Origin of the sequence: Hymenobacter cavernae (assembly GCF_014641455.1) — a bacterium.
Taxonomy (GTDB): Bacteria; Bacteroidota; Bacteroidia; order Cytophagales; family Hymenobacteraceae; genus Hymenobacter; species Hymenobacter cavernae.
This window is the reverse complement of record NZ_BMHT01000002.1, coordinates 1-57671: the sequence shown is the minus strand read 5'-3', so window position 1 is coordinate 57671 and position 57671 is coordinate 1. Positions and strand designations below refer to the sequence as shown.

The window sequence follows — 57671 nt, the reverse complement described above, 5'->3', positions numbered from 1 at the left end:
GGCACTAGGCTCGGTGAAGGGGAAGAACGACGGGCGGAAACGAATCTGAATGTCTTGCCCGAACATTTCCTGCACGAAGTAATATACCGTCTGCTTCAGGTCGGCGAAGCTCACGTTTTCGTCCACGAACAGGCCTTCCACTTGGTGGAACATCATGTGGGCGCGGGCTGAAATAGCCTCGTTGCGGTACACCCGGCCGGGCATAATGCTACGAATAGGAGGCTTCTGGCTCTCCATCAGGCGTACCTGCACGTTGCTGGTATGAGTGCGCAGCAGGTGAGATGGCGAAATGGTGAGGTGGTGAGGTGTAGCCAGGGCTTTATCGCTCGCCATTTCGCCACTACCTAGGTGCGCCGGTGGCGCGCTGGGCGCGATGAAGAACGTATCCTGCATGTCGCGGGCCGGATGGTTCTCCGGGAAATTTAGGGCCGTGAAGTTGTGCCAGTCATCTTCCACTTCCGGACCTTCGGCTACGTTGAAGCCAATGCGCGAGAAAATGCGTACCATCTCTTCGCGCACCAAGTTTAGCGGGTGCCGGGTACCTAGGGTATTAAGTGCAGGCGGCAAGGTGTAGTCGAAGGTGGCATCGGCCGGCGCGTTTTGCGCAGCGGCCTCCAGCTCCTGCTGACGCTGACTGAACTTGTCGAGGGCTAGCTGCTTAAGTTGATTCAACTCCTGACCCACGGCGCGGCGCTGCTCCTGCGGAACCGTTTTGAGCTGGTCGAATAAATCAGCCAACTGGCCTTTGCGGCCCGTGAAAGCAATGCGAAACTGCTCCAACTGCTCGGGAGCGGTAAGGTCGTAGGCTTCGATTTCGGCGCGTAGCCGCATGATATTCTCCTGCATAGTACTGCAAAGGTACGGCAGTTAGGAGAAGTGTGGAAAGAAGTGTTGAGGGTTGAATTATGGAAGTGCTGAATGTTGAGTTTTGAATGTTGAATTGAATGAGGTAGGTCCTGAATTAGTGGTGAAGCTAGCCTTAATCCTATAGAAGAGCAGGTGAGTAGGAGGATTTTAGGATTTGGTATGATTGATGCAATACGATCAGCACCTGCAAGGCCGTTAGGGACGAGAGGCGCCCTCGCTCCCTGGTTCGGCAGTTGCTGTACTTCTCTTTCTTTCCATACCGATATCACTGTTTGCCATGTCTCGTTTTTTGCTTTCCACTTTCCTGCTAGGTGCGCTGTTGGGCGCTTCTACGATACACGCTCAGGCACAATCTGATACGCGAGCCGGCGTTGCTGTTGCTGCGACTGATCCTTGGGCCACGCCTGAGGCGACAACGGACGCGCCTCAGTATCCCACCGGCTGGAGCAGTGCACCGGGCATGAGCCTGAGCGTGCATCAGCGGCCCACTACCGACTACAACGGGCGTCCGCTCAAGTCGCAACCTAAGGTAAAGCGGGTGGCCGTGACTGACCTAGCTTCCATCGAATCCAACGACGACCCGATGATGCACAGCTCCGGGGTGATGATTGCGCCCGGCATGAACACCGCGCCTTATCGTGGGGTGAGTACCGATTATCAGGGGCGGCCCCTGCGCAAGCCGGTTCGCACCACTACCATTGGCATGGCTGCCAAGTCGGCTAAGCTGACGCCGGTTGCCGTTGTAAGCTCAACTAATCGATAGGAATACGTCCGGGGACGGCACGAATATCGTAAGGAAGCTATTATTCACCTTCCGCTTCCTTCCTATGCGCTTTTCCCTACTTTTGCTCGCTTTCGTAACGCTGGCTGCTTCGCCTGCTCTCGCCTAAAAGACAACCCGCCGCACTGCGAACGGCTACCATCACACCAGCAACGTGAAAGCCAAGGCTCGCTCGGGTGCCTACGCCCGGTACGACCGTTCGAACCGCCGCGACGAAGACAACCTAAAGCTTGCCCCCGGCCTGCGCCTGAACATGCCCAGTCCGCCCACTACCGACTACATGGGCCGGCCATTGAAGAAGAAATCGGCACCGGTTATCTCGGGCGCAACCAGTCTGTCGGCGAGTAAGTCGACCACCAAGCCCGCCAGTAAACCGGTCAAGCACTCAGCGCGCTGAAAGCTAGGTAGGTAGTATAAAGCTTGACGATGACCTAGGTACAGAAAAGGCCGGTAGCTCTTGAGCCACCGGCCTTTTCTGTAGTTGAAACCTAGCTTTAGAATTGAAGCTTACTCAGCCTCCGTATCGACTTCCGCCAACTCCTCAACCGTTGCTTTAGGCTGAGCGCGGTAATAGAGCGTGCTGCTGTTTTCGGGCCGCAGAATTTCCTGCGCCGCTGCCAATACAGCCGCCGGCGTAACGGCCTGCACACGGGCGCTTTCTTGGTTTACCAAGTTCGCGTCACCCATCAACTTGCTGTAAGCTAGGTTCATGGCGCGGTTTAGTAATTCTATTTCGCTGAACACAATGCTGGCTTCGGCTTGGTTTTTTACTTTCTCCAACTCTTCAGCCGGCACTTCCGTGGTGCGGAATTCGGTCAGAACTTCCTCAACGGCTGCATCAGCCTCTTCGGGCGCTACGCCCGCGTTGAGCTTGCCGCTGATAACTAACAAGCCGGGTTCCAGAGAATCTGTACAGGAGGCCGAGATATTGCTAAATAAGGGCCGCTCCTTTACCAGCCGCTGGTACAGGCGAGACGATTTGCCCCGGCCCAGCATGTCGCCGAGCAAATCGACCGGATAATAAGCAGCATCAGTGCGGCCGGGCATGTGATATACTTTGTAGAAAGCGCTTACGGGCACATCTGCCGCTACGTCGAGGTGGCGGGGAGCGGTCTGGCGGGGTTCGGCGGGTAAGTGCCGGTCGTAGTAAGTGCCGCCCGGGATCGGGCCAAACCATTTTTCTGCCAGCCGTTGGGCTTCGGCCACTGTTACGGCACCGGCTACCACCAGAATGGCATTAGCCGGCGAGTAGTGCTTGGCAAAAAAAGCACGGACATCGTCCATCACCGCATTCTCGATGTGGCTAACTTCCTTGCCAATCGTGGCCCAGCTGTAGGGGTGCACCTGGTAGGCAAGAGGACGCAGCTTCAGCCACACGTCGCCGTAGGGCTGGTTAAGGTAGTTCTGCTTGAATTCCTCGACTACTACTTTGCGCTGCACCTCCAGGCCCTGCTCCGAAAAAGCTAGGCTCAGCATCCGATCCGACTCAAGCCAGAAGCCGGTTTCGATGTTTGCGGCCGGAAGCGTGAGGTAGTAGTTGGTGATATCGGGCGAGGTGAAGGCATTGTTCTCGCCGCCTACCCGCTGCAATGGTTCATCGTAGTTCGGGATGTTGACGGAGCCCGAAAACATCAGGTGTTCAAATAGGTGCGCGAAACCCGTGTGCTGTGGGTCTTCGTCGCGGGAGCCAACATTATAAAGGATATTGAGCACTGCCATTGGCGTGGTATGGTCCTCATGGACGATGCAGCGTAGGCCGTTGGAAAGGGTGAATTCTTCGAAGTGAATCATGAAACTCTAAGCAAAGTGGGTAGAGAAGCTTGGGTATAACAACTGATGGGTATAGCCAAAGTTTCAATTTGGGGAGAAAGGTGCTTTGTCGTTGACCGGAGCTTATCGTGTGGCGCGCAAACCTAATGGTTTACAGCGGTACGTTTGGCTGACCTAGCTCCAGCAAAATGCACTCATAGCAATCTGGCAGTCAGTAATTGCTCAGCGCCATCCTTCTAGCTTAAGGGTCACGCAGGAGTCACTCCGAACCAAAACGGTAGTTCGAAACTGCCGCAGCCAAGGTCGACGTGCATCTACGCCACACGCAACCACGATTTGTCCTGGAGAAGTTTTACTCGCATCCCAAGGCGTGATAATGGTGGTGTGATGCTGATAGCGCCACTTGGCGATCTGCCGATAGAGTTCAACCACATCATTGAACTTCCCATCTACTCCAATGATGTACTCCTGGATACCTGGCCAATCCCGGATCTGGGCTTGTAAATGCCTGCCGTATAAGGTACTAGCATCTCTGCTTCGGGCATTATACACCTGCTCCACGTAACGCAGCTGTAACCAATAAGCAGGCGTTGCTACGACCAGCACTACCAGCAGCTGGCTCCAAGAACGAAGCTTATAAGCTAATTGTGCTTCCAACATCCGTCCAACCCATACCAGCCCCGCGGCTGTTTGTAGCGCTAGCAAAGGGTACATAGGTGCCGCATACCACGGCAGACGCGTCTGGATCAGCGAAATCGTCAGCAGAAAAGTGAAGCTGACACAAAGGCAATAGCAGCTTAGCTGCCAACTGCGACTACCTCTAGGTAGAAAGTAGCTAAGAGCCCCGCCCAAAAGCATTGGCATTATCCAAGGCGTGAATTTCTCTTCTATCATCAACAGCCAGTAGGTACTGAAAGAAGTGGTATGCCCTTCCAGCATATGGAGCGCGGGTCCGCCGAGCTCATATTCCCACACGGCCGCCAGATAGCCCGGCGCCATGCTTTCACGCACCACATACCATAAAGCGCCTCCTACAAGCACACCAGCAAGGGCACCATATACGGCAGGCTGAAATAGCCGTCGTGCTTGCCCGATGACGATTGTGGCCAGCAGCAGACCTGGGCCAAAGAGTAGCCCGGCCACTCCTTTGGTGAGTACAGCCAAGAGAAAAGATAAGCCCGTGAGCCACACCAACCGGGAACGCCCTGTAACCAGATAGCCTAGCCAGGACAATGCTCCTAAGGTAGTCCAGAGCGTGAGGAGTGTGTCGAAATCACTAGTGAGGGCTACGTGCAGCATGACGTAGCCTTGTGCGGTAAGTAGCACCAGCGAGGCTAACAACCCGGCTCGCCAGCTACCGAGCCAGTGCCAGCCTGCTTTGAATACGATCAGCGTGGTAGCAAACGCCGCTAAGGCAGTAGGTAGCCGGATAGAGAACTCGCTGGGACCAAATAATTTGATACTGATAGCTAGCAGCCAAGGCCACAAAGGAGGCTTACAGTTCCACAGGTCAGGCCTGTTTAAGTGCCGCAACACGATCCAATCATGATGTTGCCAGATTCCTACCGCGTTCAGGGCGGTACGCGCCTCATCCCATTGCTGAATCGGTAGCTCATTAATAAGCTGAAACAAGATTGGGTAAGCCAATACGGTAACCAGCAGCCAGGGGATGACCTGCTGCCAAAGCGGAGAAATAGAGCGGAGCATTGGAAAAGTAGAAGTGCGAAATAGGGTGGAGTTTTGAGGCGCGACAACGTTGATGGTGTTTAAGGTAAAAAAAATATAGTAATAATCATAATATAACTTCTTTGTATAATCATATTCTTTATAAATGGCTGAGTTGCTGTTACCTGGTTAAGCTAGAGGTCGACCTAGGTTCGGTACTATTTATACGCAGCGCGCAGACCCAAAAACAGAACTGTGCAAGCTGACACCGGGAAATAACAAGCAGCTAATGCCCCTGACCTAGATAGAAAGCTCAGGCTGGTAAGAAGAGCAGGCGGCTCCTTGCGCTCAAACCCGTACTTTTGATGCTGGTATCTTCCACTTTGCCGCCCATGCAATCAGCTCCTGCAAGCCTTCCGTTCGATCGAAAAGAATACACCAACGAGCAGCTTCTGATGCTCTACAAAGCCCTGCTTAAGCCTCGTCTTATCGAAGAGAAAATGCTCATTCTGCTGCGACAGGGCAAAGTGAGCAAGTGGTTTTCGGGAGTAGGGCAAGAGGCTATTGCGGTTGGTAGCACGCTGGCACTCAATCCCGACGAATACATCCTACCGCTGCACCGCAACCTAGGGGTATTCACGGCCCGCCAGGTGCCGTTAGGTCGGCTGTTTGGGCAGTGGCAGGGCAAGCTGGGCGGCTTCACCAAAGGGCGCGACCGGAGCTTCCACTTCGGCAGCAACGAGCACCATATCGTGGGTATGATTTCGCACCTAGGTCCGCAGCTGGCCGTAGCCGACGGCATTGCCCTGGCCGACCTGCTCGACGCGCAAAAGCGCGTGACGCTGGTGTACAGCGGCGACGGCGGCGCCTCCGAAGGCGATTTTCACGAAGCCCTGAACGTAGCCGCCGTGTGGCAGCTGCCAGTCATCTTCCTGGTCGAAAACAATGGCTACGGCCTTTCTACGCCGAGCAATGAGCAGTTTCGCTGCCGTTCCTTCACCGACAAAGGACCCGCCTACGGCATGGAGGCCGTGCAGATTGATGGCAACAATATTCTGGAGGTGTACGGCACCATTCAGCGCCTAGCCGAAGACGTGCGCCAGCAGCCGCGTCCGGTGTTGGTAGAGGCGCTTACCTTCCGGATGCGGGGCCATGAGGAAGCCAGCGGCATCAAATACGTGCCGCAGGAGCTGCTGACCGAATGGGCCGCTAAAGACCCCGTAATGAGCTATGAGCAATGGCTGCTCGCGGAAGGCGTGCTCAGTGAAATCCGCCGCCATCAGATTCGGGAGCAGATCAGGCAGGAGATTGAAGAAGGCTTGCAAGCTGCCGACGCGCTGCCGGCACCTAGCCCCAACGCCGCCACCGAGCTGGCCGATATGTACCAGCCGTTTGAGCCCGATACAACGCAACAGCTACCAGCTACCAGCCAACAGCCAAAAGCTGATAAGCGCTACGTCGATGCTATTTCGGATGCGCTGCGCCAGAGCATGGAGCGCTACCCCGAGCTGGTGCTGATGGGGCAGGACATTGCCGAATACGGTGGCGTATTCAAAGTAACGGAGGGGCTTGTGGCTCAGTTTGGTAAGGCGCGGGTGCGCAACACGCCGCTGTGCGAATCCGCTATTCTAGGGGCTAGCCTCGGGCTGAGTATCCGCGGGAAAAAGAGCATGGTAGAAATGCAGTTTGCCGATTTCGTGACCTGCGGCTTCAACCAGATCGTGAATAACCTAGCCAAAAGCCACTACCGCTGGGGGCAGAATGCTGACGTAGTGGTGCGGATGCCTACCGGAGCCGGTACCGCTGCTGGGCCGTTTCACTCGCAAAGCAACGAAGCGTGGTTTGTGCACACGCCGGGCCTGAAGGTGGTGTATCCGAGCACTCCCGAAGATGCCAAAGGCTTGCTTAATGCGGCCATTGAAGACCCCAACCCGGTGCTGTACTTCGAGCACAAGCTGCTCTACCGCTCCATCACCGGGGCTGTACCGGATGAGTATTATACCACGCCCATCGGCAAAGCTAGGTTGGCGCGCACCGGCGACAGTCTGAGCATTATTACGTACGGCCTGGGCGTGCACTGGGCCACGCAGCTTGCCGACGAGCTGGCCCTGGATTGCGACATCCTGGACCTGCGCACATTACTTCCTTGGGACGAAGAAGCTGTGCGCCAGACCACTATGAAAACCGGACGTGTGCTGCTACTGCACGAAGACACGCTCACGGGTGGTATCGGCGGCGAAATTGTGGCCTGGATTGCCGAGCATTGCTTCGAGTATCTGGACGGACCGGTGCAGCGCGTCGCGTCGCTGGATACGGCGGTGCCATTCGCGCCGACGCTGGAAAAAGACTTCCTGCCCCAGCAACGCCTGCGCGAGCGAATCGAGAAGCTATTAGCGTATTAAACCCATGATAAATCGTTTGACCAGCGCAGCAGAACCTAGGTTGTGCTGCCAGCCGGTTAAGCGGCTAGGTTTCGGCACACATAAGCAGCTGCTTAAGGCACGTGTTTTGGTAGCCGCAATGCCTTAGCCGCATCCTTTGTGATTTGTCTTCAGACAGAAGGGGATTTGCAGGGTGCGGAACCTAGCTCTAACATCGTAACACGCAGGTTGTGGCCTGCCTTCTGGCTTATGATATCTTTTGTCCTGCGTAGCGTGCGCCCGGCCTTGCAAGTGCTCCTACTGAGTAGCCTGCTAGCGGTGGCAGCCTGTCATTCTTATCGCATACCTAGCCCTACGGGGCCACCGCAGCCCAAAGTGAAAGCCAGCAAAAGTGCCGACGGCAACGAAGCCGCTGATGGCTCCACAACGGCTGAGATCAAACCGCAGCGCAACAGCTACGACAAAAATGGGCTATTGAAGAAGCCCAAATATGAGAATCGCCGCCTTCGGCACAAAGTCGGGCAACGCAAGTTTCTGGGAATTGTGCTACCTTTTTAATCCTTATACCAGAGGTAGACAAGCTACGTATTATATTGATGTTCAAATAAGCCACCCCCATACCTAGACCAGCAGCCGGCTGATCTGAACGAAGAGTAATCTGCAAATTTATATCTATCCCGCTCATGCGTCATCTCCTAGCTTTTTCCGTCGTATTGCTGCTAAGCGTTGCTTATGCCGGGTCGGCTGCGGCGCAAACCAAGGAAACCAGCCCCGCGAAGCTGCGGGCCGAGAACCGGCATGCCTTGCGCGAGGCGCAGCGTTATCCAGCCGAATACAAGGACTCGCACTTAGCAGTAAGCCGCACCGACCTGCGCCGCGGGGAAGGCGGACAAGCCGGGCAACCCCACGACGGTCGGGCCAGTTATAAGTTTGATAAGACCGGCACGGCGCGCATAAGCGAACCAACGCACCCTGGGCTGCGTCTTCGAAAGAAGGACAAGAAAAAAGAATAACTCCTTAATCCACCCTGCAATGATTCCCTGGCAACCGCTCACCCAAGCCGAACAGCTCACCGATATCGTCCGCGAATCGCATGAGCAGCCCGTTCTCATATTCAAGCATAGCACCTCCTGCTCCATCAGCGCCGCTGCCAAGAGCAAGCTGGAACGCCAATGGGCCGATGCGGGGCTGGAAAACGCGAAGATTTACTACCTCGATCTACTGCGCTACCGCCCCATTTCTGCCCAGGTGGCTGAGCAGTTTGGTGTGCGCCATGAGTCGCCCCAGCTGCTGCTCATTCAGGATGGCGAATGCCGCTACGACGCCTCACACATGGGCATCCGCCTCAGCGACGTGAAGACGGCGGTGAACTCGTGAACTCGTGAAATGGTGAGTTGAAGGACTTGTCAGCAGACCGAACCTCAACTCACCATTTCACTAGCTTACTACTCGCCATAAGTAAACTGAACCTCTTGCCGGATTTCCGGGTTCAGGCTCAGGGCAACCGGGCAGGTGCGGGCGGCGTTTTCCAGCATGGCGCGGTGTTTCGGTGATAGAGCGGCGGGCAGGTTGAAGTGCACGTCGATTTGACCGATGCGGCGCGGTTCGGCCAGCATGTGCTTGGTTACGTTGAAGGTAGTGCCCGTCAGATCAAGCTGGCTGCGCTCCGCCACGATGCCCATAATGGTCATCATGCACGAGCCGAGCGCCGCACTAACTAGGTCGGTAGGCGAAAAGGCTTCTCCGCGGCCATGATTATCCACCGGGGCATCCGTTACGATGGAGTTGCCGGAGGCGATGTGGGTGGCTTCAGTGCGTAGCTGGCCGGAATAGCGGGCGGTGGCAGTGCTCATAAATCAACAAAAGAGGGTAAGACAATGCGTGTAAATTTACGTACTTTCGATAAGTCGGCTGTTCAGCGACAGGCTTTTGCCTCCATTGTTCAATTTCCAGCTCCTTCGCCACCCGTGCGTACTCTACCCGCTTTCGGATGTCTTCTACTCGCCGCTATGGCAGTCGCACCTTCTGCGTGGGCGCAGAGCGAGAGTGGAAGCGTCAGCGCCACCGATGAGCCTTCCTACCGGAAGGAAGTTACCTATGGTATCAACTTCAACACCCGTGGCGGCCTGATCGGTGGGGCGACGGTGCGCTCCTCCAAGACATTGTCGCAGAACTGGTCGCGTTTCTGGAGCATCGAAGGCGTAGAGGTAAAGCACCCCAAAGAGCAACGCCGCACAAACCTGAACACCGGCGGAACCTATGTGTATGGCAAGTCAAATTACTTATTTGCATTGCGGCCTTCGTTCGGCGTTCAACGGGTGATCTTTCGCAAAGCGCCGGAATCAGGTGTGCAGGTGAATGGCAGCCTAGGTGTGGGCCCTTCAATCGGGCTGCTTATGCCCTACTATATTGCCTACGATGAAACGGATCGAAATGCTAATGGTCAGGTGCCACCAAACAAGCAGGTCAAGATTGTGAATGAGCAATACGATCCGAACCGTCACAGTGACGGACGCATATACGACCGCGCCCCGTTGTTCAGCGGTATTGGTGAAACTAAGCCAAATTTCGGCGCGCACCTACGCGGTGCTCTGAGTTTCGAATACGGTCGCTATCGGGATGCCGTGGCGGGCGTAGAAGCGGGTTTTCTGCTCGAAGCCTACACCAAGAAGCTGACAATCCTGCAGGTGCAGCAAGCAGGCGAAACCAAGTCGCTGAATGAGCAATTCTATCCTTCGGTGTACCTGACGATTTACCTAGGTCATCGTAGCTGATCGGTTGTCATTTAACAGATAGCATTTAACAACTGGCAGACGGGCAGCATCGCGCTACGAACCTCCTGCCGGGGCTATCGGTTGTGTAGTATCAACTTATCATCTGGCTTGTTAAATGGTAGCTGATAACTGTTAACTGACCTTTACCTTTGTAGCATGGATGATCTGTTGCTGACTCTGCCGATAATACAACCACAGCCTGCCGCGCCTACTAAGCCGCGGAAGCCCGATTGGCTGCGCGTGAAGCTGCCCGTAGGCCCCGAATACGCGAAAGTCCGTCGCTTAGTGGATGAGCACAAGCTGCATACAATCTGCGAAAGCGGCAACTGCCCGAACATGGGCGAGTGCTGGGGTGCTGGCACGGCCACATTCATGATTCTGGGTAACGTCTGCACGCGCTCCTGCTCGTTTTGCGCCGTTGCCACGGGTCGCCCCAACGAGTATGACCTAGATGAGCCGCGCCGCGTAGCCGAAGCCATTCAGCTGATGGGCGTGAAGCACGCCGTGATTACCTCCGTGAACCGCGACGAGCTGAAGGACCGCGGCGCCAGCGTGTGGTACGAAACGGTGGTGCAAACCAAGCAGCTTTCGCCCACCACGACCATCGAGACGCTCATCCCCGACGTGAAAGCCAATTGGGCCGCGCTGGATACGATGATTGCCGGCGGCCAGGAAGTGGTATCGCACAACATGGAAACCGTGGGCAGCCTCTACCGCCTGGTACGCCCGCAAGCCAAATATGATCGTTCGCTGGAGCAGATTCGGCGCACGAAAGAAGCCGGCAAGCGCACCAAATCGGGCATCATGCTAGGTTTGGGCGAGCAGAAGGAAGAGGTCTACAAAGCTATGGACGACCTGGCTGAAAACGGCCTCGATATCCTGACCCTAGGTCAGTACCTGCAACCCACGAAGCGCCACATCGAAGTAGCCGAGTTTATCCATCCGGATCTGTTCGCGCATTACCGCGAAGAAGGTCTGCGACGCGGCCTCAAGTATGTAGAGTCCGGTCCGCTGGTTCGCAGCAGCTACCACGCTGAGCGCCATGTGAATGTGCCAATCTAGTTGATTAAGACGACCAAAAGCAAAAAGGACAAGCTGCCAGCTTGTCCTTTTTGCTTTTGGTCAACTCCAGAACGTCAGCACGCGAGATGCGCTTCCTTTATCAGCATGACGTTCTAACGGTGAACAGGACGGTACAGGTTAGCTATCGAAGCAGGAGCGCGTATGTTCGCCTCACTGTTCTGCACCTCTGCCAAAGCTTCCTACTTCATGCTTCCAAAGCTAGCTTCTCTGATTATCTGCGTTTTACTGCTTTTTACAAGCAGTCTGCGCGCCCAAACTGACACACGCAAACAAGTACAATACCTCTCCGGCACCGATAACAACCACACCGCCACCTGGGATTTTTACTGCACTGGCGGCCGCAAAAGCGGCTACTGGACTACCATTCAGGTGCCGTCGTGCTGGGAGCAGCAAGGCTTCGGCAGCTACAACTACGGCCGCGACTACAAGACCTACGGCAAGAACTTCCGCTTCGCCGACGAGAAGGGCCAGTACAAGCGCCAGTTTCAGGTGCCGGCGAGCTGGAAAGACAAGCAGGTGTACCTAGTGTTTGAAGGCTCGATGACGGACACGGAGGTGAAAGTAAATGGCCAGCTCGCTGGCCCGATTCACCAGGGCGCTTTCTATCGTTTCAAATACGACATTACCAACAAGTTGCAGGCTGATAAAGCCAACCTACTGGAAGTAACGGTGAGCAAGATGTCGGCCGATGCTTCCGTAAACAACGCCGAGCGCCTAGCTGATTACTGGATTTTTGGCGGCATTTTCCGGCCCGTGTACTTGGAGGCGTATCCGAAGCAGTTTATTGCCCGCACGGCCATTGCTGCCAAAGCAGATGGCACGTTTGCCATGAACGTGTTCCTGAAAGGTGCGCCGCAGAATGCTGAGCTACAAGCTGATATTCTGGATGCTGTGGGCAAAGTAGTAGGCACGGCCAAAGGCACGGCAAGCGCACAGGATACGGTCGTTACGCTGCGCACCAAGGTGAATAAGCCCTTGCAGTGGACGGCCGAAACGCCGAACATGTACTGGGCCAACGTGACGCTGAAAACGGGCGGCAACCTAGCTTTTCAAACCACAGAGAAGTTTGGCTTCCGCACCATCGAGATTAGGCACGGCAAAGGCATCTACGTGAACGGCACGCAGGTGAAGATGAAAGGCATCAACCGGCACAGCTGGTGGCCCGAAACCGGCCGCACGCTCAACGATTCCATTCACCTCGGCGACGTGAAGCTCATCAAGGAGATGAACATGAACGCCGTGCGCATGTCGCACTACCCGCCCGATGCTAAGTTTCTGGAAATCTGTGACTCCCTGGGTTTGTACGTGCTCGACGAGCTAGCTGGCTGGCAGAAAGCCTACAGCACCAAAGCCGGCGAGAAGCTGGTGAAGGAAATGGTGGAAAAGGACGTGAATCATCCTAGTATCATCTTCTGGAGCAACGGCAACGAAGGCGGCACCAACAAGGAGCTGGACGATGATTTTGGTAAATATGACCTCTCCAACCGCCCTGTTATCCACGCGCATCACCGCCCCGGTAACGCCTATAATGGCATCGATTGCAACCACTACGAAGACTACTACAGCACCCAGAAAATCCTGGCTGACTCGCTCATCTACATGCCCACCGAGTTTCTGCATGCCCAGGATGATGGCGGCGCGGCCGTGGGGCTGGCTGATTTCTGGGAAGTGCACTGGAAGGCGCAGCGCTCGGGCGGCGGCTTCATCTGGGCGCTGGTGGATGAAGGCATCGTGCGCACCGACCTGAACAACATCATCGACGTGAACGGCGTGAACGCACCCGACGGCGTAGTGGGTCCGCACCGCGAGAAAGAGGGAAGCTTCTACGCCATCCGCGAGATCTTCTCGCCGGTGCACATCACGCTCAAAGAGCTACCTAGCTCCTTCAAGGGCAGCATTCCGGTGGAAAACCGCTACCACTTCACCAACCTGAACCAGTGCTATTTCCAGTGGGAGCTGGTGAAGTATCGTAAGCCGGGCGAAGCTTTCTCCGGGTACACTACTTTGAAAAAGAGCCGGATAGCTAGCCCCAATGTGGCGCCGCTTGCCAGCGGTAAGCTCGATCTGAAACTGCCCAAAGACTGGAAAAGCTACGACGCGCTGTTGCTTTCGGCCTACGACCCGGCCAAGAACCTGGTGTATAAATGGTCGTGGAAAACCGTAGGTAACGATAAGCTGCTGGACGGCATCCTGACGCTGCAAGACAAGCAGCCGCTGCCCGTAGAAGCCACCGAAACGGATAGCACCCTCACGCTGAAAGCCAGCGACATCACCGTGACGTTCAACAAGCGCAACGGCAAGCTTACGGGCGTGAAAGGCAACGGCGGCGATAGATTGTCCTTCGGCAATGGCCCCGTGATGGTGAGCGGCAATGCTAGCTTCACCGGCCTCACGCACCGCAAGGAGAACGACGGCGAAGTAGTGGAAGCCAGCTACACCGGCGACCTGAAGTACGTGCGCTGGAAGATGCACGGCACCGGCTGGCTCAGCCTCGACTACGAGTACGCGCTCAACGGCGACTTCCCCTTTACGGGCGTGAGCTTCACCTATCCCGAAAACTTTGTGCTAGGTGCTAAGTGGCTGGGCAAAGGCCCCTACCGCGTGTGGAAAAACCGTCTGCAAGGCGTAACCGACAACGTGTGGGAAAATGCCTACAACAACACCCAGACCGGCGCCGCGCCCTGGATTTACCCCGAGTTCAAGGGCTACTTCGCGGATATTACCTGGTTGGAGATGAACACGGTAGAAGGCAAATTCCTGGTAGCCAGCCCCGACAAAGGTCTGTACGTGCGGATGCTGGATTTCTACGGCCTGTCGGGCGTAAAGCCGCACCCGGCGCTGCCCATCGGCAACCTATCTTTCCTGGATGCAATTCCGCCCATCGGCACCAAGCTAGCGTTGAACGTGGATGCCAACCCCCAAAAGCTAGGTCCGAACAGCGAGGTGAACCACGTAAGTGGCAGCACCAAGCGCACCTTGTACTTCTTCTTCGGCCTGCCCAAGACCAGCGGGGAAAAGCAGCCGTACACGGTGCCCGCTAAGAATGATTTGTTCTAGCTGTAGGAACGCGCCACGGCGCGTTCGGTCATTGAACAATCTGGCAAGGGTTAGTAGCCTAGTCGTAGGTAATCGGATTGCTTAATTCGTGCGGGTGCCGAACGCGCCGTGGCGCTTTCCTACTAAACATAAAGCCCTTCTCAGCGAACTGAGAAGGGCTTTATCATTTCTGATCTAGAAGCCTAACGACGAGCGTTAGTGTCTTGCGGCGGGTACGTACCCAGGATGCTACCGACAATGCGGTAGGTTTCCTGCTCCGAGATGGTTTGCTGATCCAGCTGAGCCTGACCCTGGCCGCGCCAAGCCAGCTCTTTGCGATGTGCATCAACGAAGTCGATGATGACGGTACCGGCTTTGTACTCAGTTACAGGCGTGTAGCCGTAGCCCCGGCCGTAGAAGCCATAGCCGTAGTACGGATAACCTAGGCCGTTATAGTAAGGCGATACGCTCTGCTTATCCTCAACCTTAGCCGAGTAGGCGATGTACAGGTCGGGGTTGGTTTCAGAGTAGGCTAAGCCTTTCTTCTGCATCTCCGTTTCGACGGCAGCGCGCATGCGCTTATCGAGGAACGACTCGTAGCCTTTGGCAGGGCCGCCTTCGGTGTCAGGCTGCTGCTGTGGATACCAGGCCCAGGTTTTGTAGGCCCGGAAGTTTACAGAGTGATCAAAGTCGGAAGAGACACCTACGCGCGACGTAGTGGCGCAGCTCGTAGCGCCCAACAGTAAGGAAAGACCGACAAAAGCCAACGCGGCCGGTCGGGCAAAAAAGCGGGTGATGCGGTTCATATAGTTGGTTATGCGGTGTAGTTAGAGGACGAATAAGCTAGGTGCTAGTGTGCGCGAAAGCCGTTTCTCCTTCTTGGTATGTTAACATTAGCTCAAGCGTCAACGTTCCAAAGTAGTAGGCTTGCCGAGTACTTATTCATACGGACTTTTTGCCTTGATATTGTTTGGCGCGAAATTTTCTATTTACAGATTTATACGATAAAAACTATGAAACGACTCATACTCTGCTTATTCGCTCTTGCACCTCTGGCATCGTGCAGCACCGCCGAAATTGGCAGCAACTCGCGCGCTAACCGGACGCCTGTCGCCCACAACAGCATCGTGGAGTGCGGCTTGTACAATGGCATGACCAAAGAATCGACCGTGCTGGCTACCCTAGGTTCCGGCACCCAGGTGCAGGTCACGGACACGGTAGACCAATACTTCGTGAAGGCTCGCCTCACCAAAGACGGCAAGACCCTCAGCGGCTACATGTATCGCACCTGCTTCGCGCAATAAAGTTGTTGACGTGCTGGTGAGTTGGAGTGCTGGTGAGTAGTTAGATTGATAGACTCCTGTTTTTGATGTTTTCAAATAAATAAAAAGGCTCGTACAATCCGTACGAGCCTTTTCTCTTTTTCACTCTATGTGCAGATGAGCACATTACCCCATCAACTCACCAGCACATTAAAAATTAATACGAAGGGCCTCGGTCGGTCGGAACCAAGCTCTCTTCCTGGTCGGCGTATTCTTCAATGGCCGTGCAGGAGCAGATCAGATTTCGGTCGCCGAAGGCGGAATCGATGCGGCTGACGCTAGGCCAGAACTTCGCGGCGCGGGTGTACTCGGTTGGGTACACGGCTTGCTCGCGCGAATACGGACGCTCCCAGTTGTGGATCAGCACCGTAGCAGCCGTGTGTGGGGCGTGCTTGAGCACGTTGTCCTTGGCATCGGCCTGGCCTTCTTCCACGGCCCGGATTTCTTCGCGAATCGAAATCATGGCTTCGCAGAAGCGGTCTAGCTCCTCTTTGCTTTCGCTTTCGGTGGGCTCTACCATCAGCGTGCCGGCTACCGGGAAGGAAACCGTAGGCGCGTGGTAGCCATAGTCCATGAGGCGCTTGGCAATGTCTTCCACCTCAATACCCACTTTCTTGAACTGACGGCAGTCCAAGATCATTTCGTGTGCGCAACGGCCATTAGCACCAGTGTACAGCACCGGGTAGTGCTCTTCCAGCTTGGCCTTGATGTAGTTAGCGTTCAGGATAGCCGTTTCTGTAGCTGCCTTCAGTCCTTCGCCGCCCATCATCGAGATGTAAGCGTAGGAAATGGGCAGAATGCTGGCCGAGCCCCAAGGAGCGGCAGACACAGCACCGCCCTTGCGGCCGTCAGCATCGACTACCACGTGGCCGGGCAGAAAATGAGCTAGGTCGGCTACTACGCCGATCGGGCCTACGCCGGGGCCACCGCCGCCGTGCGGAATGCAGAAGGTCTTGTGCAGGTTCAGGTGGCACACGTCGGCGCCGATGGTGGCGGGAGAGGTGAGGCCCACCTGGGCGTTCATATTGGCGCCGTCCATGTACACGCGCCCACCGTGCTGATGGATCGTCTGGCAGATGTCGATGATAGTTTCCTCGTACACGCCGTGCGTGCTCGGGTACGTCACCATCAGGCAGGAAAGGTTATCGGCGTGCTTGGCGGCTTTTTCTTTCAAATCAGCCACGTCGATGTTGCCTTCTTCCGTGCTTTTCACCACCACCACCTGCATGCCGGCCATCACGGCCGAAGCCGGATTGGTGCCATGCGCGGAAGCCGGAATCAGAGCAATGTTGCGGTGGCCTTGGCCGTGCGCTTCGTGGTAAGCGCGAATCACGAGCAAGCCGGCGTATTCGCCCTGCGCGCCCGAGTTCGGCTGCAAGCTCATGGCCGCGAAACCCGTGATTTCGCACAGCCAGGCTTCCAGGTCGCGGAAGATTTCGGCGTAGCCTTGCGCTTGCTCGCGCGGAGCGAAGGGGTGAAGGCTGCCGATTTCGGGCCAAGTTACCGGAATCATTTCGGCGGTGGCGTTAAGCTTCATGGTGCACGAACCCAGCGGAATCATGGAATGAGCCAGGCTCAAGTCCTTGTTTTCGAGTTGCTTCATGTAGCGCAGCATCTCGTGCTCGGCATGGTGCGTGTTGAAGACGGGGTGCGTGAGGTAGCTGCTTTGGCGGATGAGGCCAGCGGGCCAGTTCAGCTCAATTTCGCCGGGTAGCAGGGTTTCTACGCGGGGCGCTTTGCCGAGCACTTTCGCGAACAACTCTACAATCTGGGCTACGTCGGCGGCTTCCGTGTTTTGGTGCAAAGAGATGCCCACACTCGTGTCGCCGAAGTAGCGGAAGTTCACGCCGGCATCTTCGGCTTCGCATTTCAATACGTGGCGCAGCTCGGGGCTTTCCAGCTTTAGGTGCAGCGTATCGAAGTAGTTCTCATTTAGCTGCTCCACACCTAGGGCACCTAGCTCCTGAGCCAGCACCTGAGTGTACGCGTGAATGTTCACGGCAAATTGCTTGATGCGCTGCGGACCGTGGTAAACGGCATACATGCCAGCCAGCACCGATAGCAGCACCTGCGCCGTGCAGATATTGCTGGTGGCCTTCTCGCGGCGAATGTGCTGCTCGCGGGTTTGCAGGGCCATGCGGTAGGCCTTGTTGCCGGCCGCATCCACGCTCTGCCCGATAATACGACCAGGAATCACGCGCTTGAAAGCATCTTTAGTAGCAAAAAAGCCCGCGTGCGGACCGCCGTAGCCCATCGGTACGCCGAAGCGCTGGGAGTTGCCCACGCAGGCATCGGCGCCCATCTCGCCGGGCGAGGTGAGCAGCGTGAGAGCCAGCAAATCGGCAGCTACTACTACGAAGAGGCCGTTTTGGTGAGCTTGGGTGATGAAGTCAGTGTAGTCAAACACTTGGCCATCAGCGGCCGGGTATTGCAGAATAGCGCCGAACAAGCCGTCGGAACCTAGGTCGGCGGTGCGGTGGTCGCCTACAACCAGCTCGATGCCGAGCGGCGTAGCGCGGGTGCGCAGCACGTCGATGGTTTGGGGCAGCACTTGCTCCGAGACGAAGAACTTGGTGGCGTTCTTTTTCTTGGTTTGGCTGTGGAACATGTGCAGCGCCTCGGCAGCGGCCGTGCCTTCGTCGAGCAACGAAGCGTTGGCGATTTCTAGGCCGGTCAGGTCAATTACAACCGTCTGGAAGTTGATCAGCGCTTCCAGACGACCCTGCGCGATTTCCGCTTGGTAAGGCGTGTAGGCCGTGTACCAGCCAGGGTTTTCGAGGATGTTGCGCTGAATCACGGCAGGTAGCGCCGTGTCGTGGTAGCCTAGGCCGATGTAGTTTTTGTACACCTTATTCTGGCTGGCTATCTGCTTGAACTTCGTCAAAAAAGCCCGCTCCGTGAGGGCAGCGGGCAGGTTCAGAGGACGCTGAAGCCGAATGGCCGCCGGTACCGTTTCGTCGATAAGCTGCTCGACCGAATCCACGCCGATGGTGCGCAGCATCTGAGCAATAGCAGCCTCGTCGGGACCGTTATGACGGTCAACGAATACGTCGGCGGGCTTGGGGTGAAGAGTCATATAGAAGAGTAGAAGTGACTGGTAAAACGGGCGAAGCGAGCAAGCAAGGAGCTAGGTTTAGACCACAGACACAGAAAGCAATGAAGTAGTCGCACTTAGCTAGCTCAACTCGCACGGCTAAACACCACAAAGGTAAGGTGAAAACCAATGTTACGTAGGTGCCGGAAGCTGCGCTTTACTTACATTCGTCCTGCCTGCTCAACCTAAATCCTATGCGGAAAGTTACCCTAGGCCTCATTTACGAAGGAAAAAATCCGCCCGACCGCCGCGTGGCCCTCACGCCCAAAAAATGCGCTGAGGCGCTGAGCAGCTTTCCCGGCTTGCGGATTGTGGTGCAGGAAAGCCCCGTGCGCAGCTACGCCGATCAGGAATACCGCGACCTAGGTATTGAGGTGCGCGCCGATGTGTCGGATTGCGACATGCTGCTGGGCGTGAAGGAAGTGCCCGTAGCGCAGCTTATTCCCAACAAAACCTACCTGTTTTTCTCCCATACCGTCAAGAAGCAGCCCCGCAACCGCGAGCTGCTGCGGCAGATCCTGGCCAGGAACATCACGCTCATCGATTATGAGATGCTGACTAATGAGCGCGGCGAGCGAATCGTGGCCTTCGGGCGCTATGCGGGTATTGTGGGGGCTTACAACGGACTGCTGGTGTATGGTCGCAAGCACCAGCTTTATGAGTTGAAGCCGGCATACCAGTGCGTGGACATGGATGATATGCAGGAAGAGTTCTTCAAGGTGAAGAAGCTGCCGCCCATCAAGATTGCCGTGACTGGCGCCGGCCGCGTGGCGCAGGGCGCCCTGGAAGTGCTTACGCGCATGGGCATTCGGCAGGTGAGCGTGTACGACTACTTATACCTGGAATTCAACGAGCCGGTGTACACCCAGCTTCGCTCCTCCGACTACAATGCCCGCATGGATGGCCGCGTGTGGGATACGCCTGATTTCCACCGGAATCCGCACGCCTACAAATCAACGTTCGATAAGTTTCTGCCCGTCACGGATCTGCTGATTGCCTGCGCCTACTGGAACCCGACAGCCCCCAGGCTCTTCACCGAAGCCGAAACCCGGCAACCTAGCTTTCGCATCAACACCATCGCCGACGTGACCTGCGATGTGGATGGCTCCATTCCGTGCACCAAGCGCAGCACCAGCATCCCGGAACCGGCCTTCGACTACAACCCCGCCACCGGTGAGCTGGAGCCGCCGTGCTCACGCCCCAAAAACATCACCATCATGGCCGTGGACAACCTGCCGTGCGAGCTGCCGCGCAATGCCTCCCGCGACTTCGGCCGCCAGCTGCTTGATACGGTGTTTCCGCACTTGCTGAGCGACACGCCGGATGAGATAATTGAACGCGCCACCATTACGCGCCACGGCCAGCTTACCGACCGCTACCAGTATTTGCAGGATTACGTAGCCGATCTAAAAACAACCCCCGAGTCGGTGACCTAGGGTGGTGCAACGACTCGGGGGTGCGCGTAAGGGCCTAACCGTTTATCTTACTTGCAGCACGGGGTAGCGGGCGCGCACAATCTGGTAAACACCGTAGGCCATCAGACCTAGAGCTACGATGCCGAGAACGGCCGGCCCCATGGAACTCAGCAGATCAAAGGCGCCCTCGGTGCCGTGCACTTCCTGCGAATTAGAGTTGAGGGCCGCTTGCAGTAGAAAGTACCCTAGGATGCCGAGCACAATGCCACGGGCCGTGTAGCCAGCCTGACCGGTGCGCTCCACTATTTGTTTCTGCTCGCTGGATAGAGAGCTTGAATCAACGTGCTTTTTGAACTTGCCTGCATAGGCGCGGTAGATTTGATACAGCCCTATACCAATGGTAGCCAGCGCCGCGGCACCCACCAGCCATTCTCCAAGGGGAAGTGCCAGCGCTTTTGCCACAAGCGTTTGCCGGTTGGTATCGCCTCCGCTGCTTGTAGGAGCACCTTGCAGCGCCGCACGGCCGGCGTAGAGTGCAAGTGCGGCATAGACAACGCCGCTGCCAGCGTAGCCCAGGCGCTTGGCTAGCCCAACAGGCTTGCTGCCGTTGTTTTCCGTGTCGCGCACGGCTTGCACGAAGCGCCAGATGACGTAGCCTGCGAGTCCTAACGCGACTAGGCCTAGCAACCACCTACCCAGGGGTAACGCCTGAATCGTCAGAACGGCCTTTTGCTTGTCGGCCGTTTGGCCACCTTTTATGCCGGTGGCAGCCAACAAGGCTAGCCCACCCAACAGGAAGTATACAATGCCTTTTGCCGCGAAGCCAAAGCGGGCTAGCGTGCGAATACCCTCGGAAGGCGAGGGAAGAGTAGGAGAAACAGAAAGTGCCATGGCAAGTAGGGAGGGGAGGAGCTTACAGATAGCGGCTCTACGTGACTGGTGTCACAAATGGTTACTTGCTAGAGTGTTGGTTAGCTCAACTCTGTTGCCTCCTTAAGCAGGCCATTTGCGTGCACAGCCCCGACCAATGCACTAAGGCTGGCTTTCCCGTCCAAACAAATCGTTGGGCCGGTAAATGGTCGCACCCTTTTGAATCAGCGGTTGGTTTTCAGGTAGGTCGAGGGTGATAATTGGCTTACCCTGTACTATTTCACTATCGAATAACCGCTGCAAATTGCCGTCTGGCGCCATGTAAGGGATAAAGAAATTATCCGCCAAATCCCCCACAAGCAGGTTCCGAATATCGGCCGTTTCCTGCGTGGTACTGGTCACGCGTGGCTCGAAGGGCGTCACGAAGAGTAAGTGGTCGGCCGCAAGCTCGGTTTCGTATTCGAGTTTAAGTCCCTGTTGGATGCCACGACCTAGGGCATATACGATTGGGTAATGGCGGGTAAGTAAGTAGCGGAAGATGCTCTGTTCAAGCTGCGAATGAAAACCCGACAGCAGGCAGTGCCCAACCTGCCGCTGTTCCAGCACCCACAGATACGTCGCACGCTCGATAGTAGCAGGATAGTCGCGGGAGCACAAAAACGCTGTTTTAATCAACCGCAGTAAGTTGATGTTGCCGAGCGTGTGCAGTTCATCCGGAGCAATTGACATGAGTAAAACGGACCGATAGCCACTGCTACGTACGGGCTTTCGGAATTTTAATAGACGCTCTTCAGTAAAAAAGGCAAAAGAACCCCGCCTCAACTAACTAGCTGAAACGGGGGTTCTTTTAACTGAAGAATAAAGCAAAATATTGCTCGAAAGTTGCGTTAAAACCAGTCTTCGCTTTCCGCAACTGTTTGGCCGCTCCGCTATTGAACGATGGTCAAACGACTTATCTCACTAGCTTTCTTGGTGATCTAAATTAGCGTTGTGTGCTGGCGTAGTTGATACCATTGGCTACACGAAAGCCTAACAGTCATGTTGGTCGCATTTAGCGGAAAGCACCCAGAAGGACTGCAAACGCAATTGTTGTGACAACCAGCTGCGCACCTAGGCTTGTGCCAAATCCAGCCCAGGCGGCACCTTTCTTCTGACGGTGAGCTTGCGCCCGATAGCCTGCTGCATAGCTTGAATCTTGAAGGAGGGCAGGATTAGGCGCATTTAGGTTTGCCTCTTTTGGCGGTTTTTGGGCAATTGCTATGGCGGCGCCAGCACCAAATGGTCCTACCAAGTAAGTTGCTCCGAACGAACCCCAAAATGCGCCAGGTGCTCGATAGTACCGACGCGCATCGGCGATGCCCTGCATTTTATGCTGATTGATCAATTCGGCGGAGAGCGGAGCGGCCGGATTGTGCAGTACTTCCTTCGTACCGTTGGCGTAGCGAATCAGAAAAACGGCGCTATTGGCTAGCCGCAGCGTATCGCCGATTTCCTGAAGGTAGGTAATCTGCTCGGGCGTGATAGTCAGTACCTTTCCTTTCACTTCCTCGCCGTTGGTCTGCAGGATAACATCCTGGGCGGAACTTCGGAAAGCCACGAGCAGCAGTCCGCAAATAAGTAGCAAATGGCGCATAAAAAGCTAGGTATAAGCAGGGTTAGTAAGTTAGCGGTTTCGGGAATTAAAGCCCAGGAGCAGGCTGATGCGGGCGCCGCCGTTGCCGGGCACCACCGCTAGGTTCACGGGGAAGTTGACGCCGTTGGCGTGAAAAGATGTGCCAATCGCCAGCGCCACGTTGGCGCTGATCGGGGTCAAATTCGGACCTAGGCCAAACTCAAAGCCTTTCGGCCCACGAATACCGACCATTGCGTTCAGGCTAGGTACAAACTTGCCTTGCTCCAGCCCACCAATCAGCGGCACGAACTCGAACAGCCCCGAAGTGCCGTTGGGCATTCGGAAGATGCGCGTTTCGAATTGCCAGCCAAACTGCGTCAGGAAGGGGTTGAGGCTGAGCCGATCATCCGCTTTGCGGGCCACGCCGCCCGTGAGCAGTGTCATGCCCAGGCGCGGGCCACTGAGGTGTATTTCCTGATAGATGGATGGTTCGTCACCAGGCACAATGGGGCCGCTTAGAGCGGGGGCGGGAGCAGTAGGTGCAGCCACAGCCGGTGTTCCGGGCGGCGGTCCGGCCTGAAAGACGTCTTTGGTGCCGTTGGCGTAGCGAATCATAAACACCTCACTCCGGCGAATGGTGATAAGCGGGCCATCCGGGTTGTCGGTGCGCTTATAGGTGATTTCGGTGGGCCTGATTTCCAGCACTTTCACGGCTAGCTCCTCGCCGCTCACTTTGGTAAGCACATCCTGCGCACGGGCAGATAGACTCAGTAAGCTCAACGTCAGCAGGGTAAAAAACAGGCGTAGCATAGGGGCAGCAGCTAGGGTGGGATGACTACCGAAAGATGCAACCTAGGTTAAGCGAAACGGCAACGAACTTTTATGAATATTAGACTTTGTATTACAATAGTTTAATAAATTATGTATCTGTAATTCAGTAAAATAATTAGGTATTAATCTGACTTATCAGGTTTTGATCTGGGTGTTGCTTTGCCCGGCTTATTCCCGATCTTAACGACATGGATGATCTGCGCACCACGCTCGCCACCTTCTCGCCCGACGACCGCAAAGATTTCGGCCGCTTCATTCAGCGCCAGCGCAAGAAAACCAAAGGCCGCCTTGATGCGCGCCTCTACGAGCTGCTGCTCCACCAGCGCGCTTATTCCACCGAAGAGCTGCTGCACCAGTTGTACCCCGAGGAGCCGAACCCGGTGGCCTACTATGCCTTGCGCAAGCGGCTCATGCGCCACCTCACCGATTTCCTGCTGCTGCGCCAGCGCCAGCAAGATGCAACAGCCGCGGCCCCGGTGCGCGGGCAACTGACCCTGGCGCAGTATCTGTTTGAAGCCGGGGTGCCGCGCCTGGCCTGGACCACGCTGCGCAAAGCTGAAAAGCTAGCCCGCCAGAACGAGCAATACGAGCTGCTGAACACCGTCTACAACCTTCAGATTGCCAACGCCGACACCGCGCCCACCGGCGAAGAGCTAACCGACATCATCCGGCGTCGCAACCTCAACAAGAAAGCGGCCGACGAAGAAGAGCGCGCCAGTATCGCCAACAGCCTGATCCGGCAGCGCCTGCGGGAAGCGCGCACTCGCGGCCGGGGCGGCGAGGCCTTCGACACCATCATGCACGAAGTGCTGCGCGAGTATGAGCTGCTGGAAGCTTTCGCGCGGCGACCGTCGCTGCTCTACCGGCTCATGTCGATTGCCCGGAGCGCCATGCTCGTGCGCCGCGATTTTGCCTCGTTCGCACCTTTTATCATTCGCTGCTACCACCTGATGGAGAAGCGGCACGGCTTCGCGCCGGCCAATCGGTACTACCAGCTAGGTTTGCTGTACATGATTGCCCACGCCCTGTACCGCATCCGGCGCTTTGCTGAGTCGGTGGCGTATCTGGAACAGCTGCGCTGTGCGCTCTACACGGGCCCGCGCAGCCACTACGCCGATTTTCTGCCCAAATACACGTTTCTACTGGCCGCTAACTATGCATTTCTGCGGCGCAACGCGGAAAGTATTCAGTTGGTAGAGAGCTTGCTGAACAGCAACGAAGTGGTACTTTCCTCCCGCGACCAGCTCACGGCCCGGCTCGGTCTGAGTTTCCATTATTTTGCCGAAAGTCAGTTTCACAAAACCAACCAGATTCTCATCAGCATCGGCCGCTCCGACCACTGGTGCGAGCAGCAGATGGGCCTGGAATGGGTGCTGAACAAAAACCTAGGGGAGATGCTGACCCAGCTGGAACTGGGCAACTCCGACCTAGCCCTGAACCGCCTGCGCGCCATCGAGCGCATGGTGCGCGAGCGGTTCGCCGATGGTGGCGGCTACCGCTACGTGCTCAGCTTTCTGGCGCTGGTACGAGAAATTATTGACGACCCTGCCACGGCCACCCAGCCTGCCTTTGCCGAGCGCGTGGGGCAAATGCCGGCATTCCTGCCCCTGGAGCGCGAAGATTTACAGGCGCTTAGCTTTTACGGTTGGCTGCGCGCGCGCATGATGCGCAAGCCGTACTATGAAATTCTGCTGGAGCTAGCATGCGCGGCTCCTGCTCTTCAGAAGCTGTAATCGATACAAGTTGCGGAGTAGACAAACCTAGCCCCCACGGGGGCTAGGTTTGTCTACTCCGCAACTTGTATCAAGTAATGCAAAGAGCCCATCCTTGTCGTAAGAATGGGCTCTTTATCAATAAGAAATGAAGAAATTACTTCTTCTCAGGAGTTTCTTCGATCAGCTTGTCAGCTTCTTTGTTTTGCACAACGGCCGTGTCGCCGGGTTCCGTCGCCATGTCAGCTTTCACGCTGTCTACGGCGTTGCCAGCAGCATCAGCGGTGTTTTCGGCGGCGTTTTCAGTTGCGTTTGCAGCGTTTTCAGTGGCATTAGCAGCTTTGTCGCCATCGCCGCACGAGGTCATGGCGAACGTAGAGAAAGCGGCAGCAACAAACAGGGTCTTGAAGGAGATTTTCATGGCAAAAAGTAGAAGAGAGGTTCAATGGAAATTTCTCTTCATACCTAACCCAACAATAGGTAACCCGTTGAGCCCAGTATTTTACCTGCTGTTGAGCTTGGAGCAGGACCTAGGTCCGCGTGCGTAACGGCTTGTTTCGCAGTTCTTAACTTTTCCGTAGTGAAGCAAGTATATGAGGTACTCCTTTTAGCTAATGACTTTTGATTATGGACTCGACCACCCCCACGCCCCAAACGCCCCTTGTGCCATCCGTTCCACTTGAGGTAACTGATGAGCAAACCACTGCCCTGCTCGACGATACCGTTGGGTTGCTCAACGATGGTGTGCCGGATAAGGCAACACAGCGTGGTCTGGCCGAGGTAGACCGTTGGGAAGCCGTCCTGACGGCTTCCGAGCGGCCAGGGCTTGCCAAGATTATTCAGGAGCTGGCTACCCTGCGCGAGCAACTTATCGCTCCCAACACGCAGCCACACGAGCTAGCCGAAACCCTCGCTACCCTAGGTGCCGAAACCAACAAAGTAGCTGACGAAGCCAGCAATGGCTACACAGGCCCGCTCACGCAGCTAGGTAAATTGCTGATTAAGATGAGCAACGCGTTATCGCGGTAGAATTTGTTTGATTTTAAATAAAGAAGCCCCGTTCTGGTAAGAGCAGGGCTTCTTTATTTTTAAGTATTAAGATGTGGTTCGTTAATATTTTGTATTATAAAAAATTTTGATTAAGCATGTTGATAGATACTAGTAAATTTTTACTCGTCAATATCCTCGAATGTCAATGTGTCTTCTTTTTTGCTGACTTCTACTTTCCTATATGTTGGCGCGTATCCTTGTCCATTAGGCTCAAAGTACTCTCTAACAAGCTGAACTTCATCTTCATAGCTCTGAACTAATTTACTTCCCGTGTATCTATCTGTTGAATGTAGCAAATCGTCTTTAATATCATTTAATCCTTTGAAATCTGGTGAACTTTTGATCTGTTCTATGATGGCCTCTTTATCATCTCTAGAGATTTTCAATGTAAATGTGTGGTAATAGTCACCAATCCCCGATATTGATTTATTCTCTACAATTTCAAAAATTTCTCTTAGGTTAATGTCTTGTTCTGATAATAATTCTGCGGCGTCACTTTCTGTAAATAACTGATCTTCAAATGTGATGAACAAAATTAAAAGCAAAATACAAACACCAATAGATGAAGACAGGATCTTACCTAGCCTTTGATGACCTAGCTTCTTAGGTATCCAATAGAACAAAAAGATTAGCCCTGAACTTATAGACGCTATAATTACAAAAATGCTTAAGAAGTCCATTGTTGACAGTACATTCATATTGCTTCTGCAAGGCTGTTAATAGCTTCTAAGTAAAGCTTCGATAGAAATATAAACCTAGGTCAGGTAGTGTTGGGTTTATGCTTTACAGTCTGCGCCTGTGTGTCTGCTGTCTACTTTAACACAGTTCCTAAAGCAAGAAAAGCAAAAGCAACGCCGTACTTTTGCGCCTCTTTTGCTTTTCCTGTTGCTATGGCTATTCCTGCTCACCTCCAGTTGTACGATCCATTAGAAGGCATGCGCCTAGGTCCGCAGTATTGCTTTCTGTGCGGCGCGCCTACCGAGCCGCCGATTGATTCGGTGCCGGTGTTTGCCTACTGGCTTATGGACCGCTACGACCTGGCCGACCGGCAGATTCAGCTGCTCGATCAAAGCATCGTGACGTACCGCGACCTGCGGATTCCGTGCTGCCAGCACTGCCGCACGCACCACGTCGAGCCGTTGGAGGCGCAGGCCCAGCAAACGGCGGAGCTAGGTTTGGACGGCTGGCGCGCTTTATCGGCCAAAACGCTGTTTCTGTGGCTGGGTAAGATGTTCTACGGCGTGTTCATCACCGAGCTGCTCACGGAACTGAACCCATTGGTGAAGCCGCGCTACCCGCTGGCCGAAAACGCTCAGATGTTCCGCCGCTTCCACGCCTTCTTTCAAACGTTCCAGGCTCTGCGCGTACCGATTGAGTTCGAGGATTTTACGCCGGCTTCGCTATACATCCTGGAAGTAGACCCGCGGGAAGACACCATCTCATTCGAGTACGACGACGACCTGACCACTATGGTGTTCAGCATCAAGCTAGGTAACACCGTACTGATGGCGTGCTTCGCCGACAACGGGATTGTGAAAGACGCTATGCGCCGGGTAGTAGCCGACACGGCCCGCCCATTGCATCCAATTCAAATAGCTGAGTTTAAGGCCCGTGTGTACTACGGCGCCTACCTGTTCAACGTGGTTCCCGACTACTACGCCCGGCCCCTCAAGCCCGGCGACGACCACCTCGTGTACGATACGTTGATTGATGACATTACCAGCTCGGTTTTCAACCCGTGGGAAAACTCGGCTTATGGACAGTCGTTGCAGGAAATGTGGAAACGTTGGGATATTTCCTACAAAGCCATCATGCAAAATCCAGCGCAGCCACTGAGCTTTTTGTACGACGACCTAGGTCAGCCGCGCATTATGGATGCCTACGTGGCATCCTAGGTGAGTTGGGGAATGGCGCCAAAATATTTCGGCGCTACTTGTACTAATTGAAAGAGAGGTGCTTAGCTAGCCTGCCAGGTTGGCTCGGCTTCCTCTACCTTGCTGATGCGGACCTTGTCCCATTTGCCGTAGATCTGCTCGTGCTGGCCTACCAACAAATCGATGGTGCGGTGCAGGCGGCGGTTCATGGTGTCGTGGATGATGTAGGTGCCATCCAATTCGGCCGAAATCCCTTGCACGCGCACCGAGTCGCCGTAGCTGAATTTGCCGCCCCAGTCTTTGAGCATGTCCCGCGAGAGAGCCATCCAACGGTGCTTGCTGCTATGGTGCCGCGAGATGCGGGAGTTATCGGCGGTGATATGTGGCTCAGAATCAGTCTGTCGGGCTTGTGCCGAATATACTGTTGCGGTTACTTGATAGCTTGGGAGAGTGCTAGGGTGGTGAGCCGGTACCGGCTTCGGTACAAAAAGCGCCACCTGCCGCGGACTCAAGTGCGCGACGGTGGAAGGCAGCGCGGCTGCCGTTGGGAATACCTGCGGGGGGAAAAGGAAGGTTAAAACCAGTAGTGCAATAGACATGATGGTGAATTTGGTGAACTCTTCTTTCGTCCGAAGAGAAAGGACATTAGCCGAGCAGAACAAGCTGCCAAAAATGCACGCTGCTTACTAAGAAATGTTGCATCTGAACAGCCTTACGAGCGTGAAGTTCGCAAGTTAATAAAAAAAGTACCGACAAATAGTTTAAGAGTGCTATTGGCTACCAGCCAAGGTGCTCGTTTGGCTTATATTTTACTAAAAAAATTAGTATGAATTTCGAGGAGATGTGATACAAATCATTGTTTAAAGCCGAACAAGGCGCATAAGACTCCGTAGATGCTAAACCCAACCATCTCACGTAGATAGCTCTTTCTTTCCCCAAATTTTTATGCATCTTCACTCCCTCCCTACCGCTCCGGGCGTCGCTCGCCTGGTCGGAGGAGCTAGCCTGCTAGCCCTCCTGATTACCGGCTGCTCTTCGCCCTCACAGCCAACTGCACAGGGCTCCGAGGCCTCTACTACCACCAGTGCCGACTCCAGCAGCGAGGGTGCCGGCAACTCGCCGCTACAAGTAGTTGCTTCGCTGAAAGGGCCGCAGTTTGTCGGGGTAGCCGTGCTGCCGGATGGCCGCACGTTCCTCGACTTTCCCCGTTGGGATTATAACCCGGTGATGCCCATTGCGCAGCTCGGCAGCGATGGTTCGCTGAAACCGTACCCCGATGCAAACTGGTGCCTCTGGAATGAAACGGTCCGGAACGAGCCGCAGAAGCATTGGGTTTGCCCTCAAAGCGTGTACGCTGACCCCAGCGGGATGCTTTGGGTGCTCGATCCGGCTGCGCCGGGCCTGAAAGCCACAGTGCCAGGCGGCCCGAAATTGGTTAAGATCGACCCCAAAACCGATAAGGTGGTGCAGAACATCAGCTTCCCCGAAAGCGTTGCCTCGCGTAAGTCTTACCTGAACGACGTCCGGGTTGATACCCAACGCAACTACGCCTATATCACGGAGTCGGGCGTGGGTAGTCTGGTCGTCGTTGATCTTAAATCAGGAAAAGCGCGTCAGGTATTGGCAAAGCACCCGTCGATGCTAGGGGATAGTACCCTAGGTATCAAAGCCAACGGGCAGGAACTGGTGGATGCTACCGGCAAGAAGATGCAGTTCAATGCCGATGGCATTGCCTTGAGCCGTGATTTTCAATACCTCTACTGGAAGCCGCTTACCAGCTATAAGCTTTACCGCATTAAGACGGAAGCCTTGCGCAACGCAGCTCTTTCCGACGCGCAGCTGGCGCAGCAGATCGAAGACCTAGGTAAGGTGCCTGCCTGCGACGGAATGGAAATTGATGCCAACAATAACCTGTATCTGACGGCTTTTGAAACAAACTCCATCGTGCGTCGCACCCCTGATGGTAAGATCGAGACAGTAGCGCAAGACAAACGTTTGCAGTGGCCCGACACGTTCAGCTTCACCGCAGATGGTACGTTATATGTTACGAACTCGGCAATCCATAAAACGCCTACCTGGAATAAAGGAGTAGACAAGCAGAATCAGCCCTTCCATATTTTCAAGATGAGCTTGCCCAAATAGCTCATCTTTAACGTTTGAGGAAAGCGTTTTCTCACCCTTTTAAAGGCTTTTCTACTTTATTTTGTATAGATTGGCAGAGAGTATCAACCAAAAATAGAACAGGTAAATAGCATAATAGCTTTGATAATAAGGCGTATTCGTGAATGCGAATATGGGTTTTTGCCTTGTTGTACATTACGTTATTTTTGCTTCAGACTCACCCAGCTCCTCACCTATGGAAGCTTACTCTTATATCGCCAACGCCCACGGCGACTACATTGAACAGCTGTACCAAGCGTACAAGCAAAATCCGGAATCGGTCGACTTCGGATGGCGTAAATTCTTCGAAGGCTTCGAGTTTTCGCAGCAATATCCTGCTGACGGCGAGTCGGTTGCCGATGGAAGTGGTGCAGCACAAGCTGCGCCGGTCACTCGCAATGGCGCGGCAGCGCTTCAGGCCACTTCGGCGCAAAAGCAAGACTTTGGCGTTCTGAACACGGCGGCATCTACCAACAACGCCCAAGCTTCTGCCCAGACGATGGACGTGACGGTAGCCGATAAGGAAACGGCCGTTCGCAACCTGATTTATGCCTACCGCAGCCGCGGTCACTTGCTTGCCCACACCAACCCTGTGCGGGAGCGCAAAGACCGCAAAGCGCGCCTTGACCTAGGTAGCTTCGGCTTGTCGGAAGCAGATCTGGACACGCCTTTCCGCAATGGGGAAGTGATAGGCCTAGGTACCAGCGCCAAGCTGCGCGACATTATAGCGGCTTTAGATAAGGTGTACACGCGCAGCATTGGCTTCGAGTACATGTACATCCGCGACCCGCAGATTCTGGATTGGTTCCGGGAGAAAGTGGAGAAGGATTCGCTCAGCTTCAATCCCGGTACTGAGTACAAAAAGCGTATTCTGAAGAAGCTGAACGAAGCCGTTGTTTTTGAGAACTTCCTGCATACTAAGTTCTTGGGACAGAAGCGCTTCTCGCTGGAAGGTGGCGAAACAACTATCCCTGCCCTCGATGCTATTATTAATAAGGCATCGGAGCTAGGTGTGAAAGAAGTGATGATCGGGATGGCGCACCGTGGCCGCCTGAACGTGCTGGCCAACATCATGGGCAAAACCTACGAGCAGATCTTCTCGGAATTCGAGGGAACCGCCGTACCGGACCTCACTATGGGCGATGGCGACGTGAAGTACCACATGGGCTACAGCTCGGAGGTAGAAGCGGAGAATGGTCAGAAGGTAAACCTAAAGCTAGCTCCTAACCCTTCTCACTTGGAGGCAGTTAACCCCGTAGTGGAAGGTTTTGTGCGCGCCAAAATCGAGCACCAGTACAACGACGACTACCACCAGATTCTGCCCATCCTCATCCACGGCGATGCTGCTTTGGCTGGCCAGGGCATTGGCTTCGAGGTAACGCAGATGTCGCAGCTGGAAGGTTACAAGACCGGCGGTACCATCCACTTCGTTATCAACAACCAGGTAGGTTTCACGACTGATTTCGAAGACGCCCGCTCTTCGATCTACAGCACTGACTTGGCTAAGATCATCGACGCGCCGGTGCTGCACGTGAACGGCGACGACCCAGAGGCCGTGGTATTTGCCGTGCGCCTGGCTACCGAATACCGGCAGCAGTTCCACGCCGATATCTTCATTGATATGGTGTGCTACCGTCGGCACGGTCACAATGAGTCGGATGAGCCGAAGTTCACGCAGCCTACTCTATATAATATCATCTCGAAGCACCCCAACCCCCGCGAGGTGTACAATACCATGCTGGTGAACCGGGGCGACGTAGATGCCGAGCTAGCTAACCAGATGGACCGCGAGTTCCGCGACCTACTGCAAGCTCGCTTGGATATGGTGAAGCAGAAGCCGCTGCCGTATAACTATCAGGCGCTGGAAAACGAATGGCGCAGCCTACGCCGCTCCAAGCCCGAAGATTTCGACCAATCGCCTGCAACTGGCGTGAGCGAGGAAGTGGTGCAGAAAGTAGCCAAGGCGCTGACGACCATTCCGGAAGGCTTCAAGCCGATCAAGCAGATTGATAACCTGCTGAAGGAGCGTCGGAAGATGTTCTACGAAACGCGCAATCTGAACTGGGCCGCCGGCGAATTGCTGGCTTACGGTTCGTTGCTCCAGGAAAACCATATTGTGCGGGTGAGCGGCCAGGATGTGCAGCGCGGCACGTTCTCGCACCGGCACGCGGTGTTGCACGATGCCGAAACTTCGGCCCCGTACAACTCGCTAAACCACATGGAAGGCGAGCACCAGAAGCTCAGCATCTACAACTCGCTGCTGAGCGAGTATGGGGTGCTAGGTTTCGAGTTTGGCTACGCCATGGCTAACCCCACGGCCCTCGTAATCTGGGAAGCGCAGTTCGGTGACTTTGCCAACGGCGCTCAGACGATGATCGACCAATTCGTGGTGTCGTCGGAGAGCAAGTGGCAGCGCATGAACGGCATCGTGATGCAGTTGCCGCATGGCTACGAAGGCCAAGGTCCGGAGCACTCCAACGCTCGCCCCGAGCGTTTCCTACAGCTAGCTGCCGAGAACAACATTATCGTGGCGAACATGACCACGCCAGCGAACTTCTTCCACGCCTTGCGTCGTCAATTAGCCTGGAATTTCCGTAAGCCGCTGATTGTGATGTCGCCTAAATCGATGCTGCGCCATCCGTTGTGCGTGTCGCCGATTGAGGAATTCACGAGTGGTAGCTTCCGCGAAGTGCTCGGCGACGTGTACGCTGAGGATAAAAAGGTGAAGCGCGTGCTGCTGTGCTCGGGCAAAGTGTACTTCGATCTGCTTGAAGAGCAGCAGAAGTCGCAGCGCAAAGACGTAGCGATTGTACGCGTAGAGCAGCTGCACCCCTTCCCGCAAAAGCAACTCAGCGAAGAGCTAGCTAAGTATCCGAAAGCCAAGCTGTATTGGGTACAGGAGGAGCCGGAGAACATGGGTTACTGGAACTACATGCTGCGCTTTATGCGCCGCGAGCTGGAAGACGTAATTGCCCGCAAGCCCAGCGCTTCGCCCGCAACCGGCTACAACAAGGTGCACGTAAAAGAGCAGAAAGACCTGGTAGCTCGTGCTTTCGAAACAGCAACACCAGCTATTGAAAATGCGAAAGCAACCGTAGAGGAAGCTGACAAACACGTAGATGCTTAAAAGCTGTTTGGTAACCGCCCAACCATTCTCGATAACAGCGTTAGAGGCGGTAGGTACGCAAACCTAGGTTCGCGTACCTAACTCTCTCCTTACTCCCGAAACTTCTCAACCTACTCCCACTTATGGGTCTGGAAATTAAAATCCCCGCCGTTGGCGAATCAATCACTGAGGTGACCGTTGCCAAATGGCTCAAGAAAGATGGTGAAACTGTAAAGCGTGACGAAGTCATTGCCGAACTGGAGTCAGACAAAGCCACCTTCGAGTTGCCTGCCGAAGCAGATGGCACGCTGCAAATCCGCGTAGCGGAAGGTGAAACCATCAGCATTGGAACCGTCATTGCGGAAATCGGCGGAGCTACTGCTCCGGCTGCCGAAGCCGCTTCTGATAGTACGGCACAACCAACAGCTGCTCCTGCTACGCCCGCCGCTGACCCGATCAGCCAGGGTGAGCAAAACCCAATGGCCAGTGATCAGTCGGGCTACGGTGGTTCGCAGTCAGGTTCCGCTGATACGCCTACGGCCGTTGCTCCGGCCGCTGCGAGTGCTCCGGCTGGCAGCGCAACGAAGGAAATGAAGATCCCACCAGTAGGGGAGTCTATCACGGAAGTTACGGTGTCGAAGTGGCTCAAACCCGACGGCGCACAAGTGGCACAAGATGAAGTAATTGCCGAGCTGGAATCCGACAAGGCTACCTTTGAACTGCCTGCGGAAGCTGCCGGTACGCTGCGCCACGCCGTTGAGGAAGGCCAAACGATTTCTATTGGTACCGTAGTAGCGCGCATCGAAGGTGGTAGCGGTGTAGCCGCTGCCCCGGCTGCTGCGCCAACGGCTGCTCCTGCCAGCGCCCCCACTGCGGCAGCGGCTCCCGCTGCACCTAGCTCCGCTTCCACAAGCTATGCTACCGGTACTCCTTCGCCAGCCGCAGGTAAAATTCTGGAAGAGAGAGGAGTAGCTGCCAACAGCGTACAAGGCACTGGTCGTGATGGACGCATTACCAAGGAAGATGCGCTGAACGCTCAGCCTAGACCTGCTGCTCCAGCTCCGCAGCCAGCGGCTCCGGCACCGGCTGCTGCACCAGCAGCTGCCAGCGCACCGGTTACTGCTGGTGGCAACCGCAATCAGCGCCGCGAGCGGATGAGCAACCTGCGCAAAACTGTTGCCCGTCGTTTGGTTTCGGTTAAGAATGAAACCGCTATGCTGACCACTTTCAACGAAGTGGATATGCAGCCGATCATGGAGATGCGCAGCAAGTTCAAGGACAAGTTCAAGGAGAAGCACCAGATAGGTCTAGGTTTCATGTCCTTCTTCACGAAGGCTTGCTGCGTGGCCTTGCAGGAGTTTCCTTCGGTGAACGCCCAAATTGATGGTGGCGACATCGTGTTCAACGACTTCTGCGACATCAGCATTGCCGTTTCTGCCCCCAAAGGCTTGGTAGTACCGGTTATTCGCAACGCAGAGCAGCTTTCCTTCGACGGTATTGAGAAGGAAGTGGTGCGCCTCGCTATGAAAGCCCGCGACAACAAACTGACCATCGAAGAAATGACCGGTGGAACGTTCACCATTACCAACGGTGGCATCTTCGGGTCGATGATGAGTACGCCTATTATTAATGCGCCGCAGTCGGCCATCCTAGGTATGCACAACATTGTGCAGCGCCCGATTGCCGTGAACGGGCAAGTGGTGATTCGGCCCATGATGTACCTAGCGCTCAGCTACGACCACCGTATCATTGACGGTCGCGAATCGGTGAGCTTCCTGGTGCGCGTGAAGGAGCTTCTCGAAGATCCTACGCGTTTGTTGCTAGGGGTGTAATATGCGCTTTCCTTTTTTTCGTAGTCAAGGATGCCAATGCTCGTCATTCCAAGCGATTGACATGCAGCGGGAAAGTATCGAGACACGCATAAGAAAGACTAAACCAATTCTCAAAACGCTCATCCTCCTTGCTGAGGATGAGCGTTTTGCACTTAAACTCCTGCGTTGCTCAAGTTGTGGCCAATATTGGCAGACTGGGCGAGAATGGAATTTTGAGAATAGAGAATATGCTTTTCAAGTGCCTGAGATAACGCTTGAAGAATGGTATAAAGAGAAATATACCCAACCTGCCTCATGGATGATTTACTCGGTCATGATGCGTAACTACTTTGATCAGAATATATTTGAGGAGAGTGAGAACCCTTGCCGCGTAGAGGGTTGCTTGAGTCAGGCGGTAAAATTCAGTGGTGTTTGTCAACAGCATCATATTGAACAACTACAACGCGTAGGATTGCTGCCAAATAAACCTAGCGGGCGTCTATTTGCGCCCTATCTGTAGCAGCTTTACTTCAGCTCTTGCTATATGACTGGGCATCTGTACTACTGAGACGTGTAAAGACCTACAAACTAATATGATCTTTTCCATGCGGAACTCTACGACCCAAATTGCTATCCTTGGCAGTGGTAACATTGGTATTGCTTTAGCCAAAGGGCTGGTAAAAGCCGAAATTTTTGACCCTGCTCAGATTACCCTTACCCGGCGCAACAGCGCTGCGCTGGCGCCGCTGGCACAGGATGGCTACGCAACCAGCAGCGACAACCTAGCTGCCGTTGAGCAAGCCGATATTATTGTGTTGGCTGTGTTGCCGCAGCAGCTTAATAAGGTGCTCGATGGCATCAAAGCTAGCATCAACCCAGATAAGCACTTGATTATCTCCGTTATATCAGGGGTGAGCTGCCAGGACATCCGGCAGGAAGTAGGAGTGGCGGTGCCGGTGGTGCGTGCCATGCCTAACACAGCTATCAGCATCGGGCAATCGATGACGTGCGTGGCTAGTGACTGCGCTTCCGAGGAGCAGATGACCTTGGTGGAAGGGCTTTTCAATACCGTTGGAAGCACCATCCGCATTAATGAGGAACTGATGACTTCGGCTACGGCGCTGTGCGCTTGCGGTATTGCGTTCTTTCTGCGTTCTATTCGGGCGGCCTCGCAGGGCGGCACCGAAATTGGTTTTCACGCCCACGATGCGCTGAAGATGGCCGCCCAAACCGCTAAAGGCGCCGCTGACTTGCTGTTGCAGCTAGCTTCGCACCCGGAGCAGGAAATCGATAAAGTGACTTCGCCAAAAGGCTGCACCATTGCAGGCCTCAACGAAATGGAGCACAATGGCTTCAGTTCGGCCATGATCAAAGGTATCAAGCTGTCGGCGGAGAAAGCCGGCACGTTGTACAAAGAAGGCTAGGTTCTATGTAAGGCAGGAGTGAAGTTAGGCTACACTTCTGCCTTCAAGGGCGAAGAGCTCGGCTTTGATTCAGTTGCCCGTATTTTTGCCCGGCCACCTAATACCACGAGCCCCACGGCGGCCACAATCAGGGTAGCACCGCCGAGCATCTGTACGTTCAATACTTCATCGGCGAAGGCCCAGCCGAGCACCACGGCTACTACCGGGTTCACGAAAGCATACGTGCCTGCCAAGGCAGGCTCCACGGCCCGCAGCAGCCAAATGTAGGCGGTGAAAGCCAGCAAAGAACCGAACAAAACGAGGTATCCGAAAGCCAGCCACGACTTGGCGGTAACGTTGGCAAGCGTGAAGCCAGTGGCTTCCCCGTGCAGGAAACCGGCTACGAGCATCACCAGCCCGCCGCAGATCATCTGCATACCACCGGCCACGAAGGGCGAAGCCGATGCTTGCTTCCGCTTCGAGTAGAGCGAGCCAACAGACCACAGCACCGCGGCCGTCAGCACGCACCCGACGCCCATGGCTTTGTGCCCCGGCAGCGATACATGACTGGTACCAGGCGTGCTGGCCAGCAGGTAGACGCCCGCCAGACCTAGGCTCAAACCTAGGCTAACCCACAGCGTCGGGCGGGCCGATACGCCACTCAGCCAACCAAGTAGCGCCAGAAACATCGGCACGGTTGCGACCAGCAAAGCGGCTAAGCTTGAGGGCAGGTATTGCTCGCCGAGCGTCACGCCGCCATTTCCAAAAGCAAGCAGGCAAACGCCAATGATAAGCGCTGTTAGCCAATTGCTTGCAGTTGGCGCCGGAGTATCACCGCGCCACCACATAAAACCGTAGAGCAGCAACCCGGCAAGCAGGTGGCGGGTGCCCGCCATCAGCAAGGGCGGCATGCTCTCAATGGCGAACCGGATACCTAGGTAAGTAGATCCCCAAATAATATAAACCAGCGCGAAGGCCAGCAGGAGCGCTGCTTTGGAAGGTGGCGGGGTTGAGGTATCAGGCATACGGGAGCAGAAACGGGAAAATAGTCAAACAAGGAATGACATGTAGCGGGGCGAATTAGACATCGCGCATGCAATGCTAATAATCCATCGTCAGGGTTGCCACTGGGCAAACAAGCCAGGTGCTTTGGCTGACGGTTCTATCGTCTTTTTAGCCAGCCACAATGCAACCTAGATGCAGACATGCGGTCTGGTAAAAAGCAGTACCTTTTCCCACCGCCACCTAGCTTTCGTATATGCTCCGCGCATTTTTGTGTTATGCTTCGCTGCTCTTGCTACCTGTGCTGAGCAAAGCCCAACCCACCAAACCCACCACTACTCGCGCCGACTCACTCCGCGGCAACCTGACACCGCTGCGTACCTGCTACGACATCAACTACTACCACCTTGATGTGAAGCTAGACATTGAGCAGCAGTCGATTGCGGGTTCCAATCTGTTTCGTTTCACGGCCACGCAGGACTTCACGCGGCTGCAATTCGATCTGTTCGCTAACCTGACCGTGGAGAAGGTGCTGTACAAGGGGCAGCCGGTACCGTTCACGCGGGAGTACAATGCTGTATTTGTCACGTTCCCGCAGCCGATTCGCAAGGGGGCGAAGGATGAGTTCACAGTGCAGTATGCTGGCAAGCCCATCGTTGCCAAGAAAGCGCCCTGGGATGGCGGGTTTGTGTTCACGCAGGATACGCAGGGCAAACCGTGGGTGGCTACCGCCTGCCAGGGTCTGGGTGCCAGCGTGTGGTGGCCCACCAAAGACCACCAGAGCGACGAGGTCGACAGCATGCTCATCAGCATCACCGTGCCGAAAGGGTTGAAGGACGTGTCAAATGGGCGGCTGCGCAAAACTACTGTGCTGCCCGATGGCTCCACTCGCTTCGATTGGGCCGTGCGCAACCCCATCAACAACTACGACGTGGCCTTGAACGTGGGCGACTACCAGCACTTCAGCGACATCTACGACGGTGAGAAAGGCAAGCTGACGCTCGACTATTGGGTGCTGCCGGAGAACGTAGAGAAAGCCAAAAAGCAATTCGGCGCCAACGTGAAACCCATGCTCAAGTCGATGGAGCACTGGTTTGGGCCGTATCCGTTTTATGAAGACGGCTACAAGCTGGTGGATGCGCCGCACCTAGGTATGGAGCACCAAAGCGCCGTCGCCTACGGCAACCACTACCAAAACGGTTACCTAGGTCATGACCGCTCCGGCACGGGCTGGGGCGAGAAGTGGGACTTCATTATCATCCACGAAAGTGGGCACGAGTGGTTTGGCAACAACATCACCAGCAAGGACATAGCCGACATGTGGGTGCACGAGGGCTTTACTACGTACTCGGAAGCGCTGTTTGTGGAAAGCCTCTTTGGCAAGAAAGCCGGGCAGGAGTACATCTACGGGCAGCGCAAAAACATCCAGAACGACAAGCCTATCATCGGGCCGTACAATGTGAACCAGGAGGGTTCCAGCGACATGTACGACAAAGGCTCGGTGCTGCTGAACATGATCCGGACCATCGTCAACGACGACGAAAAGTGGCGCCAGGTTCTGCGGGGCCTAGGTAAGACCTTCTATCACCAGACCGTCACGACGGAGCAGATCGTCGGCTACGTCAACCAGCAAAGCGGCAAGGACCTGACCAAGGTTTTCGACCAGTATCTGCGCTACACTACGCTGCCCACGCTCGAAGTTCGCTTCCAGAAGGACAAAGCCGAGTGTCGTTGGGCCGCCGACGTAAAAGGCTTCAACATGCCCGTGCAGGTGCGCACCAAGGGCGGCACGTACCGCTTCATCACGCCGACTACGGAGTGGCAGCCGCTGGCCCTACCGAAAGTCACGAAGGAAAACCTGGAGGTAGATACCTTTGATTATTACATCAAAGTGGCTGCGCTGTAGGAACGCGCCACGGCGCGTTCGGCGTTGCACGACTTCTTGGAAAGGATAAAACCTAGGCTCCGACGTGTAATCAACGCAAACAAGTCGGATGCCGAACGCGCCGTGTCGCGTTCCTACAATGGGCGTTGATGCTTTTTTGATCCTGATGCGCCTTTTCCTGCGCCGCTTTGTTATAAAAAGAAGGGCTTAGCGTGCTGTTTGGCGTAGTCGGAGCAGAAAACTCACGATTTCACCATCTCACTATTTCACCGTTCGTAACTTTAGCCCCAATGATGCTCACCGAATTCTTTTTATCATGAATCAATACGACGTTACCGTCATCGGCTCCGGACCTGGGGGCTACGTGGCCGCCATCCGTTGCGCGCAGCTAGGCCTCAAAACGGCTATCATCGAGAAGTACCCGACCCTAGGGGGTACCTGTCTGAACGTAGGTTGCATTCCCAGCAAGGCGCTGCTCGATAGCACGGAGCACTACCATAATGCCCACACGACCTTCAAGGAGCACGGCATTGAGCTGAGCGACTTGCAGATCAACATGAACCAACTCATCGACCGCAAAAATGGGGTGGTGAAGGCGAACGTCGATGGTATTGCGTTCTTGATGAAGAAGAACAAGATCGACGTGCTGCAAGGCGTGGGTTCGTTCATCGATAAGAACCACATCAAGATTACGCCGACCAACGGCGGCGAAGAGCAGCAGATCGAGACCAAAAACGTCATCATCGCCACGGGCTCCAAGCCCACGGTGCTGCCCTTCATTCAGCAAGACAAGCAACGTATTATCACCAGCACCGAGGCCCTGAACATCCGTGAAGTGCCCAAGCACATGATCGTGATTGGTGGCGGAGTTATCGGGCTGGAAATGGCTTCCGTGTACGCTCGCCTGGGTGCCAAGGTATCCATCATCGAGTTCATGGATTCGCTTATCCCGACCATGGACCGTGCCCTCGGCAAAGAGCTGAAGCGCATCCTAGGTAAGATCGGCATCGAGTTCTTCCTGAGCCATAAAGTGACTGGCGCCACCCGTGAGGGCGACACCGTGACGGTAACCGCTACCAATCCGAAAGGTGAGGAAGTGAAGTTTGAGGGCGACTACTGCCTCGTGGCCGTAGGCCGCGTGCCTTACACCCAAGGCCTCAACCTGGAAGCCGCCGGCGTGCAGATGGAAGAGCGCGGCCGCATCAAGGTCGACGAGCACCTGCAAACCAGCGTGCCCGGCATCTACGCCATCGGCGACGTGATTCGCGGTGCCATGCTCGCCCACAAAGCCGAAGAAGAAGGCGTGTATGTAGCCGAAACCATCGTGGGGCAGAAGCCGCACATCAACTACCTGCTCATTCCCGGTGTGGTGTACACTTGGCCGGAAGTGGCCGGCGTCGGCTACACCGAAGAGCAGCTGAAGGAAACCGGCCGCGCCTACAAAGTGGGTTCGTTCCCGTTCCGTGCCTCGGGCCGCGCCCGCGCTTCTATGGACCTCGACGGCTTCGTGAAGGTGCTGGCCGACAAGCAGACCGACGAAATCCTAGGTATGCACATGATCGGTCCGCGCATCGCCGACCTGATTGCCGAAGGCGTAACCGCTATGGAGTTCCGCGCTTCCGCCGAGGACGTAGCCCGCATGAGCCACGCGCACCCAACCTACGCCGAAGCCGTGAAGGAAGCCTGCTTGGCCGCTACCGAGAACCGCGCGATTCATATGTAATTATCTGCTTGCAGTAAAACGCAAAAGAGGCGGCAGTTCCCAGGAGCTGCCGCCTCTTTTGCGTTTGGTAAGGAACCGGGTAGCCTCAACTGCCGCGGTAGGTGGAGTAGCCGTAGGGCGAGAGGGTGATGGGCACATGGTAGTGCGCGCCGTCCTTAATCTCAAACACTATCTCAATGAAGGGGTAGAATGACTGTTGCTTCTTGCTCTCGAAGTAGGGCTGGGTCAGGAAGGTGAGCTTGTAGGTGCCGGGTGTGCCGGTGGCGCTGGCCGAGGGTAGAAAATCGGGAATGCGGCCGGCAGCATCGGTTTTCTTCTCAGCCACGGTGGTCCACGTTTTTTGCGCGGCATTGTACTGGTGCAAGCGCACCGTTACGCCGGGGGCCGGCTGGCCCGTGCTGATGTCCAGGATGTGGGTGCTGAGTTGGTTTTTGGCTGGGGTGGCCTGCGCCAGACCCAGCAGGGGCAATAAGCTCAGCAGGCAAATAAGGAGGGTTTTCAATTTGCAAAAGGCAATAGGTGGAAAAATAACCGCTATCAGTCGGGAGCCGCTTAAGAGCGAAGAACACTGGCACTACCTAAATGTTAAGTGGCGCGGACAGCTCAGGGCATGGTAATGTTGGCTTCGGGCAGCGCGGCAGCTTTGCCAATCAGGTCGGCGTTGTCAGGGCTGCTCCCATCTGGCGCTGCTCCTAGCTGGCGCGAGCTTGCAGCTCGTGCCTAACATGGTGTGGAGATTGTATCTCCACTGCCGCGCAGCGGCAATGCGGTATTGCTCCGAAGATTGCCTGGGTAGAGCCTAGGTCTGAAAACCGGAGGCGCAGCCTCCAGGCATGTGAGGCACGAGTTGCAAGCTCGCGCCAGCGCAGGGCGCTACTGCGCCAGCCAGCGCTTTTCGCGCCACGCCTGCTGCTGCTCGGCAGTCAGATACGTCCAGGCCACGATGCGGCTGACCTTCTGACCTTGGGCCATGTTGATGGTGCGCACCTCGGCGGCACCTAGCTTTTGCAGCGACTTATACAAGCCGGGCAAGGTTTCTTTCTTGGATACCAGCGCCGTAAACCAGAAGCACGTGTCGCGGAACAGCGCGCTTTCTTCCGCCAGGCGCCACAGGAAGGTAGCTTCGCCGCCAGGGTACCACAACTCGCCCGGTTTGCCGCCGAAGTTTGGGGTGGGAGCGGGGCCTTTGTTGGTACCTAGGTTCTGCTCTTTGCGCCGGGTGCTGGCTTCGGCCTCCGCCTGCGAACCATGAAACGGCGGGTTGCACATCGTCAGGTCGAATACCTCCTTGGGCTTCGTGACGCCGATAAAGATGTTGGTGGACGAGGGTTGCAGGCGCAGCTCCACCGCGCCGGTCAGTCCACTATTGCTGGCTACAATCTGCTTGGCTACCCGAATGGCAACCGGGTCTACATCCGTACCGATAAAGCGCCAGCCGTATTCGTGGTGCCCAATGATGGGGTAGATGCAGTTGGCGCCCACGCCCACATCGAGCACCCGAATGCGCTTGCCCGTTACCACCACGCCGTCGTTCACGGAGCCGAGCAGGTCGGCCAGGTAGTGCACATAATCGGCGCGGCCGGGAATAGGCGGGGCCAGGTAGCCGGCCGGAATATCCCAGAGCTGAATGCCGTAGAACTGCTTCAGCAAGGCCTTATTCAGGACTTTCACTGCATCAGGATTCGCGAAATCAATGCTGGCATCGCCGTGCGCATTCACGGCCACAAACGAACCTAGCTCCGGCACGCTCTGCGTGAGCTGCGCGAAATCGTAGCGGCCGCGGTGGCGGTTGCGCGGGTGCAGGCTGTCCTTTTCGTCGGCGGTATCTTTGGGGGGCTGAGACATGCAATGGGGCAACTCATAGATGGTGGAAAGCCGCCAAAGCTAGCGAGAGTTGCCGCATTATCGCGCCAAATCCTTTCATACCTTCAATCCTCATCCAAGCAACAAAGTCGCTAAACGGTGAAGGCGTTAGTTGCTCTTGTTAGCAGCAACTGATGTGGGCGCATAATGCTCGCCTGATACTTCGGAGCTAGCAGAATTCTTATCTGGATCTTTCCCCTTAGTTATACCTCCCCAAACAATGACGCAGGAAAAGAAACATATTATAAATAGCGTTACATTCTGCAAGATAAAAGCCCAGAGATATCGTGGGCTATACCAGGGCCCGCGAATTATTTTTTCGTGAGTAACAGTCTCTCGCCTCAGACCTGTATCAACGCTTATTCTAATAGCGCAATCGTCACTTAATTTCATTAAGGCACAAAGATGCCGGTTGACTTCATCCATTACTATTCTATCAACTCTGTTCCTGCGTTGTATACCCTTCTGATAGAATAAGTGGACGAAAAATAAAATGGCTAAACCGATTGTCCAGAAGTATTGCTGTATAGAAACTAACTTAATGTTAAAGTTAATCAAAGCGGCGCTAGAAAGCCCTATTAATGTTATCATGCCGAAGAATACTTTCCATTCATGCTCTCGTCTGACATTGAATAAGCTCAGGTGTTTGTCGTAAATAAAACGCAGCTCCTCTGATAGCTGCTTACGATCTTCTGAACTGACATAAGTGGGTGCGTGGCACATAAAAATGTGTTTTATTGGTTTGATAATATTTTTCTAAGTGTTGCATTGGTTCGCCACTGAGTCTTGTGTTAATTGAAAATTAGTCAATTAATTATAGGAGACCATATAAATATTTTTATTTCATTGTAGTGCTAAAAATATTTTACATAGCAACAGGGGAAACGCCGAACGTACTTGACTCAAGCTACTTTATAGAATCATACAGCCGGGCCATCTCAATCAAAGGGTTATGGCCTAGGTAGTCGCGGCAAGGCGTGTTGTACTTGGTGTTAGGCTTGCGCTTCACGTCTTCGGGCTTGCCACCCAGTGGGTTATAAAACTCCCAAATAGTGCCGGTGCGCTTGAATTGCTTCGCCGAGTCATCCAAAGCCTTTTCCAGGATGATCTTGGCGGCATCTTTTCGGCCGTAGTGCAGGCAGCCGCGGGCGGCCCAGTACGCCATGCTGTTCCAGGCCGGACCGCGCCACATGCGCAGCTCAAACTTCGGGTCGCGCCGCCCGACGGTAGCAATCGGGTGGTCCGTCAGGAATACGGTTTTGTTGAGTAAATACTTGTCGATGTATTGATTGGCTTGCGCTGGCGTCGCAGCGCCCGTCACAACGGGCCACATGCTTTCGAAGGGCAAGTTGCGGAGCGCCGGGTCTTTCACGGCCCAGCTATCGTAGAACATGCCATCGGCTGGCACATACAAGCCGGTCTGGATGAAGGTGCGCAAGTCGGTGGCGCGCTTCTCGTAATAGCGCGCATCAAGACCTAGCTGCCTGGCCCATTGCGCCGCAATTTGGTAGAGCGCATACACATGGCTGGTTGCATCGACGCAGGCCAGAGGGCCCTTCGCCACTTCATCGAAGCGAATGCCCTCATCAACGCCGCTTTCCCACTTTTTCAGCAGGATGTCGTTGTAGAAAAAGCCTTCACCTTCTGCCTTGCGGTTGTTCTCAAACCACGCTATCTGCCGAATCAGCGGCGTGTAGAAGGTTCGGATAACGGCGCTGTCTTTGGTCAGCCGCACGTAGTCCTGCACGGCCAAGGGCCAGAGCGGCGGATGCCCCTGCGTCGTCTTGTTCCACGTCACCGAGTCGCGCTTCGACAGGCCGCCCGGCATGTAGATGGAGCCCGGCAGCAGCCCATTCGGCTCCTGATTTTTGATGTCGTTCAGCAGCTGATGTAGCGCGTGCTCCGGGTACGAGGGCAGCACGTCGATAATCTCATGCACCACATCCCAGTGCCCGAAAGCATTGCCGTACACGTAGCCCGGGCCTAGGTCTTCCCATTCATAGTCGAAGGGCCACGTGGCCGGATGGGTGCCTTTCTGGTGTAAGCTGGCCACGTAGGCTAGCATGGGCCGCCACGCTGGTTTGCCGGTCCGGGAAGCGTTGGTGGTGAGCTGCTGCCAGCTACCGCCAGCGGCCGGCAAGCTGCTCCTGGCGGGCTGGGGCGCTTGAGCAGCTAGGTTCGGGCAGAGCGCCGCCGTGAAAAAAACCAAAGCTAGGTAGCGTATCCAAGTGATTGTTCTCAAGGCGGTTGGGTGGATAGGAGGTGGAGAGTGTGACGGCACCGTGCGGCACGGCCGGGCCGACCGCACCAACTACGATGCCTGGTAAATTACAGAAAGTAAGGCGACAAATTCGACGACTTCGGGCGGGTAAAGCAGGCCGGAACCTAGGTTCTGTGGCCGCCCCGAGCCATTCTGCCTGCTGAGCTGTTTAAACTGCCACGCTCGTTATTAATCTTATGATACTGGCCACGGTTGTGCTTGCACGCGAATTGCTGCAGCACGACCGCTGCGGCCGGCTTCGCGTAAAGTAGGTTCCCATATGAAAAGCGCTGTTATTGCTCCTATGTTGTCCGAACCCACATACTTGGCGGCTCGCATGGTTGCTCCGATGGTTGAAGCCCATTTTGCCCGGCATCGGGCGGCGGCTACGGCTCAGGAAGAACCACATTTAGCTTCGCCCCCCGAATCGTACTTAGTAGAAGCAGTTATTGATGCGGCTTTCTGGGCTAGTCTGCGCCGCGAGGAAGGGCACCCGCCCAAAATCTCGCTGGCCTTGCTGCCGCCCGATGAGGCGCCGCAACCGCTGTTGTTTGGGCAGCGGCGCCGGCTTACGCCCTACAACTTGCTCAAGCTAGCTCCTGCCGTCGAGCAGCCCGGCATTCACCTGGGCGTGTGGCACGACGAGGAAGGGCTGTACGTGTGGGGCACTACCACCAATATTCCGCCCCTGTGCTTTGTGCTGGAAGTGGTAGAGCCTGGCTTGCTGGTGATTAAGCACCGCCGCGCCGATGGCTTCGGTAAGTTCGTCAACGTCGCTATTCTGCGCGGCGACCAGTTGCAAGTCGTTGACGCCGATAATGCTGCCGTCGGCGACTGCCCCGCGCTGCAAGCCTTTCTGCCCGAGAGCGGTCTGCTCACCAAAAGCGGCGAAACCAACACGGTGCTGGTGGAGCTGGCTACGGCCATGCGCGCCCACGGTCGGGGCGGGCTGGTACTGGTGGTGCCGCCCGGCTCCAATAGCTGGCAAGACTCTATCGTTCAGCCGATGATCTACCCCGTGGTACCGGCCTACGCCGGCATCGCCGAGATGCAGCAGCAAGACCAGGCCAAGCGCAAGTGGCAGGATAAACTGCTCCACACGATTGGCCTAGTCGGGGGCTTTACTGCCGTAGATGGCGCCACGGTCATCACCCAGGACTACGACCTGCTGGCCTTTGGCGTGAAAGTCACCCGCGCCGAGGCTGGCACGCCCGTCGATAAAATGGTGATGACGGAGCCAGTGCTGGGAAGCGCGGCCGTACACATGCACCCCGCCCAAAACGGCGGTACCCGCCACCTGGCCGCCGCCCAGTTCGTGCACGATCAGCGCGACTCCATTGCCTTGGTTGCCTCCCAGGATGGCTACTTCACCGTCTTCGCCTGGTCGACCAAAATGCAGATGGTACACGCCCACCGCATCGACGTGCTGCTCCTGTAAAGGCCTGGTTTGCAAAAGCTAGGTGCCAAACCTAGGTTAAGGCCAGTGCCCACAAACGCAAAGAGGCGGCAGCTCCCCGGAGCTGCTGCCTCTTTCAATATAAGTAGAGAGTAGAGGGTTAAGCCTCTAGCTTTACATTGAAGGCACTCGGACCTTTCGGGCCCATCTCTACCTCAAAGTTTACTTTATCGTTCTCCTTGATCGGGCTCACCAGCTTGTTGACGTGCACAAAGATGCTCTCCTGGCTCTGCGAATCCTTGATGAAGCCATACCCTTTGGATTCGTTGAAGAACGTCACCGTTCCTTTCCGGATTGGGTCTTCCTGCTCCATATCCTCCTGCTTCTGGGTCACAATCCGGATGTCGTCCGCATTGATTTCCTTTTTCTTCTTCGGATCTGGCGGCGTTGCCGAGATGTTGCCATTCTCGTCCACGTAGGCCAGCATTTCGTCTAAGCTCTGGCCTTTTTTGGCATTGGCTTGGCGCTCTTCCTTCTTGTCGGCCTTATCGTTCCGCTTTTTTAACCGTTTCTTCTCGTTTTCCTTCTTGCCGAAGGTGGCTTGTGATCTGCCCATGCTTTTTCTTAAGGGGTATGTAAGGCACCCGGTGGTACCTGGATTTGAGGCGGGTGTATAGTTAAAAACAGATGCTACAGCACTATAGTTCACGCCGTAGCAGCCGCGCATATTAGCCGAGCTCTTGCTGCTCAGCGCCAGAAAAGAAGGACGGTGCGTCGTCAACCTCTTCTCGTTCAGGAAGAGCAAAGTTAGCAACTTCCTGTACCATTCCCGGCGGCAGATCGTGCAGGTGGATAGCGCCCACGCGTACGCGCACCAGCCGCAGGGTCGGAAAACCCGCGGCCGCCGTCATTTTGCGGATCTGCCGGTTCTTTCCTTCCGTTAAAGTTACGGAAATCCAGCTGGTAGGGCCATGCCGGTCGTCGCGTATTTTCTTGGTGCGCGGCGCAAACCCAGGTGCCGTCTCTAGCCGGAAAGCCGTGCAAGGGTTGGTCTGGTATTTCACGTCCCGAATACCGATTTCCACGCCTTGCCGAAGCTGCTCCAGCGCTTCGTCCGTTATCAGCCCGTCAATCTGTACGTAGTATTCCTTTTCAATGTGCTTGCTGCGAACCTGTTCGCTCACGCGGCCATCGGTGGTCAGCAGCAGCAGGCCCTCGCTGTGTTCATCCAGCCGGCCGATGGCCATGGTGCCCTCCGGAAAGTCGTACAGCTCGCCCAGAAGCTTCTTCTTTTTCAGCTCGCACACAAACTGGCTGAGGTAGCCAAACGGCTTATGAATGAGGAAGTGGCGGTGCGTCATACAGAAGGAGTGGGCCTAGGTTGTCAGAAGCCAGGCACTGGTTAAAACCTAGCTTTCTCGACAGCGCTAAGCTGAAAACGCAGCGAAGCTACGAAAAGCGGCCGCCGCTTTTTGCGGTGCTAGCCTTTATTGCCTTCTTCGTGCATGAGACATCTGTTGGGCGCTACTGGTTTGCTATTGTGCTTGTTGCTGCCACGAGCGCTACCGGCGCAAGCCAAACTCACCCCGCAGCAATACCGCGCAGACTTCGATTTCTTCTGGGAAGTGGTGCGGGACAACTACGCCTACTTCGACAAAAAGCAGACGGATTGGAACAAAGCCCGCCAGCTCTACCAGCCTCAGGCCGACACCATCAGCTCCCGGCGAGCTATGGTGCGGCTGCTGGAAAATATGTTCGTGGAGCTTTACGACAACCACGCTTCCCTGTCGACCAACCGCTTCGACTCGCAGCGGCTGGTGCCATCGGGCAGCGACTTGTACGCGGAGTTTAGCGCCGATGGCCGGGCCGTAGTGCTCGATGTGCGTCAGCACCTAGGTGCCGAAAAAGTAGGTATTCGGCCAGGAATGGAAATTGTGTCTATCAACGACGTGCCGGTGGCACAGGCCATTCAGCCGTTTATCGGCAAGAGCCTCCGGCGCATTGATGCCGGCGTGCGGAACTACGCCTTGAATGCGGCGCTGGCCGGCAAGCATAATGTGCCGCGCAAGCTGACGGTGAAAGCTGCCGGTACGGTCAAGGAGTACTTGCCCGATCAGCCGATGATGTTGCAAGAAGATGTGCGCTACAACGGCCTGGTCGAGACGCGGCTACTCGGGAAAGTGGGTTATGTCAAAATCAATAACTCGCTGTCCAATAACGGCTTGATTCAAGCTTTCGACAGCGCGCTTACCCGTATGCAGCAAACCAGCGCCCTGATGCTGGATCTGCGCGACACCCCCAACGGCGGCAACACGACCGTGGCGCGCGCCATCTTAGGTCGCTTTATCACGAAGGAACAAGCGTACCAGGAGCACGAGCTGGTGGCCGAGGAAAGAAGCTACGGCGTGAAACGCAAGTGGCGGGAGTTAGTGTCGCCGCGACCTAAGCCGTATGAGCGGCCGGTGGCTGTGCTCGTAAACCATTGGACGGCCAGCATGGGCGAGGGCATCACCATTGCCTTCGATGCCATGCAGCGCGCGACTGTAGTGGGCACCAAGCTGGCTAAGCTGAACGGCGCGATTTATTCCTACAAGTTGCCCAACTCTGGCATCGGCTTCAGCCTGCCCGCCGAAAAGCTGTATCACCTGAACGGCACGCTGCGAGAAAATTACCGCCCCAGAATGTTTATCGACCTAGGTAAAGCCAACGCCGCCTCCGGCCCGGATGTGATTCTGGACACGGCGCTACGCTTGCTCCGATAACACCTAGGTTGGTTAGGCTGGCTGCGCGTCTTTGGCATCCTTAATACTAACCGCGTACGCCATGGCGAGCGTATCGACTTCGTACCGGATGCTGCGCATTTCCGTGTCCTTCGGGGCCGTAAAATCAACGTAATACCGCTCGCCGGTAAGCTTGCCACAAGCCCGGATGCGGAAGCTGGGCATGTGCGTTTTGAAGCGCTTGCGGATCACGCCCTGCAAGCCTTTGTTCTCGGGCGGGACAGTTGAAAACACGACGCGCACAACGGTGCCTGCGCAAAGCAAGTTGTTTGAAGATGAGTCGATTAATGTAAGCATACGACCAAAAGCGGGCCGCTGATCAGGTTAGCCTGTGAGCGGCGCGAATAAAGATTCTGATAGTTCTTTTCCGGTTCAGATAAAGGAGCATGCAAAAAGCAGGCTCAAAATGCCGGGAGCGGAGAATCGTATATTCCTTTAAGATCAAACCTGGGTTCTTACCGGTTGGTATTATCCGGCAAAGGCAGCGCGGCCGGCGTGCTTTCGACAACCGGCGTCTTCGGCAGACAATTGGTGTAGATGCGTTCCAGGCTCTGCCGCATTTGGGCTAGGTCGGTTTCGGCTAGGCCTGCCAGCGCAACGGCACGGTTGCTGAGCACCACCGGCTGCACGGCGGCCAGCACCTCGTGGCCGAGCGTCGAAACGCGCAGGCGCATGCGCCGCCCATCCTGCGGCAGCGGCTCGGCTTTCAGCAAACCCCGCTTGAGCAGCAGGGCAATAATGCGCGCCACCGACGCCTGATCTTTGAACACGCGCTCTGCCATTTCGGCCTGCGTCAGGTCGTCGTGCTCCTCAATCACGCGCAGCACCAGCCACTGATCCACGGTGATGTCAATACCGGCGCGGTCGATGTTGCCCTGGGCAAACTTGCGGTATTGCCGGATGGCGCGGTCGAGGGAGTAAAAAAGTATTTCTGAAAGCATGAGGGCGAAGGTAAGAACAGCAGCATTAGGTTCCTGAAGCTCAACCATAAAGCTATGAGCGGAACATGCGGCCGAGCAGCCTCTCAGGAACGAAAACGACTGCTTAGCGCAGCAAAGCGCGCACTTCCGCTAAGCGGGCTTGTTTATTGGCCTCGCCGCGGGCAGTGGCGGTGGCCGTCCAGTAGTGATGCGCGCTCAAAAACTTAACCTGGCCTTCGTTCCAGGTTTGGTCGTCTACTACCGAGCCGTGCGCCTCCAGCTCGGTGCGCAAGGTGTGGCTGATGGGCCAGAAATCCTCCGACCGACCTAGGTAGTCGAGGTCGGCGTCGCAGAGGATCTTGGCCAGCAGCAAGTCGCCGGGGCTTTGGGGTAGGCGCGTGGCCATGATGAGGCTGCAAATCAGCTCAATCTGCGCCGGCGAGTAGTCCATGCCGGGCAACACGCGGCGCGCCAGCTCGCAGCCGGCCGCCTCGTGACCTTGGTAAGTAGTCAGAAAGCCAGCGTCGTGGTAGTGCGCGGCCGTGCGCAGCAGGGCTAGGTCTTCCAGATCAGTGATGCCTTCGCCTTCCGCCAACAACTGCGCCTGGGCTACCACGTCGAGCGTATGGTGCAGACCGTGGTAGTGGAGGGTAGGCGAGAGGTGCTCACGCAGCTCCCGCAGCACGTACGTTTCGGCGCGGTGACAGTCCATGGCAGGCAGCGGGGAGAGTAGGATGCTCTATATTAAAAGGAAAATTCGATACTGTGCGCTGATTGGGCGCCTATCTTGCAGTTCTATTAAGCCGCTAGACATTCCTTTTTTCTCTGGCATGACATTACTTGAACGCTGGCAGCAGCTGGTTGGCATCCGTCCTGAGGAAGGGCGCACGGTCGGGCTGTTCTTTCTGCATAACTTTCTGCTGGGCATCGGGACCATTCTGGTGTACGTGTCGGCCAACGTGATTCTGCTCGAAAACAACCCCGAGCGGAACTTGCCCCTGGCGTATGGCGTGGCCGCGCTGGCCATGATGGGTGCCAGCAAAATCTACGGGCACTACGAGCATCATTTGCCGCTGCAAAGCTTGGCTGTGCGGGTACTGCTATCGGTGGTGGTGGTCACGGGCGTGCTGGGCGTGCTCATCACCCTAGGTCATTCGGTGGCAGCGGCCGTGGCTATTATGGCGGGCTACCGCGTTATTTATCTGCTTACTAATCTGGAGTTTTGGGGCGTCTCGGCGGTGGTGTTCGATGTGCGCCAGGGTCGTCGATTGTTCAGCGTTATCAGCTCCGGCGACATGCCCGCTAAAGCCTTGGGTGCCGTGCTGGCCATTCTGATTCACCACCACTCGGATCTGTTGTGGCTGTTGCTCACGGCCTTCGCAGCCTACCTAGGTGCCCTGCTGACCTTGCGGGCTACCGGCCGCCTGCACGACGTAGAAGTGAAGGCGGCAGCCCGCGCCGCTCGCACGCAAGCCGTGGCGCCGGGCTTGCGCAAGTGGTTCGGTGATAGTCAGTTGGTGCTGACCTTGTGCTTGAGCCTGACCGCCATTGCCGCCGTCACGACGGGCGTGGAATACTCCTTCTTTGTGAATGTGAAGCACAAGTTTCACGACCAGGCCAGCGTGATGAGGTACGTGGGCAGCGTGCTGGTGCTCACGTATTTGCTGGCGTCGCTTTTCAAGCTGCTGTTTTCGCACGCCGTCATGAATAAGCTCGGCATCCGCTGGATGCTGATTGCGTTGCCCATTGTGGTGCTGGCCAGCTTGCTGCTGTTCGGTGGCTTGTGGGTGGAGCAGGTCAGGGAAAGTACCTTGCTGCTTTACTTCTGTGGCCTTTATCTATTGCTGGAAGTGCTGCGCCGCGCCATCTTCGACCCCGTGTTTCTGGTGCTGTTTCAGCCTTTATCGGCACCGGAGCGCTTGCAGGCGCACACGTTGGTGAAGGGCTTTTACGAGCCGCTCGGTATGGCGCTGGCCGGCGGGCTGCTCTTTGGCCTGCACTTTTTTCCGGCGCTTAGCCAATGGGCACCATTTGCCTGGATGGCGCTATTTATGGCCGGTGCCGTTTACTTTTTGCACCGCACCTATGGTCATTACCTCACCGAGCTGCAACACGCCCTGAGTCGCCGCTTCACGAATCATGATGAAGCTAGCACACCTAGCCAAGGCTGGGCAGAAGTATCGGGCAACAAACAAAACGACGCAACGGCGAAGCCTTCTATCGGGCCAGATGTCAAGCAGCTTATCGAGGCACTAACTGATAAGAAGCGGCGCCACATCGCGGCTGAGCAGCTAGTGCAGCTAGGTCAGACTGCTGTGCCTGAGTTGGCGGCTGTGCTGCAAACCAACTCCGATGATGCTTTGGTGCGGCGCATAGCCAGAGTTTGCGGTGAGATTCGGGTGCCCGCTAGTCGGCAGGCCCTGGTGAAGCTGGCGCAGCAACCTAGCCTCACGCGGCGGGAGGTTGCCCTGCGGGCGTTGCGCAGCTTCGAGCCCGATGTCGCTGACGCACCGCTGTTTGAAGACTTGGTGCTAGCCGAAATGCAGCTGGCTCAGGTGCTCCTGCATGGTCAGGCAGATACCGCCGACCTAGGTCTCCACCGTGCCCTCGACTACGAGCTGACCAAAGTACAGCAGCGACTATTTGGCTTGCTGTTTCAGCTGTATTCTCCCCAAACAATTGCCGACGTTCAGCGCGGGGTGGCGCACGCCGCCCGCGAACGGCAGGCCAACGCCCTGGAGATGCTGGACAACGTCATTGCCCGTCCCATCTACCTAGGTCTCCAAACGTTGTTGGAAGTAATGCCTATCCGGGAGAAAGTCCGCGTATTCGATCGGTTGATAACTTCGAACCTAGCTGCCGAACCCATTGTAAATACCATCATCCGGTGCGGCGAAACCACCTTTTCCGACTGGACCATCAGCGTGGCGCTGCGTCAGTGGCAGCCCATAGCTTCGCTCGCAAAGGAGCTTTTGCCGCACCTAGGTAGTACCAATATTCTCGTTCAGGAAAGCGCATTTGAGGTGCTGGACCAAGTGGCCGAACGTCGGCCTGCGCTTTATCAATCCTTGCTTGCCGCTCACCCCACTCTTACGTCTTTGCGCATGAGCCACCACGCCACCACTTCCCACATCGCCGCTATCGAGCGCGTCGCCGTTCTGAAAAATACTGCCCTTTTCGCTACTACGCCCGAAAACGTGCTCAGCAGCATTGTGCCCATCATGAAAGAAGTGACCTTTCATGATGAGGAGCAGATATTTGCCAAAGGCGACCTAGGTACCTCGCTGTTTATTGTTTATGAGGGAGAAGTCAGGATTTTCAACGGCGCGCAGCAGCTGGCAACGTTCTGCAAAGGCGACTTCTTCGGCGAGCTAGCTTTGCTCGACGCGGAGCCGCGTTCCGCCACTGCCGTGACGAAAGGCAACGTCGTTGCCTTTCGCCTCGATCAGGAGGACTTCTACGATGTGATGGAAGAGCGCAGCGAAGTGCTGCGCAACATCATGCGGGTGCTATGCCAACGCCTGCGCCGGCAGAACGAAATGGTGAGATAGTGAGGTGGTGAGTCTACCTAGGTCTAATTGCCGAAAAGTAAACTCACTACCTCGCCACCTCACCTCACGCTACTACCTCATACGTCATCACAGGTAAGGTCTTATTCTTCAGTGTTGCTTCGCCAACCGGGTTGCACTGAAACGACTCTTTTACGCGCTGATAAATGGCCTCAGTGATGATAATCTGACCCGGCTTGGCCGCCGATTGCAGACGTTGACTCACGTTCACGTTATCACCTATTACGGTGTAATCCAAGCGCTTGAGCGACGCTGAGCCGATATTGCCCGACACCATCTCGCCCGTGTTGATGCCGATGCTGACCTCTGGCCGATAGAGCTTGCCATTCGGTAGTGTATCCTCGTTGGCCTGTATCACATTGCGCACCGATAGCGCCGCGTCGATGGCGCGGTCGAGGTGGTAATCGCCGCGGAATACGGCCATTACCGCGTCGCCCATGAACTTGTCGATGTAGCCGCCCTGCGCAATCACCTCCTGCACCATCTGGTCGAAGTACTTGTTGAGCAATCCCACCACGTCGCCGGGCGGCAGTACTTCGGAAAGAGCTGTGAAGCCGCAAATGTCCATGAAAACGACCGTGGCTTCCACCAATTCGCTTACCATCAGCTTGTTCTCGAAGCCCGGTTGCCCCATCACGTTTAGCACTGTTTCATCGACGTACATCTTCAGGATGTTGTTTTCCTGGATGGCTCGTAGTGTTTCTCGGAGCTGCTGCACATGCGAGGCAGTTTTGTCCATTGTCAGCTCTAGGTCACTGAAATCCACGGGCTTAAACACGAAGTCGAAGGCCCCGCGGTTCATGGCCGTGCGAATGTTCTGCATATCGCCGTAGGCCGAAACCATCACCGTTTTGATCACCGGATTAGCTTCTGGTAGCTTGCTGAGCAGCGTCAGCCCATCCATCACCGGCATGTTGATGTCGCTCAGTACGATATCTAAGTCTGGTGTTTCCTGCACACGAGTCAGGGCTTCTTGGCCGTTGCTGGCAAACAGGAACTCGTATACGTTCTCGCGAATCTTGCGCCGAAACTTCTGTTTGATGAGCAACTCTAGGTCCGCTTCATCGTCTACCACCAGAATCTTAGTTTTCATGATTTTCCAGGGAGATGAGTTTCGTTTTCAGCGCGGCAAAGTCTACAGGTTTGGTTAAGAAGTCGCTGGCACCCAATTGCATTGCTTGCAGGCGACTGGTCTCGTCACCATAAGCCGTGATCATCATCACCTGAAGCGACGGAATAGCAGGTGGTGCCGGGTACTCTTGCCGGATATGGCGCAGCAACTCCAAACCGCTCATGCCCGGCATGTTGATATCGGAGAGAATCAGCACAACTTCGGAGGCATGTTCGTGCAGGTAGGCCAGCGCCTCTTCGCCCGAATACGCAAAGGAAAAAGAGAATTCTCCGCTGCGAATCTCCCTTCGGAAGCGCTGCTCAAAAAGCACGCGTACGTCCATTTCGTCGTCAACTACCAGTATTTTCATTGTCAGCGAAGATAATAATGGGTAGGCAAAATAGAACCTAGGCGGGCAAGCTAACGATAAAGTCGGTGCCTTTGCCTTCCTGGCTTTCCACCGCCAGCGTGCCGTTATGAGCCTTCGTGACAATGTCATAGCTCAACGATAAGCCTAGGCCGGTGCCTTCGCCCGAAGGCTTTGTAGTGAAAAATGGTTGAAAGATCTTCTGGCGCACTGCCTCCGGAATGCCCGTGCCATTGTCGCGCACATAGATTTTTATCTGGCTGTTTTCGCGTTTGGTGCTCACCGTCACGGTGGGTTGATAGTCAGGCTCCCCTTGCTTTTGCCGTTGCTGTACAGCATAAAAAGCATTCGAGAACAGGTTCAGCAGCACCCGACCTAGGTCTTGCGGCAGCACTTCTATCTGGCCTACCTTCTCATCGAAGCTCGTACTAAGTGTAGCATTAAATGTTTTGTCTTTGGCGCGTAACCCATGATAAGCCAAGCGCAAGTACTCGTCGGCCAAGTCGTTCAGATCCGTGGCTTGTCGCTCGCCAGTGCTGGCGCGGCTATGTTGTAGCATTCCCTTCACGATGCTGGCAGCCCGCTGGCCGTGTTGGTTGATCTTCGCCTGATTATGACTCAGATCATTTAGAATCTCAAGCATATATTCCTTGTCTGCCTCCGCTAAACCTAGCTTATCCACCTCCTCACGCAACTCCTGACACAACTCCACACTCACCTCAGCGAAGTTGTTAACGAAGTTCAGCGGATTCTGAATCTCGTGAGCAATACCAGCCGTCAGCTCACCTAGGCTCGCCATCTTTTCCGCCTGAATCAGCTGTGCTTGAGTGGTGCGCAGTTCCGTAAGCGTCGATTGTAGTGCCTTCGCTTGTTGGGTCAATGCTGCTGTGCGCTCGGCTACCATACGCTCTAGCTCTGTATTCTGAGCAGCTATTTGCTGTTTGGCTTTCTCCTCTTCCTCTCGCAAAAGCTGCTCTTTAGCAAGAGTTTTCTTCTGATTTCGAGCAATCCAGATGAAAGAAAAAAGCCAAATCCATCCAAACACACGCCACGACTCGAAGAAATCGTCGAAGTACTTCAACAGACCACTATTCAGAAGCCGCAAAATGGTTGTAACAGCTAGGTGAAGTGTATAAGGTGCTACTGCCGTCAGAATAGTGCGTGCTGGCCGGTAATCGCGTAGCCTTACCAGCACTAGTATAATCATCACCAGTGCACAGCTCCAGAAAATGTTGACCAGCACGTCTGTATTAATGCCAAAGACCACCAGAATCAAGCTCACTATAGAACCGGGTACCCAGATACTATTAATGAATGTATTCCAGCGAGGCAAACGTGTGGGCAAGTCAAAAAACCGTTGCATAATCTTAGCAAGGAACACGCTGAACAGAATGTTAAAAATCAGCGCGCCTACTATAGCGCTTGCTTTGATAGCAGGTAGAAAATCTGTATCCATGGATGAGGAGCCGCTTGGGACCATCAGTAAGCTCGTTGGTACCTAGTTAGAAACATGCTTGCAGAGTTACAATAAACACAACAGATTCCCACTTACTCCTTATACCTGCAATGAAAGGTGCGCTAAGGCATCGGTTAAGACTTGATCATTCCACTAGATTCTGCTATTAATGCTACGCTAGCGTGCTTAAGTCTTGACAGATACAATGCTCAGTGATATACTAGAAAGGATATAGTAACTCATGCACGCTAGCAGCTAAAGTGCTTAGAAGCTAGCGCATAGTTCTTATTTCCCTCAGAGTTCATTCTTTGCTTAATAGAAAAAAGGCGTCGCTAAAAAAAACAGGAGGTAGGTATTGCGAATATGAAAAGGCTTTGTACTTTTGCAGCCCCCTTCAGCCGGAAGGGCGCACGAGTTACCGAGTTAAGAAAAATATTTTTGCTCTCTGCTTGTTTTTAGAAAAGAAGCTGCTATCTTTGCACTCCCAAAACGAACCAAGGCTTCAATCGGAAGCTAATTAGAGTAGCCGCGGGAACAAAAGTGTGCCTTGCTACAGTTTCGCAACGGGTGCTGCTGAGCAGGCAAAGAGGTAGTGAATACATGGGCTAGCGTGCTAGCCCCCACGTTCATCTGATTGGGATGAGCAGACGTTCTTTGAGTGATTGGAAAAGACAAATTGGTAAGGTGCTGTGCCTGCTTCGGCGGTACAGCGCACATAGCGT

49 protein-coding genes (1 of these 49 running past the window's edge) are annotated in these 57671 nt (G+C 55.3%); 24 read left to right on the top strand and 25 right to left on the bottom strand.

Features of this window, described 5'->3' with window-relative positions:
• A protein-coding gene (pheS, locus tag IEX74_RS04615) for a phenylalanine--tRNA ligase subunit alpha (RefSeq protein ID WP_188811503.1) crosses the window boundary here: on the bottom strand, positions 1 to 846 show its 5' portion. 267 nt of this gene lie to the left of the window's left edge; 846 of the gene's 1113 nt are visible here — the first part of the coding sequence; the start codon lies at positions 844 to 846; the stop codon falls past the left edge of the window.
• A 298-nt stretch (positions 847 to 1144) separates the two neighbouring features.
• On the opposite strand from pheS, the gene IEX74_RS04610 reads away from it, so the two are divergent.
• Together IEX74_RS04610 and IEX74_RS04605 are read left to right on the top strand one after the other, a co-directional pair.
• Positions 1145 to 1630: a hypothetical protein gene (locus IEX74_RS04610; protein ID WP_188811501.1), complete on the top strand. Its 486-nt coding sequence runs from the start codon at positions 1145 to 1147 to the stop codon at positions 1628 to 1630.
• 172 nt (positions 1631 to 1802) lie between these two features.
• Positions 1803 to 2045 (top strand): hypothetical protein, encoded by a 243-nt coding sequence (locus IEX74_RS04605; protein ID WP_188811499.1) that lies wholly within the window; start codon positions 1803 to 1805, stop codon positions 2043 to 2045.
• 110 nt (positions 2046 to 2155) lie between these two features.
• Here IEX74_RS04605 and IEX74_RS04600 read toward each other — a convergent pair whose 3' ends face one another.
• Together IEX74_RS04600 and IEX74_RS04595 are read right to left on the bottom strand one after the other, a co-directional pair.
• Complete coding sequence (locus IEX74_RS04600; protein WP_188811497.1) at positions 2156 to 3439, bottom strand: M16 family metallopeptidase; 1284 nt, start codon at positions 3437 to 3439, stop codon at positions 2156 to 2158.
• A 201-nt stretch (positions 3440 to 3640) separates the two neighbouring features.
• Positions 3641 to 5125, bottom strand: a complete 1485-nt coding sequence (locus IEX74_RS04595) for an ArnT family glycosyltransferase (RefSeq protein ID WP_188811495.1) — start codon at positions 5123 to 5125, stop codon at positions 3641 to 3643.
• A gap of 323 nt (positions 5126 to 5448) precedes the next feature.
• Here IEX74_RS04595 and IEX74_RS04590 point away from each other — a divergent pair, with 323 nt between their 5' ends.
• From IEX74_RS04590 to ytxJ, 4 genes are all read left to right on the top strand, one after another.
• Entirely contained in the window at positions 5449 to 7485 is a 2037-nt protein-coding gene (locus IEX74_RS04590) for an alpha-ketoacid dehydrogenase subunit alpha/beta (protein WP_229755119.1), read from the top strand.
• A gap of 228 nt (positions 7486 to 7713) precedes the next feature.
• Positions 7714 to 8022 carry a hypothetical protein gene (locus IEX74_RS04585; protein WP_188811493.1) on the top strand — a complete coding sequence of 103 codons (309 nt, stop codon included), beginning with the start codon at positions 7714 to 7716 and terminating at the stop codon, positions 8020 to 8022.
• A gap of 125 nt (positions 8023 to 8147) precedes the next feature.
• Positions 8148 to 8477: a hypothetical protein gene (locus IEX74_RS04580; RefSeq protein ID WP_188811491.1), complete on the top strand. Its 330-nt coding sequence runs from the start codon at positions 8148 to 8150 to the stop codon at positions 8475 to 8477.
• Between the two features lie 19 nt (positions 8478 to 8496).
• Positions 8497 to 8841: a bacillithiol system redox-active protein YtxJ gene (gene ytxJ / locus IEX74_RS04575; protein ID WP_188811488.1), complete on the top strand. Its 345-nt coding sequence runs from the start codon at positions 8497 to 8499 to the stop codon at positions 8839 to 8841.
• A gap of 68 nt (positions 8842 to 8909) precedes the next feature.
• Here ytxJ and IEX74_RS04570 read toward each other — a convergent pair whose 3' ends face one another.
• Positions 8910 to 9317 (bottom strand): OsmC family protein, encoded by a 408-nt coding sequence (locus IEX74_RS04570; RefSeq protein ID WP_188811487.1) that lies wholly within the window; start codon positions 9315 to 9317, stop codon positions 8910 to 8912.
• Between the two features lie 156 nt (positions 9318 to 9473).
• Here IEX74_RS04570 and IEX74_RS04565 point away from each other — a divergent pair, with 156 nt between their 5' ends.
• From IEX74_RS04565 to IEX74_RS04555, 3 genes are all read left to right on the top strand, one after another.
• Positions 9474 to 10238 (top strand): hypothetical protein, encoded by a 765-nt coding sequence (locus IEX74_RS04565; RefSeq protein ID WP_188811485.1) that lies wholly within the window; start codon positions 9474 to 9476, stop codon positions 10236 to 10238.
• Positions 10239 to 10406: 168 nt separating this feature from the next.
• Positions 10407 to 11300, top strand: a complete 894-nt coding sequence (gene lipA / locus IEX74_RS04560; protein WP_188812966.1) for a lipoyl synthase — start codon at positions 10407 to 10409, stop codon at positions 11298 to 11300.
• A gap of 207 nt (positions 11301 to 11507) precedes the next feature.
• On the top strand, positions 11508 to 14378 hold the full coding sequence (locus IEX74_RS04555) for a glycoside hydrolase family 2 protein (RefSeq protein WP_188811483.1): 2871 nt from the start codon (positions 11508 to 11510) through the stop codon (positions 14376 to 14378).
• Positions 14379 to 14560: 182 nt separating this feature from the next.
• Here the strand turns inward: IEX74_RS04555 and IEX74_RS04550 are convergent, their stop codons facing one another.
• Positions 14561 to 15163, bottom strand: a complete 603-nt coding sequence (locus IEX74_RS04550) for a DUF4136 domain-containing protein (protein ID WP_188811481.1) — start codon at positions 15161 to 15163, stop codon at positions 14561 to 14563.
• A 207-nt stretch (positions 15164 to 15370) separates the two neighbouring features.
• Between IEX74_RS04550 and IEX74_RS04545 the strand changes: the two genes are divergently transcribed.
• The gene (locus IEX74_RS04545; protein ID WP_188811474.1) at positions 15371 to 15661 is read left to right on the top strand and encodes an SH3 domain-containing protein; all 291 of its coding nucleotides are present in this window, start codon (positions 15371 to 15373) and stop codon (positions 15659 to 15661) included.
• A 175-nt stretch (positions 15662 to 15836) separates the two neighbouring features.
• Here IEX74_RS04545 and gcvP read toward each other — a convergent pair whose 3' ends face one another.
• Entirely contained in the window at positions 15837 to 18755 is a 2919-nt protein-coding gene (gene gcvP, locus IEX74_RS04540) for an aminomethyl-transferring glycine dehydrogenase (protein ID WP_188811472.1), read from the bottom strand.
• 212 nt (positions 18756 to 18967) lie between these two features.
• On the opposite strand from gcvP, the gene IEX74_RS04535 reads away from it, so the two are divergent.
• Positions 18968 to 20209 carry an NAD(P)-dependent oxidoreductase gene (locus IEX74_RS04535; RefSeq protein WP_188811470.1) on the top strand — a complete coding sequence of 414 codons (1242 nt, stop codon included), beginning with the start codon at positions 18968 to 18970 and terminating at the stop codon, positions 20207 to 20209.
• 42 nt (positions 20210 to 20251) lie between these two features.
• Here IEX74_RS04535 and IEX74_RS04530 read toward each other — a convergent pair whose 3' ends face one another.
• From IEX74_RS04530 to IEX74_RS04515, 4 genes are all read right to left on the bottom strand, one after another.
• Positions 20252 to 21079 carry a DUF1206 domain-containing protein gene (locus IEX74_RS04530; RefSeq protein ID WP_188811468.1) on the bottom strand — a complete coding sequence of 276 codons (828 nt, stop codon included), beginning with the start codon at positions 21077 to 21079 and terminating at the stop codon, positions 20252 to 20254.
• 141 nt (positions 21080 to 21220) lie between these two features.
• A complete protein-coding gene (locus IEX74_RS04525; RefSeq protein WP_188811466.1) occupies positions 21221 to 21787 on the bottom strand; it encodes a DNA-binding protein in 567 nt (188 codons plus the stop codon).
• A 322-nt stretch (positions 21788 to 22109) separates the two neighbouring features.
• A complete protein-coding gene (locus IEX74_RS04520) occupies positions 22110 to 22691 on the bottom strand; it encodes a hypothetical protein (RefSeq protein WP_188811464.1) in 582 nt (193 codons plus the stop codon).
• A gap of 30 nt (positions 22692 to 22721) precedes the next feature.
• Positions 22722 to 23480, bottom strand: a complete 759-nt coding sequence (locus IEX74_RS04515; RefSeq protein WP_188811462.1) for a hypothetical protein — start codon at positions 23478 to 23480, stop codon at positions 22722 to 22724.
• A 209-nt stretch (positions 23481 to 23689) separates the two neighbouring features.
• Here IEX74_RS04515 and IEX74_RS04510 point away from each other — a divergent pair, with 209 nt between their 5' ends.
• On the top strand, positions 23690 to 25234 hold the full coding sequence (locus tag IEX74_RS04510) for a hypothetical protein (protein WP_188811461.1): 1545 nt from the start codon (positions 23690 to 23692) through the stop codon (positions 25232 to 25234).
• A gap of 136 nt (positions 25235 to 25370) precedes the next feature.
• On the opposite strand, the gene IEX74_RS04505 is transcribed toward IEX74_RS04510, so the two are convergent.
• Complete coding sequence (locus tag IEX74_RS04505; protein ID WP_188811458.1) at positions 25371 to 25634, bottom strand: hypothetical protein; 264 nt, start codon at positions 25632 to 25634, stop codon at positions 25371 to 25373.
• Between the two features lie 206 nt (positions 25635 to 25840).
• Between IEX74_RS04505 and IEX74_RS04500 the strand changes: the two genes are divergently transcribed.
• Positions 25841 to 26242: a hypothetical protein gene (locus tag IEX74_RS04500; protein WP_188811457.1), complete on the top strand. Its 402-nt coding sequence runs from the start codon at positions 25841 to 25843 to the stop codon at positions 26240 to 26242.
• Between the two features lie 140 nt (positions 26243 to 26382).
• Here IEX74_RS04500 and IEX74_RS04495 read toward each other — a convergent pair whose 3' ends face one another.
• Positions 26383 to 26796, bottom strand: coding sequence for a hypothetical protein (locus tag IEX74_RS04495; protein ID WP_229755118.1), 414 nt, complete (start codon positions 26794 to 26796; stop codon positions 26383 to 26385).
• A gap of 357 nt (positions 26797 to 27153) precedes the next feature.
• On the opposite strand from IEX74_RS04495, the gene IEX74_RS04490 reads away from it, so the two are divergent.
• Entirely contained in the window at positions 27154 to 28158 is a 1005-nt protein-coding gene (locus tag IEX74_RS04490; protein ID WP_229755117.1) for a hypothetical protein, read from the top strand.
• A 62-nt stretch (positions 28159 to 28220) separates the two neighbouring features.
• Here IEX74_RS04490 and IEX74_RS04485 read toward each other — a convergent pair whose 3' ends face one another.
• On the bottom strand, positions 28221 to 28736 hold the full coding sequence (locus IEX74_RS04485) for an RlpA-like double-psi beta-barrel domain-containing protein (RefSeq protein ID WP_188811453.1): 516 nt from the start codon (positions 28734 to 28736) through the stop codon (positions 28221 to 28223).
• Between the two features lie 346 nt (positions 28737 to 29082).
• On the opposite strand from IEX74_RS04485, the gene IEX74_RS04480 reads away from it, so the two are divergent.
• From IEX74_RS04480 to proC, 5 genes are all read left to right on the top strand, one after another.
• Entirely contained in the window at positions 29083 to 30279 is a 1197-nt protein-coding gene (locus IEX74_RS04480; protein WP_188811451.1) for an L-dopachrome tautomerase-related protein, read from the top strand.
• A gap of 214 nt (positions 30280 to 30493) precedes the next feature.
• On the top strand, positions 30494 to 33424 hold the full coding sequence (locus IEX74_RS04475) for a 2-oxoglutarate dehydrogenase E1 component (protein WP_188811449.1): 2931 nt from the start codon (positions 30494 to 30496) through the stop codon (positions 33422 to 33424).
• Positions 33425 to 33546: 122 nt separating this feature from the next.
• On the top strand, positions 33547 to 35235 hold the full coding sequence (odhB, locus tag IEX74_RS04470; protein ID WP_188811447.1) for a 2-oxoglutarate dehydrogenase complex dihydrolipoyllysine-residue succinyltransferase: 1689 nt from the start codon (positions 33547 to 33549) through the stop codon (positions 35233 to 35235).
• Between the two features lies 1 nt (position 35236).
• Entirely contained in the window at positions 35237 to 35734 is a 498-nt protein-coding gene (locus IEX74_RS04465) for a hypothetical protein (protein ID WP_188811445.1), read from the top strand.
• Positions 35735 to 35819: 85 nt separating this feature from the next.
• Positions 35820 to 36638 carry a pyrroline-5-carboxylate reductase gene (gene proC / locus IEX74_RS04460; RefSeq protein ID WP_188811443.1) on the top strand — a complete coding sequence of 273 codons (819 nt, stop codon included), beginning with the start codon at positions 35820 to 35822 and terminating at the stop codon, positions 36636 to 36638.
• 29 nt (positions 36639 to 36667) lie between these two features.
• Here proC and IEX74_RS04455 read toward each other — a convergent pair whose 3' ends face one another.
• A complete protein-coding gene (locus tag IEX74_RS04455; RefSeq protein WP_188811441.1) occupies positions 36668 to 37642 on the bottom strand; it encodes an EamA family transporter in 975 nt (324 codons plus the stop codon).
• Between the two features lie 233 nt (positions 37643 to 37875).
• Between IEX74_RS04455 and IEX74_RS04450 the strand changes: the two genes are divergently transcribed.
• Both IEX74_RS04450 and lpdA read left to right on the top strand, forming a co-directional pair.
• Positions 37876 to 39525 carry a M1 family metallopeptidase gene (locus IEX74_RS04450; RefSeq protein WP_188811439.1) on the top strand — a complete coding sequence of 550 codons (1650 nt, stop codon included), beginning with the start codon at positions 37876 to 37878 and terminating at the stop codon, positions 39523 to 39525.
• A gap of 295 nt (positions 39526 to 39820) precedes the next feature.
• Positions 39821 to 41227: a dihydrolipoyl dehydrogenase gene (lpdA, locus tag IEX74_RS04445; RefSeq protein ID WP_188811437.1), complete on the top strand. Its 1407-nt coding sequence runs from the start codon at positions 39821 to 39823 to the stop codon at positions 41225 to 41227.
• An 85-nt stretch (positions 41228 to 41312) separates the two neighbouring features.
• Here the strand turns inward: lpdA and uraH are convergent, their stop codons facing one another.
• The 3 genes from uraH to IEX74_RS04430 form a co-directional block, all read right to left on the bottom strand.
• Entirely contained in the window at positions 41313 to 41729 is a 417-nt protein-coding gene (uraH, locus tag IEX74_RS04440) for a hydroxyisourate hydrolase (protein WP_188811436.1), read from the bottom strand.
• Positions 41730 to 42100: 371 nt separating this feature from the next.
• Positions 42101 to 43072 carry a 23S rRNA (adenine(1618)-N(6))-methyltransferase RlmF gene (gene rlmF / locus IEX74_RS04435; RefSeq protein ID WP_188811427.1) on the bottom strand — a complete coding sequence of 324 codons (972 nt, stop codon included), beginning with the start codon at positions 43070 to 43072 and terminating at the stop codon, positions 42101 to 42103.
• Positions 43073 to 43997: 925 nt separating this feature from the next.
• A complete protein-coding gene (locus tag IEX74_RS04430) occupies positions 43998 to 45332 on the bottom strand; it encodes an MGH1-like glycoside hydrolase domain-containing protein (RefSeq protein ID WP_188811425.1) in 1335 nt (444 codons plus the stop codon).
• Positions 45333 to 45654: 322 nt separating this feature from the next.
• Here IEX74_RS04430 and IEX74_RS04425 point away from each other — a divergent pair, with 322 nt between their 5' ends.
• Positions 45655 to 46788 carry a putative sensor domain DACNV-containing protein gene (locus tag IEX74_RS04425; RefSeq protein WP_188811423.1) on the top strand — a complete coding sequence of 378 codons (1134 nt, stop codon included), beginning with the start codon at positions 45655 to 45657 and terminating at the stop codon, positions 46786 to 46788.
• 118 nt (positions 46789 to 46906) lie between these two features.
• On the opposite strand, the gene IEX74_RS04420 is transcribed toward IEX74_RS04425, so the two are convergent.
• A complete protein-coding gene (locus IEX74_RS04420) occupies positions 46907 to 47362 on the bottom strand; it encodes a cold-shock protein (RefSeq protein WP_188811421.1) in 456 nt (151 codons plus the stop codon).
• A gap of 112 nt (positions 47363 to 47474) precedes the next feature.
• On the bottom strand, positions 47475 to 48107 hold the full coding sequence (locus IEX74_RS04415; protein WP_188811419.1) for a pseudouridine synthase: 633 nt from the start codon (positions 48105 to 48107) through the stop codon (positions 47475 to 47477).
• Between the two features lie 144 nt (positions 48108 to 48251).
• On the opposite strand from IEX74_RS04415, the gene IEX74_RS04410 reads away from it, so the two are divergent.
• Positions 48252 to 49508 (top strand): S41 family peptidase, encoded by a 1257-nt coding sequence (locus IEX74_RS04410; protein ID WP_188811417.1) that lies wholly within the window; start codon positions 48252 to 48254, stop codon positions 49506 to 49508.
• A gap of 12 nt (positions 49509 to 49520) precedes the next feature.
• Here the strand turns inward: IEX74_RS04410 and IEX74_RS04405 are convergent, their stop codons facing one another.
• From IEX74_RS04405 to IEX74_RS04395, 3 genes are all read right to left on the bottom strand, one after another.
• Positions 49521 to 49823, bottom strand: a complete 303-nt coding sequence (locus tag IEX74_RS04405) for a hypothetical protein (protein WP_188811415.1) — start codon at positions 49821 to 49823, stop codon at positions 49521 to 49523.
• 158 nt (positions 49824 to 49981) lie between these two features.
• Entirely contained in the window at positions 49982 to 50467 is a 486-nt protein-coding gene (locus tag IEX74_RS04400) for a MarR family winged helix-turn-helix transcriptional regulator (RefSeq protein ID WP_188811413.1), read from the bottom strand.
• A 103-nt stretch (positions 50468 to 50570) separates the two neighbouring features.
• Positions 50571 to 51158, bottom strand: a complete 588-nt coding sequence (locus tag IEX74_RS04395; protein ID WP_188811411.1) for an HD domain-containing protein — start codon at positions 51156 to 51158, stop codon at positions 50571 to 50573.
• Positions 51159 to 51276: 118 nt separating this feature from the next.
• Between IEX74_RS04395 and IEX74_RS04390 the strand changes: the two genes are divergently transcribed.
• Positions 51277 to 53997 (top strand): cyclic nucleotide-binding domain-containing protein, encoded by a 2721-nt coding sequence (locus IEX74_RS04390; RefSeq protein ID WP_188811409.1) that lies wholly within the window; start codon positions 51277 to 51279, stop codon positions 53995 to 53997.
• A 64-nt stretch (positions 53998 to 54061) separates the two neighbouring features.
• Here the strand turns inward: IEX74_RS04390 and IEX74_RS04385 are convergent, their stop codons facing one another.
• The 3 genes from IEX74_RS04385 to IEX74_RS04375 are packed head-to-tail and all read right to left on the bottom strand — an operon-like array spanning position 54062 to position 56775.
• Complete coding sequence (locus IEX74_RS04385) at positions 54062 to 55108, bottom strand: adenylate/guanylate cyclase domain-containing protein (protein WP_188811407.1); 1047 nt, start codon at positions 55106 to 55108, stop codon at positions 54062 to 54064.
• Entirely contained in the window at positions 55098 to 55496 is a 399-nt protein-coding gene (locus IEX74_RS04380) for a response regulator (protein ID WP_188811405.1), read from the bottom strand. Before IEX74_RS04380 ends, IEX74_RS04385 begins: the two co-directional genes overlap by 11 nt.
• Positions 55497 to 55533: 37 nt before the next feature.
• The gene (locus IEX74_RS04375) at positions 55534 to 56775 is read right to left on the bottom strand and encodes a sensor histidine kinase (protein ID WP_229755116.1); all 1242 of its coding nucleotides are present in this window, start codon (positions 56773 to 56775) and stop codon (positions 55534 to 55536) included.
• Positions 56776 to 57671: the final 896 nt, after the last annotated feature.

What these genes read in the sequence shown, in the direction of transcription:
- IEX74_RS04535 (WP_188811470.1), top strand. Translation starts at nt 18,968, where the DNA reads ATGCGGAAAGTTACCCTAGGCCTCATTTACGAAGGAAAAAATCCGCCC.
- IEX74_RS04490 (WP_229755117.1), top strand. Translation starts at nt 27,154, where the DNA reads ATGGCTATTCCTGCTCACCTCCAGTTGTACGATCCATTAGAAGGCATG.
- IEX74_RS04400 (WP_188811413.1), bottom strand. Translation starts at nt 50,467, where the DNA reads ATGCTTTCAGAAATACTTTTTTACTCCCTCGACCGCGCCATCCGGCAA.
- IEX74_RS04385 (WP_188811407.1), bottom strand. Translation starts at nt 55,108, where the DNA reads ATGAAAACTAAGATTCTGGTGGTAGACGATGAAGCGGACCTAGAGTTG.
- lpdA (WP_188811437.1), top strand. Translation starts at nt 39,821, where the DNA reads ATGAATCAATACGACGTTACCGTCATCGGCTCCGGACCTGGGGGCTAC.
- IEX74_RS04525 (WP_188811466.1), bottom strand. Translation starts at nt 21,787, where the DNA reads ATGTCAATTGCTCCGGATGAACTGCACACGCTCGGCAACATCAACTTA.
- IEX74_RS04555 (WP_188811483.1), top strand. Translation starts at nt 11,508, where the DNA reads ATGCTTCCAAAGCTAGCTTCTCTGATTATCTGCGTTTTACTGCTTTTT.
- IEX74_RS04530 (WP_188811468.1), bottom strand. Translation starts at nt 21,079, where the DNA reads ATGGCACTTTCTGTTTCTCCTACTCTTCCCTCGCCTTCCGAGGGTATT.
- IEX74_RS04570 (WP_188811487.1), bottom strand. Translation starts at nt 9,317, where the DNA reads ATGAGCACTGCCACCGCCCGCTATTCCGGCCAGCTACGCACTGAAGCC.
- IEX74_RS04585 (WP_188811493.1), top strand. Translation starts at nt 7,714, where the DNA reads ATGATATCTTTTGTCCTGCGTAGCGTGCGCCCGGCCTTGCAAGTGCTC.
- ytxJ (WP_188811488.1), top strand. Translation starts at nt 8,497, where the DNA reads ATGATTCCCTGGCAACCGCTCACCCAAGCCGAACAGCTCACCGATATC.
- IEX74_RS04590 (WP_229755119.1), top strand. Translation starts at nt 5,449, where the DNA reads ATGCTGGTATCTTCCACTTTGCCGCCCATGCAATCAGCTCCTGCAAGC.
- IEX74_RS04520 (WP_188811464.1), bottom strand. Translation starts at nt 22,691, where the DNA reads ATGCGCCATTTGCTACTTATTTGCGGACTGCTGCTCGTGGCTTTCCGA.
- IEX74_RS04550 (WP_188811481.1), bottom strand. Translation starts at nt 15,163, where the DNA reads ATGAACCGCATCACCCGCTTTTTTGCCCGACCGGCCGCGTTGGCTTTT.
- IEX74_RS04565 (WP_188811485.1), top strand. Translation starts at nt 9,474, where the DNA reads ATGGCAGTCGCACCTTCTGCGTGGGCGCAGAGCGAGAGTGGAAGCGTC.
- IEX74_RS04405 (WP_188811415.1), bottom strand. Translation starts at nt 49,823, where the DNA reads ATGCTTACATTAATCGACTCATCTTCAAACAACTTGCTTTGCGCAGGC.
- IEX74_RS04475 (WP_188811449.1), top strand. Translation starts at nt 30,494, where the DNA reads ATGGAAGCTTACTCTTATATCGCCAACGCCCACGGCGACTACATTGAA.
- IEX74_RS04425 (WP_188811423.1), top strand. Translation starts at nt 45,655, where the DNA reads ATGTTGTCCGAACCCACATACTTGGCGGCTCGCATGGTTGCTCCGATG.
- IEX74_RS04480 (WP_188811451.1), top strand. Translation starts at nt 29,083, where the DNA reads ATGCATCTTCACTCCCTCCCTACCGCTCCGGGCGTCGCTCGCCTGGTC.
- odhB (WP_188811447.1), top strand. Translation starts at nt 33,547, where the DNA reads ATGGGTCTGGAAATTAAAATCCCCGCCGTTGGCGAATCAATCACTGAG.
- IEX74_RS04610 (WP_188811501.1), top strand. Translation starts at nt 1,145, where the DNA reads ATGTCTCGTTTTTTGCTTTCCACTTTCCTGCTAGGTGCGCTGTTGGGC.
- IEX74_RS04505 (WP_188811458.1), bottom strand. Translation starts at nt 25,634, where the DNA reads ATGAAAATCTCCTTCAAGACCCTGTTTGTTGCTGCCGCTTTCTCTACG.
- IEX74_RS04510 (WP_188811461.1), top strand. Translation starts at nt 23,690, where the DNA reads ATGGATGATCTGCGCACCACGCTCGCCACCTTCTCGCCCGACGACCGC.
- IEX74_RS04380 (WP_188811405.1), bottom strand. Translation starts at nt 55,496, where the DNA reads ATGAAAATACTGGTAGTTGACGACGAAATGGACGTACGCGTGCTTTTT.
- IEX74_RS04580 (WP_188811491.1), top strand. Translation starts at nt 8,148, where the DNA reads ATGCGTCATCTCCTAGCTTTTTCCGTCGTATTGCTGCTAAGCGTTGCT.
- IEX74_RS04515 (WP_188811462.1), bottom strand. Translation starts at nt 23,480, where the DNA reads ATGCTACGCCTGTTTTTTACCCTGCTGACGTTGAGCTTACTGAGTCTA.
- IEX74_RS04545 (WP_188811474.1), top strand. Translation starts at nt 15,371, where the DNA reads ATGAAACGACTCATACTCTGCTTATTCGCTCTTGCACCTCTGGCATCG.
- IEX74_RS04420 (WP_188811421.1), bottom strand. Translation starts at nt 47,362, where the DNA reads ATGGGCAGATCACAAGCCACCTTCGGCAAGAAGGAAAACGAGAAGAAA.
- IEX74_RS04465 (WP_188811445.1), top strand. Translation starts at nt 35,237, where the DNA reads ATGCGCTTTCCTTTTTTTCGTAGTCAAGGATGCCAATGCTCGTCATTC.
- rlmF (WP_188811427.1), bottom strand. Translation starts at nt 43,072, where the DNA reads ATGTCTCAGCCCCCCAAAGATACCGCCGACGAAAAGGACAGCCTGCAC.
- IEX74_RS04410 (WP_188811417.1), top strand. Translation starts at nt 48,252, where the DNA reads ATGAGACATCTGTTGGGCGCTACTGGTTTGCTATTGTGCTTGTTGCTG.
- IEX74_RS04390 (WP_188811409.1), top strand. Translation starts at nt 51,277, where the DNA reads ATGACATTACTTGAACGCTGGCAGCAGCTGGTTGGCATCCGTCCTGAG.
- IEX74_RS04450 (WP_188811439.1), top strand. Translation starts at nt 37,876, where the DNA reads ATGCTCCGCGCATTTTTGTGTTATGCTTCGCTGCTCTTGCTACCTGTG.
- IEX74_RS04415 (WP_188811419.1), bottom strand. Translation starts at nt 48,107, where the DNA reads ATGACGCACCGCCACTTCCTCATTCATAAGCCGTTTGGCTACCTCAGC.
- IEX74_RS04600 (WP_188811497.1), bottom strand. Translation starts at nt 3,439, where the DNA reads ATGATTCACTTCGAAGAATTCACCCTTTCCAACGGCCTACGCTGCATC.
- IEX74_RS04595 (WP_188811495.1), bottom strand. Translation starts at nt 5,125, where the DNA reads ATGCTCCGCTCTATTTCTCCGCTTTGGCAGCAGGTCATCCCCTGGCTG.
- IEX74_RS04455 (WP_188811441.1), bottom strand. Translation starts at nt 37,642, where the DNA reads ATGCCTGATACCTCAACCCCGCCACCTTCCAAAGCAGCGCTCCTGCTG.
- IEX74_RS04395 (WP_188811411.1), bottom strand. Translation starts at nt 51,158, where the DNA reads ATGGACTGTCACCGCGCCGAAACGTACGTGCTGCGGGAGCTGCGTGAG.
- gcvP (WP_188811472.1), bottom strand. Translation starts at nt 18,755, where the DNA reads ATGACTCTTCACCCCAAGCCCGCCGACGTATTCGTTGACCGTCATAAC.
- proC (WP_188811443.1), top strand. Translation starts at nt 35,820, where the DNA reads ATGCGGAACTCTACGACCCAAATTGCTATCCTTGGCAGTGGTAACATT.
- IEX74_RS04500 (WP_188811457.1), top strand. Translation starts at nt 25,841, where the DNA reads ATGGACTCGACCACCCCCACGCCCCAAACGCCCCTTGTGCCATCCGTT.
- IEX74_RS04485 (WP_188811453.1), bottom strand. Translation starts at nt 28,736, where the DNA reads ATGTCTATTGCACTACTGGTTTTAACCTTCCTTTTCCCCCCGCAGGTA.